This is a genomic window from Collinsella sp. CLA-ER-H5 (assembly GCF_040092375.1).
In the GTDB taxonomy this organism is placed as follows: Bacteria; Actinomycetota; Coriobacteriia; order Coriobacteriales; family Coriobacteriaceae; genus Collinsella.
The window spans coordinates 1-52,180 of sequence record NZ_JBBNLR010000017.1 but is presented as its reverse complement, the minus strand read 5'-3'; the positions used below and the strand labels follow the sequence as shown (position 1 = coordinate 52,180).

At 61.5% G+C, this 52,180-nt stretch carries 46 protein-coding genes and 1 tRNA gene; 29 read left to right on the top strand and 18 right to left on the bottom strand.

The window, feature by feature from the left end; all coding sequences use genetic code 11:
• Positions 1 to 572 precede the first annotated feature (572 nt).
• Together tgt and AAAX31_RS07295 are read left to right on the top strand one after the other, a co-directional pair.
• Positions 573 to 1,712, top strand: a complete 1,140-nt coding sequence (gene tgt, locus AAAX31_RS07300; protein ID WP_055285790.1) for a tRNA guanosine(34) transglycosylase Tgt — start codon at positions 573 to 575, stop codon at positions 1,710 to 1,712.
• 233 nt (positions 1,713 to 1,945) lie between these two features.
• On the top strand, positions 1,946 to 2,704 hold the full coding sequence (locus AAAX31_RS07295) for a TIGR00730 family Rossman fold protein (protein WP_117848647.1): 759 nt from the start codon (positions 1,946 to 1,948) through the stop codon (positions 2,702 to 2,704).
• 168 nt (positions 2,705 to 2,872) lie between these two features.
• Here the strand turns inward: AAAX31_RS07295 and AAAX31_RS07290 are convergent, their stop codons facing one another.
• Positions 2,873 to 3,733 (bottom strand): DegV family protein, encoded by an 861-nt coding sequence (locus AAAX31_RS07290; RefSeq protein ID WP_349076705.1) that lies wholly within the window; start codon positions 3,731 to 3,733, stop codon positions 2,873 to 2,875.
• 156 nt (positions 3,734 to 3,889) lie between these two features.
• Here AAAX31_RS07290 and AAAX31_RS07285 point away from each other — a divergent pair, with 156 nt between their 5' ends.
• From AAAX31_RS07285 to AAAX31_RS07245, 9 genes are all read left to right on the top strand, one after another.
• Positions 3,890 to 4,552: an HAD hydrolase-like protein gene (locus tag AAAX31_RS07285; RefSeq protein WP_349076704.1), complete on the top strand. Its 663-nt coding sequence runs from the start codon at positions 3,890 to 3,892 to the stop codon at positions 4,550 to 4,552.
• 54 nt (positions 4,553 to 4,606) lie between these two features.
• Positions 4,607 to 6,043: a M20 family metallopeptidase gene (locus AAAX31_RS07280; RefSeq protein ID WP_271738257.1), complete on the top strand. Its 1,437-nt coding sequence runs from the start codon at positions 4,607 to 4,609 to the stop codon at positions 6,041 to 6,043.
• Positions 6,044 to 6,432: 389 nt separating this feature from the next.
• Entirely contained in the window at positions 6,433 to 7,371 is a 939-nt protein-coding gene (locus tag AAAX31_RS07275) for a phosphate ABC transporter substrate-binding protein (RefSeq protein WP_271738256.1), read from the top strand.
• Between the two features lie 24 nt (positions 7,372 to 7,395).
• Positions 7,396 to 8,304 carry a phosphate ABC transporter permease subunit PstC gene (pstC, locus tag AAAX31_RS07270; protein WP_349076701.1) on the top strand — a complete coding sequence of 303 codons (909 nt, stop codon included), beginning with the start codon at positions 7,396 to 7,398 and terminating at the stop codon, positions 8,302 to 8,304.
• A complete protein-coding gene (gene pstA, locus AAAX31_RS07265; protein WP_349076699.1) occupies positions 8,297 to 9,223 on the top strand; it encodes a phosphate ABC transporter permease PstA in 927 nt (308 codons plus the stop codon). The genes pstC and pstA overlap by 8 nt, the downstream gene beginning before the upstream one ends.
• On the top strand, positions 9,220 to 10,092 hold the full coding sequence (pstB, locus tag AAAX31_RS07260) for a phosphate ABC transporter ATP-binding protein PstB (protein ID WP_349076698.1): 873 nt from the start codon (positions 9,220 to 9,222) through the stop codon (positions 10,090 to 10,092). Before pstA ends, pstB begins: the two co-directional genes overlap by 4 nt.
• Before the next feature lie 205 nt (positions 10,093 to 10,297).
• Positions 10,298 to 12,157: an ABC-F family ATP-binding cassette domain-containing protein gene (locus AAAX31_RS07255; protein WP_349076697.1), complete on the top strand. Its 1,860-nt coding sequence runs from the start codon at positions 10,298 to 10,300 to the stop codon at positions 12,155 to 12,157.
• A gap of 6 nt (positions 12,158 to 12,163) precedes the next feature.
• Positions 12,164 to 12,934 carry a Cof-type HAD-IIB family hydrolase gene (locus AAAX31_RS07250; protein ID WP_271738251.1) on the top strand — a complete coding sequence of 257 codons (771 nt, stop codon included), beginning with the start codon at positions 12,164 to 12,166 and terminating at the stop codon, positions 12,932 to 12,934.
• Positions 12,935 to 13,121: 187 nt separating this feature from the next.
• Entirely contained in the window at positions 13,122 to 13,511 is a 390-nt protein-coding gene (locus AAAX31_RS07245; protein ID WP_349076696.1) for a metal-dependent transcriptional regulator, read from the top strand.
• 279 nt (positions 13,512 to 13,790) lie between these two features.
• On the opposite strand, the gene AAAX31_RS07240 is transcribed toward AAAX31_RS07245, so the two are convergent.
• The 5 genes from AAAX31_RS07240 to AAAX31_RS07220 form a co-directional block, all read right to left on the bottom strand.
• Positions 13,791 to 15,743, bottom strand: a complete 1,953-nt coding sequence (locus AAAX31_RS07240; protein ID WP_349076695.1) for a heavy metal translocating P-type ATPase — start codon at positions 15,741 to 15,743, stop codon at positions 13,791 to 13,793.
• A 100-nt stretch (positions 15,744 to 15,843) separates the two neighbouring features.
• Positions 15,844 to 16,062: a heavy metal-associated domain-containing protein gene (locus AAAX31_RS07235; RefSeq protein ID WP_022095001.1), complete on the bottom strand. Its 219-nt coding sequence runs from the start codon at positions 16,060 to 16,062 to the stop codon at positions 15,844 to 15,846.
• Between the two features lie 62 nt (positions 16,063 to 16,124).
• Complete coding sequence (locus AAAX31_RS07230) at positions 16,125 to 16,490, bottom strand: metalloregulator ArsR/SmtB family transcription factor (RefSeq protein WP_055285819.1); 366 nt, start codon at positions 16,488 to 16,490, stop codon at positions 16,125 to 16,127.
• Between the two features lie 389 nt (positions 16,491 to 16,879).
• On the bottom strand, positions 16,880 to 17,986 hold the full coding sequence (locus AAAX31_RS07225) for a hypothetical protein (RefSeq protein ID WP_117770190.1): 1,107 nt from the start codon (positions 17,984 to 17,986) through the stop codon (positions 16,880 to 16,882).
• A 652-nt stretch (positions 17,987 to 18,638) separates the two neighbouring features.
• Positions 18,639 to 19,607 carry a hypothetical protein gene (locus AAAX31_RS07220; protein WP_006235437.1) on the bottom strand — a complete coding sequence of 323 codons (969 nt, stop codon included), beginning with the start codon at positions 19,605 to 19,607 and terminating at the stop codon, positions 18,639 to 18,641.
• Positions 19,608 to 19,779: 172 nt separating this feature from the next.
• Here AAAX31_RS07220 and AAAX31_RS07215 point away from each other — a divergent pair, with 172 nt between their 5' ends.
• The gene (locus tag AAAX31_RS07215) at positions 19,780 to 20,880 is read left to right on the top strand and encodes a putative manganese transporter (protein WP_195361775.1); all 1,101 of its coding nucleotides are present in this window, start codon (positions 19,780 to 19,782) and stop codon (positions 20,878 to 20,880) included.
• Positions 20,881 to 21,046: 166 nt separating this feature from the next.
• Here AAAX31_RS07215 and AAAX31_RS07210 read toward each other — a convergent pair whose 3' ends face one another.
• Together AAAX31_RS07210 and AAAX31_RS07205 are read right to left on the bottom strand one after the other, a co-directional pair.
• The gene (locus AAAX31_RS07210; protein WP_349076692.1) at positions 21,047 to 21,529 is read right to left on the bottom strand and encodes a DUF188 domain-containing protein; all 483 of its coding nucleotides are present in this window, start codon (positions 21,527 to 21,529) and stop codon (positions 21,047 to 21,049) included.
• Positions 21,530 to 22,132, bottom strand: coding sequence for a DUF308 domain-containing protein (locus tag AAAX31_RS07205; protein ID WP_035137275.1), 603 nt, complete (start codon positions 22,130 to 22,132; stop codon positions 21,530 to 21,532).
• A 235-nt stretch (positions 22,133 to 22,367) separates the two neighbouring features.
• Between AAAX31_RS07205 and AAAX31_RS07200 the strand changes: the two genes are divergently transcribed.
• The 3 genes from AAAX31_RS07200 to AAAX31_RS07190 all read left to right on the top strand — a co-directional run bounded on the left by AAAX31_RS07200 (position 22,368) and on the right by AAAX31_RS07190 (position 24,317).
• Complete coding sequence (locus AAAX31_RS07200; RefSeq protein WP_349076689.1) at positions 22,368 to 23,039, top strand: nitroreductase family protein; 672 nt, start codon at positions 22,368 to 22,370, stop codon at positions 23,037 to 23,039.
• A gap of 82 nt (positions 23,040 to 23,121) precedes the next feature.
• Positions 23,122 to 23,664, top strand: coding sequence for a histidine phosphatase family protein (locus AAAX31_RS07195; protein ID WP_349076687.1), 543 nt, complete (start codon positions 23,122 to 23,124; stop codon positions 23,662 to 23,664).
• A gap of 17 nt (positions 23,665 to 23,681) precedes the next feature.
• Positions 23,682 to 24,317 carry a histidine phosphatase family protein gene (locus tag AAAX31_RS07190; protein WP_117770196.1) on the top strand — a complete coding sequence of 212 codons (636 nt, stop codon included), beginning with the start codon at positions 23,682 to 23,684 and terminating at the stop codon, positions 24,315 to 24,317.
• Positions 24,318 to 24,446: 129 nt separating this feature from the next.
• Here the strand turns inward: AAAX31_RS07190 and AAAX31_RS07185 are convergent, their stop codons facing one another.
• The 5 genes from AAAX31_RS07185 to AAAX31_RS07165 all read right to left on the bottom strand — a co-directional run bounded on the left by AAAX31_RS07185 (position 24,447) and on the right by AAAX31_RS07165 (position 30,755).
• Entirely contained in the window at positions 24,447 to 25,130 is a 684-nt protein-coding gene (locus tag AAAX31_RS07185; protein WP_117770197.1) for a DUF1015 family protein, read from the bottom strand.
• 39 nt (positions 25,131 to 25,169) lie between these two features.
• A complete protein-coding gene (locus tag AAAX31_RS07180; RefSeq protein WP_117770198.1) occupies positions 25,170 to 26,390 on the bottom strand; it encodes a M20 family metallopeptidase in 1,221 nt (406 codons plus the stop codon).
• 177 nt (positions 26,391 to 26,567) lie between these two features.
• Complete coding sequence (locus tag AAAX31_RS07175) at positions 26,568 to 27,731, bottom strand: phosphoglycerate dehydrogenase (RefSeq protein ID WP_006235446.1); 1,164 nt, start codon at positions 27,729 to 27,731, stop codon at positions 26,568 to 26,570.
• 71 nt (positions 27,732 to 27,802) lie between these two features.
• Entirely contained in the window at positions 27,803 to 28,927 is a 1,125-nt protein-coding gene (gene serC / locus AAAX31_RS07170) for a 3-phosphoserine/phosphohydroxythreonine transaminase (protein ID WP_117770199.1), read from the bottom strand.
• A gap of 226 nt (positions 28,928 to 29,153) precedes the next feature.
• Positions 29,154 to 30,755 carry a potassium/proton antiporter gene (locus tag AAAX31_RS07165; RefSeq protein ID WP_349076685.1) on the bottom strand — a complete coding sequence of 534 codons (1,602 nt, stop codon included), beginning with the start codon at positions 30,753 to 30,755 and terminating at the stop codon, positions 29,154 to 29,156.
• Positions 30,756 to 31,008: 253 nt separating this feature from the next.
• Here AAAX31_RS07165 and AAAX31_RS07160 point away from each other — a divergent pair, with 253 nt between their 5' ends.
• Entirely contained in the window at positions 31,009 to 31,848 is an 840-nt protein-coding gene (locus tag AAAX31_RS07160) for a metallophosphoesterase family protein (protein WP_349076683.1), read from the top strand.
• A gap of 317 nt (positions 31,849 to 32,165) precedes the next feature.
• On the opposite strand, the gene AAAX31_RS07155 is transcribed toward AAAX31_RS07160, so the two are convergent.
• Positions 32,166 to 33,740, bottom strand: coding sequence for a lipopolysaccharide biosynthesis protein (locus tag AAAX31_RS07155; RefSeq protein WP_349076682.1), 1,575 nt, complete (start codon positions 33,738 to 33,740; stop codon positions 32,166 to 32,168).
• A gap of 180 nt (positions 33,741 to 33,920) precedes the next feature.
• On the opposite strand from AAAX31_RS07155, the gene AAAX31_RS07150 reads away from it, so the two are divergent.
• The 7 genes from AAAX31_RS07150 (at position 33,921) to AAAX31_RS07120 (ending at position 40,383) form a co-directional block, all read left to right on the top strand.
• Positions 33,921 to 34,160 carry a hypothetical protein gene (locus AAAX31_RS07150; protein ID WP_349076681.1) on the top strand — a complete coding sequence of 80 codons (240 nt, stop codon included), beginning with the start codon at positions 33,921 to 33,923 and terminating at the stop codon, positions 34,158 to 34,160.
• The gene (locus AAAX31_RS07145; protein ID WP_349076679.1) at positions 34,108 to 35,493 is read left to right on the top strand and encodes an L-lactate permease; all 1,386 of its coding nucleotides are present in this window, start codon (positions 34,108 to 34,110) and stop codon (positions 35,491 to 35,493) included. The genes AAAX31_RS07150 and AAAX31_RS07145 overlap by 53 nt, the downstream gene beginning before the upstream one ends.
• 278 nt (positions 35,494 to 35,771) lie before the next feature.
• Positions 35,772 to 37,442 carry a phosphoenolpyruvate carboxykinase (ATP) gene (gene pckA, locus AAAX31_RS07140; RefSeq protein WP_349076678.1) on the top strand — a complete coding sequence of 557 codons (1,671 nt, stop codon included), beginning with the start codon at positions 35,772 to 35,774 and terminating at the stop codon, positions 37,440 to 37,442.
• 224 nt (positions 37,443 to 37,666) lie between these two features.
• On the top strand, positions 37,667 to 38,386 hold the full coding sequence (locus AAAX31_RS07135; RefSeq protein ID WP_349076676.1) for a B3/4 domain-containing protein: 720 nt from the start codon (positions 37,667 to 37,669) through the stop codon (positions 38,384 to 38,386).
• 173 nt (positions 38,387 to 38,559) lie between these two features.
• Complete coding sequence (locus AAAX31_RS07130; RefSeq protein WP_022093866.1) at positions 38,560 to 39,009, top strand: MarR family transcriptional regulator; 450 nt, start codon at positions 38,560 to 38,562, stop codon at positions 39,007 to 39,009.
• A 118-nt stretch (positions 39,010 to 39,127) separates the two neighbouring features.
• Positions 39,128 to 39,982, top strand: a complete 855-nt coding sequence (locus AAAX31_RS07125; protein WP_349076675.1) for a DegV family protein — start codon at positions 39,128 to 39,130, stop codon at positions 39,980 to 39,982.
• 80 nt (positions 39,983 to 40,062) lie between these two features.
• Positions 40,063 to 40,383 (top strand): MGMT family protein, encoded by a 321-nt coding sequence (locus AAAX31_RS07120; protein ID WP_349076674.1) that lies wholly within the window; start codon positions 40,063 to 40,065, stop codon positions 40,381 to 40,383.
• A gap of 383 nt (positions 40,384 to 40,766) precedes the next feature.
• On the opposite strand, the gene trpS is transcribed toward AAAX31_RS07120, so the two are convergent.
• Positions 40,767 to 41,816, bottom strand: a complete 1,050-nt coding sequence (gene trpS / locus AAAX31_RS07115) for a tryptophan--tRNA ligase (RefSeq protein WP_349076673.1) — start codon at positions 41,814 to 41,816, stop codon at positions 40,767 to 40,769.
• Positions 41,817 to 41,986: 170 nt separating this feature from the next.
• Positions 41,987 to 43,186 carry an MraY family glycosyltransferase gene (locus AAAX31_RS07110; protein ID WP_195363218.1) on the bottom strand — a complete coding sequence of 400 codons (1,200 nt, stop codon included), beginning with the start codon at positions 43,184 to 43,186 and terminating at the stop codon, positions 41,987 to 41,989.
• A gap of 525 nt (positions 43,187 to 43,711) precedes the next feature.
• Between AAAX31_RS07110 and AAAX31_RS07105 the strand changes: the two genes are divergently transcribed.
• The 5 genes from AAAX31_RS07105 (at position 43,712) to proB (ending at position 48,194) form a co-directional block, all read left to right on the top strand.
• Positions 43,712 to 44,650 carry a radical SAM protein gene (locus AAAX31_RS07105; protein ID WP_006235472.1) on the top strand — a complete coding sequence of 313 codons (939 nt, stop codon included), beginning with the start codon at positions 43,712 to 43,714 and terminating at the stop codon, positions 44,648 to 44,650.
• Positions 44,651 to 44,801: 151 nt separating this feature from the next.
• Positions 44,802 to 44,874 (top strand) — tRNA-Ala (locus tag AAAX31_RS07100).
• A gap of 64 nt (positions 44,875 to 44,938) precedes the next feature.
• Entirely contained in the window at positions 44,939 to 45,397 is a 459-nt protein-coding gene (locus AAAX31_RS07095) for a hypothetical protein (RefSeq protein WP_349076672.1), read from the top strand.
• 84 nt (positions 45,398 to 45,481) lie between these two features.
• Complete coding sequence (locus AAAX31_RS07090) at positions 45,482 to 46,987, top strand: nicotinate phosphoribosyltransferase (protein WP_349076671.1); 1,506 nt, start codon at positions 45,482 to 45,484, stop codon at positions 46,985 to 46,987.
• A gap of 79 nt (positions 46,988 to 47,066) precedes the next feature.
• The gene (gene proB / locus AAAX31_RS07085; RefSeq protein WP_349076670.1) at positions 47,067 to 48,194 is read left to right on the top strand and encodes a glutamate 5-kinase; all 1,128 of its coding nucleotides are present in this window, start codon (positions 47,067 to 47,069) and stop codon (positions 48,192 to 48,194) included.
• 253 nt (positions 48,195 to 48,447) lie between these two features.
• Here the strand turns inward: proB and AAAX31_RS07080 are convergent, their stop codons facing one another.
• The gene (locus AAAX31_RS07080) at positions 48,448 to 49,866 is read right to left on the bottom strand and encodes an alpha/beta fold hydrolase (RefSeq protein ID WP_349076669.1); all 1,419 of its coding nucleotides are present in this window, start codon (positions 49,864 to 49,866) and stop codon (positions 48,448 to 48,450) included.
• 113 nt (positions 49,867 to 49,979) lie between these two features.
• Here AAAX31_RS07080 and AAAX31_RS07075 point away from each other — a divergent pair, with 113 nt between their 5' ends.
• On the top strand, positions 49,980 to 51,266 hold the full coding sequence (locus tag AAAX31_RS07075; RefSeq protein ID WP_349076667.1) for a glutamate-5-semialdehyde dehydrogenase: 1,287 nt from the start codon (positions 49,980 to 49,982) through the stop codon (positions 51,264 to 51,266).
• Between the two features lie 69 nt (positions 51,267 to 51,335).
• Here the strand turns inward: AAAX31_RS07075 and AAAX31_RS07070 are convergent, their stop codons facing one another.
• Positions 51,336 to 51,935 (bottom strand): HD domain-containing protein, encoded by a 600-nt coding sequence (locus AAAX31_RS07070; protein WP_346964836.1) that lies wholly within the window; start codon positions 51,933 to 51,935, stop codon positions 51,336 to 51,338.
• Positions 51,936 to 52,180 lie beyond the last annotated feature (245 nt).

The window sequence follows — 52,180 nt, the reverse complement described above, 5'->3', positions numbered from 1 at the left end:
ATCCACCCGGCGATCTCGCCCCAGGGGTTGCCGGGGAACCTCCTCGTCACGGCCTCGCCGGTGTCCGCGTCGAGGGCGCAGACGGTGGTCGACCTCAGGTGGACGTCCATCCCGAACGCGGTAGAATACTTTGGCATGGGAGCCTCCCAACCTCGTTGCGGCGCGGCTGCGCCTATGGCACTTCAACATCATTGTCGCAGCCCCGACCCGCGGTCACGAGCGGGGGCTCCTATCTTTTTAGTGCCCTCGGATTGGGTCATAGTGTCTGGCGTTGACAAAGCATCGGCGTTCCCTTGGCTGTTGGATGTAGTCGTTGGGGACGTTCTTAAATGACTAGTTGAAAGGGACACTCTTGCCGGCACTTGGGGACAGTCCCTAAGTGCCGGCAGATTGGGACACTCCTTTGCAAGGTGGCGCTGAAGACCGTCCCCAACGACCAGTCGTTTAAGAACGTCCCCAACGACTAGCTCGGGAACCTGATCCTAATGCACTAGTTTCTGTCGAGTCGGTGCTTCTTGCGGGTTGCCCGTATAATGGTTTGCGTATGAACCGCAACCAAGGAGTTCCAGTTTATGGACCAGAGCCTTTTTAAATTCGACCTGATCGCCGAGGATCCGACGACGCATGCGCGTGCCGGCGTGCTGCACACCCCGCACGGCGACATCGAGACGCCGATCTTTATGCCCGTGGGCACCAAGGCAAACGTCAAGGGCATCCCCACCGAGACCGTCAAACAGCTCGGCGCCCAGATCGTGCTTGCCAACACCTATCATCTGTCCATGCGTCCCGGCGAGGACACTATCGCCGAGCTGGGCGGCCTGCACAAGTTTATGAACTGGCACGGTCCTATCCTCACCGACTCGGGCGGTTTCCAAGTGTTCAGCCACAACGACGCCGTCAAGCTCACCGACGAGGGCGTGCGCTTTATCGTCAACGACTACGACGGCCGCCACGTGTTCTGGACGCCCGAGGACAACATGGAAATCGCCATGAAGCTCGGCTCCGACATCTGCATGCAGCTGGACCAGTGCCCGGGCTATCCCGCCACGCGCGCCTACGTTGAGCGCGCGGTGGAGCTGTCGAGCATGTGGGCCGAGCGCTGCTACAAGGCTCACACCCGCGATGACCAGGCGCTCTTTGGCATCGTCCAGGGCGGCATGCATCTGGATCTGCGCCTGCGCTCTCTGCGCCATCTGGAGGAGTGCGGCGACTTCCCCGGTTACGGCATCGGCGGCTACTCGGTGGGCGAGGACCACGAGACCATGTTCGAGACCCTGGCGCCGCTTGTGAGCGAGTACATGCCCAAGCACAAGCCGCGCTACCTGATGGGCGTCGGCAACCCGACGACGCTCGTGCGCGGCGTGGGCGTGGGCATCGATATGTTCGACTGCGTGCTGCCGACGCGCACCGGCCGCATGGGCACGGCATTCTCCAGTGAAGGTCGCCTTAACTTCCGCAACGCGCGTTTTGCGCACGACGACGGCCCCATCGACCCCACCTGCACCTGCCCGGTGTGCACGGGCGGCTACAGCCGCGCGCTCATTCGCCACATGGTCACGCAGAAGGAGATGCTCGGCGGCATCCTGCTTTCGATGCACAACATCTACTACCTGCTCAACCTTATGCAGCGTGCTCGCCAGGCCATTATCGAGGGTCGCTATGGTGCATTCGTGAGCGATTGGATGAATAGCCCTGCCGCGGTGGATTACTAAGGGCGGCGCGGGCGCTTGCAGGCACTCGCGCGATGTCGAGACCGCGTGCCAATCGACCGCGCGCAGCCGTCGCCGGGCATCGCATTCGCCGGCGTCGGTTGCGCGACCGCTAACCGATAGCTTGCAAGCACTTGATACATCGTGGGTACCATACCGAATAGTTGATGTTCGGGCGGGTGTTTGGCGCATGGCGTCGACCCCGCCCGTTTTTCTTTTTCTCGATAGGAGTACCCATGATTAAGAACGAGAATGTCGAGGGCGAGCCTTCCTACGACGAGACGTACCGCCGCGGCCCCGTGGTCATGCGCGGCCCGATGATTCCTAAGGACAATACGTACGCTAACCTGCTGGCGCCCGAGGAGTCGACCGACTGGTTGCATGCCGATCCGTGGCGCGTACTGCGCATCCAGGCCGAGTTTGTCGACGGCTTTGGCGCGCTTGCCGAGCTCGGACCTGCGGTGACCATCTTCGGTAGCGCCCGCACGCCCAAGACCGATACGCTCTACAAGGCGGCGCGCACCGTCGGGCGTAAGATTGCCCAGCGCGGCGTGGCGGTTATCACCGGTGGCGGCCCCGGCATCATGGAAGCGGCCAACAAGGGAGCGGCGAGCGTCAACGGCAAGTCAGTTGGTTTGGGCATTGAGCTGCCGCACGAGCAGGGGCTCAACAAATACGTGAACCTCGGTATGGACTTCCGCTACTTCTTTGTGCGCAAGACCATGTTCGTCAAATACAGCTCGGGCGCTATTGTGTTTCCCGGCGGGTTTGGCACGCTCGACGAGATGTTTGAGGTGCTCACGCTGGTGCAAACGCACAAGGTCAAGCGCATGCCGCTTGTGCTGGTAGGCAGCGAGTACTGGCAGGGCCTATTCGACTGGCTTAACGGTCCGGTGATGGACGCCGGTATGATCAGCCCGCTCGATCCGGAGCTGGTGCACATCACCGACGACCTCAACGAGGCCGTCGACATCGCCCTGAGCGGGCTGATGTAGAGTAGCTAAAATGGGACGGGGCTAAAAAGACTGGTCTGAAACGTTTGATATCAGTCTTTTTAGCCCCGTCCCAAATGAACTGCTTCTAAGTTGCGGTGGAATAGGGATTGATTTGCGGCTGATAAGCCAAAAACAGTCCCTATTTCACCGCAACTGATGTGGGCGTTCCTAGCGAGTTGGCTGGTAGCGGGGGCAGTAGCTGATGGCGATGGCGTCGACGCCTACGTGGGTCGCGATGGTGCAGCCGATGGGGCCGGTGCCGGCGTCTACGTAGTCCTGGCCCGCGAGCGCCTGGTTGACGAGCTCTTGTTCCTCAGCGGCACCGGTTGTGAGCACGCGTACGCTTGAACCCGGGTGTTCTGCCAAAAATGCGAGGCAATCGGCCATGGTGTTGGCGACGATGCGCTTGGCACCGCGGCCCTTTTTGATGGCCTTGATCTCGCCCGATTTCCACTCCGGCGAAACGGCCAGGCGAATGTTGAGCATCTGCGTGAGCTGGCCGGCGAGTTTGGGCGCGCGGCCGTTCTTAACGAGGTTCTCGAGCGTGCGGGGAATCAGCAGCAGGTGGGCGTCGGGCAGCGTCGCGCGGATCTGCGCCTCGGTCTCGTCCAGGCTGCGGCCGTCCTCACGCATGGCGAGCGCGTACTCCACCAGCAGGCCCTCGGCGCCCGAGCCGGTGCGCGAGTCGATGCAGCGCACGTCGAGCTCGTGGGTATCGGCTACCTGGCACGCGTTGGCGTAGCAGGCAGACCACTCGCTGCATAGCGAGATAAAGATGGCGCTATCGTGGCCGTCGGCGAGCACGCGGTCAAAGAGTGCCTTGAATTCGCCGGCGCTCGGCTGCGAGGTGTGCGGCAGCTGCTCGGAGCCTGCCATGCGGGCGACGTACTCTTCGGCGGTGATCTGCACCTGGTCGAGCAGGTCCTCGCCTTCGATAATCACATGCAGCGGAATGACGTAAATGCCGAGCTCTTGGGCGCGGGCGGGGGAGATGTCCGACGTGGAGTCGGTTATGATGGCAAAAGACATAATTGCACCTTTCGTTGGGGCGTTTGCGCGCCGCCTTCTGAGAGCAAAGTGCGACAAGTATAGTAGAGTCATTCCACATTTCCAGCTTTAATTGTTGAATAGTCAACAGTTTGAAGTGTCGGTGTGGAAATCGCCAATTGGGGAAGAGGGATATCGATGGCGGCATTACAGCTATGCGAGCGGCCGATTGTGCTGTTTGATTTTGATGGCACGGTAGCCGATACGGGCCGGGCGGTGATGACCTCGACGTACAAGACGCTGGCTGCGCGCGGGTTTTCGGAGGCGCAGATGGGTGACCTGCGCCGCATGATCGGGCCGCCCCTGTGGAAGAGCTTTCACGACTTTTACGGCTTCTCGCGCGAGGAGTCGCTTGTGGTGGCCGACGAGTACCGTGCCTTTTTCGATGAGCTGGGGCCGGAAGAGTACCCCGTGTTCGATGGAATCCCCGAGCTGCTCGACAGCCTTGCCGCGCAGGGGCATCGCATGGCGGTCGCGACGTCTCGCATGGAGGCGAAGTGCATCGATATGGTGCATGAGCTGGGGCTTTGCCAGTTTGAGGCCGTGGTTGGCATGAATCCGCCGCAGGGGCGCGAGACCAAGGCGGATTCGGTCCGCGATGCGCTGGCGGCCCTGGGTGCGACGGCCGACGATGCCGTGATGATCGGCGACCGCTTCAACGATGTGGAGGGCGCGCACGCGATGGGCGTGCCGTGCATCGGCATCTATTCGGGCGCGGCGGCGCCGGGGGAGCACGAGGCCGCGGGCGCCGATGCGGTGGTGCACTCGGTGGCCGAGCTTGCTAAACTTTTCGCTATATAAGTATGTGATGTGAGGGGCGGGCACGCTCACCCCTCATTGGTAAGGAGGTCGTCCATGAATCAGGTGGAGCAGAGCGTTGCTGAGTATGTAGACGAAGTTTGGGAAGATGTCGTCGCCGATATCGAGCAGCTGGTGAGTTATCCGTCCGTGGCCGTTGCTGCCGATGCGGAGCCCGGCGCGCCGTTTGGCCGCCCGGTCCGTGACGCGCTCGATTGCGCGCTCGGCATCGCGCAGAAGCTCGGCTACCAGACGAGCGACGACGGGGGCTATGTGGGCATCGCCGACATTCCCGGCCGCGGCGACAAGCAGCTCGCGACCATCTGCCACGTGGACGTGGTGCCCGCCGGCCCCGGTTGGAACACCGACCCGTTTGCGATGGAGCGTCGCGAGGGCTGGCTGCTCGGTCGCGGTGTTATCGACGACAAGGGTCCGGCGGTGCTGTCGCTCTACGCCGGCGCCTATCTGCTCAAGCACGGCATTACCCCGCGCTATACCTTCCGCGCGCTGCTGGGCTGCGATGAGGAAGTGGGCATGTCCGACGTTCACCATTATCTGGAGAACCACACAGATCCCGACTTTCTGTTTACGCCCGATGCCGAGTTCCCGGTTTGTAATGCCGAGAAGGGCCAGTTTGGGGCGACGTTTGTGAGCTCTAGGATCGATGGCGGGCGTATTGTGTCGTGGAGCGGTGCCGAGGCGAGCAACGCCATTCCGTCGCAGTCTATCTGCGAGCTTGCGATTGCCGCCGATGAACTACCGGCGCCGGTCGAGAACGCCGACCGCCTGGAGATTACGACGCTCGATAACGGCCATGCGCAGATTTTTGCCCACGGCATTGGCGGTCATGCTTCGATGCCCGAGGGTACGATCAATGCCGTCGGCCTCATCGTGGCGTATCTGCGCGAGGCCGAGGATGCGTTTGGTGCGCGCGACGAGCGCCTGCTGACGCCTGCCGAGCACGAGTTTGTCAAGTTTCTGGCCTTTGTGCATGCGGACGCCTATGGCCGCGGCCTGGGTATCGACGCGACGAGCCCGGCGTTTGGCCCGCTCACCTGCAACCCCGGCGTCATCCGCGTGGCGGATGGCCACATTGAGCAGGTCATCGACGTGCGTTTCCCCGACAGCACGAGCGCCGATACCATCTGCGAGCAGCTCGAGCCGCTCGTGGGCCGCTTTGGTGTGACGTATCGCGTGGGTCGTACCAAGGTGCCGTTCTCGGTCTCTGCTGACGATCCGGCCGTGAAGGCGCTTATCGATACCTATAATGAGTTTACGGGCAAGCATGCCGAGCCCTTCGCCATGGGCGGCGGCACGTACGCACGCAACTTTGCCCGCGCCGTCTCATTTGGCCCCGAGGAAACCGGCCTGGAGCTGCCCGCATGGGGCGGCCAGATGCACGGCCCCAACGAGTGCGCCAACGAGGAACAGCTCAAGCAAGCGCTCAAGATTTATATCGTGGCCATCCTGCGCCTCAACGAACTTGAGCTGTAGGGCTTCCCCAGGCACCCGACCTTGCCCCTCAAACCGTCGCTTGCGTACCAAAGTACGCGGCGCTCCTCTTTCGGGGCAATCTCGGGCACCTGGGAAACCCCTATATCCTGCTTGGATACAAACTTGCATTACGAGCCCGGTGCTTCGGCCCGGGCTTTTTCTGTTGCGGTGGGGTAGTCATTGGGGACGTTCCTTTGGTGTAAAAGGTGCGCCATGTTCGGCGCTGGATTGTTATCCGTTTGTAAAGGCTGGGCAGAGCTTGCGGTAAGGGTCTATCAAATGACCGTAAGAAACCGCAGATAAGGCGGTCGTCGCCCGATCGAGGCCGTATCTTTCCAAACAGCAAAGCGGGCAGGGTGCCCGCGATTCGCATGTATGAAAGGAAGATCATGCTCGATCAGGCTTATTCTCGTCGTCAGTTCCTCGGCCTCGCTGGTGGTCTTGCCAGCATCGTCGGTCTCGGTCTCGTTGGTTGCGGCGGCTCCGGCGCATCCGACGCCGCCGACAAGGGCAGCGCCGCTGCTGCCGAGTCCGTCTCCGGCGAGGTGACCTACGACGGTGCCTCCTCGTTCCAGGCTCTCGTCGAGGCCGCTGCCGAGAAGTTCATGGATGCCAACCCGGACGTCTCCGTCTCCGGCTCGGGCAACGGTTCGGGCAAGGGCCTGACCGCTGTCGCCGCCGGCACCGTCACCATCGGCAACTCCGACGTCTTCGCCGAAACCAAGCTCGAGGCCGATCAGGTCAAGAACCTCGTCGACCACGAGGTCGCCGTCGTGGGCATGGGTCCCGTCGTCTCCAAGAACGTGACGGTCGACGACCTGTCCCTCGAGCAGCTCAAGGGCATCTTCTCCGGCCAGATTTCCAACTGGAAGGAGGTCGGCGGCGACGACGCTACTATCGTCGTTCTCAACCGCAAGGCCGGCTCCGGTACCCGCGCCACCTTCGAGGCTGCCGTCTTTGGCGACGAGGCTGTCGACTTTAAGGGCGATGCCGAGCTCGACAAGTCCGGCGACGTTCAGACTCAGATGGGCAGCACCGACAACGCCATCTCCTACCTCGATTTCTCGCACTTCGATGACTCCAAGTTCAACGCCATCAAGGTCGAGGGCGTGGAGCCCAAGAGCGCAAACGTCACCGACGACTCCTTCAAGATCTGGGCTACCGAGCACATGTACTGCGCTAAGGATGCCGACGAGGCCACCAAGGCCTTCCTGGAGTTCATGCTTTCCGATGACGTCCAGGGCAAGCTCGTCGAGGAGCAGGGCTTTATCCCCGTCTCTGCCATGAAGGTCGTCAAGGACGCCAGCGGCAAGGTCTCCGCTAAATAAGTAATCGCCCCGGAAAGGTTTGCAATGGCAAAACAGCTGCCAAAGCGCGACCTTGAGAACGTGGGCCTGGGCGTCACGGGCGCGTGCGTTGCGCTCGTGACGCTTGTCGTTGCCGCGCTCATCTTTATGGTCGCCCAAAAGGGCCTCTCGGCTTTTCTCAAGGACGGCGTTTCGGTCGTCGAGTTCTTCACCGGCGCCAAGTGGGACCTGGCCAACACAGCCGAAAGCGGCCTGCCCTACACCGGCGCTCTGCCCCTGATTGTCACCTCGTTTGCGGTCATGGTGCTCTCCACGCTCATCGCGCTGCCCATCGCCATCGGCTCTGCCATCTTTGCGGTCGAGATTCGGCCTAAGTTTGGCTCCAAGGTCTTTCAGCCGCTTATTGAGCTTTTGACCGGCATTCCCTCGGTCGTCTTTGGCCTGATCGGTTTTCACGTGGTTGTCGGCCTTATGAAGAGCGTTTTCCACGTGAGCACGGGCCTGGGCATCTTGCCCGGCGCCATCGTGCTGGCCGTCATGATTCTGCCGACGATGACCACCCTTTCGGTCGATGGCCTGCGCGCCGTGCCCGACAGCTACCGTCAGGGCTCGCTCGCGCTGGGCTACACCCGTTGGCAGACCATCTGGCACGTGGTGCTCAAGTCCGCCATGCCGTCGCTCATGACCGCGGTCATCCTCGGTATGACCCGCGCCTTTGGCGAGACGCTCGCTGTGCGCATGGTTATCGGCGGCATCGAGGCCATGCCGACGTCGCTGCTGTCGCCGGCCTCGACCATTACCACCACGCTCACCACGTCTATGGCGGTCTATGCCGAGGGTTCGGCCCAGGACGACGTTCTGTGGGCGCTCGGCCTGCTGCTGATGGGCATGAGCCTCATCTTCATCCTGATTATCCATCTCATTGGCCGCAAGGGGGCGAAGGCTCGTGGCTAGCACGCGCATCCATATCGACGAGGCGAGACTCGGGCGTGTCCAAAAACAGGACCGCATCGCCACGGGCGTGTTGACGGCGATCGTCGCCATCGTCATGCTCATCGTCATCTCCATGGTGGCCTATATCCTGTTCGAGGGCGTCTCGACGCTGCTTAAGCCGGGCTTTCTCACGGAGCCCGCGCGCGCCAACGGAACTCAGGGCGGCGTGCTCTATCAGCTGTTCGACTCGTTCTATCTGCTGCTGATCACCCTAGTCATCTCGGTACCCATCAGCTTGGGCGGCGCGGTCTTCCTGGTCGAGTACGCGTCGGACGGACCCATTCGCGACATCGCCTCCACCGCCATCGAGACGCTGTCTTCGCTGCCTTCCATCGTCGTCGGCATGTTCGGCTTTCTGGTGTTCTCGGTGCAGCTGGGCTGGAAGTACTCCATCATCTCCGGCGCCGTCGCGCTCACCATGTTCAACATCCCCATCCTGGTGCGCGTGATTCAGCAGGCGCTCGAGGACGTGCCACAGGCCCAGCGCGATGCGTGCCTGGCCATGGGCCTTACCCGCTGGGAGGCCACGCTGCATATCTTGATTCCCGAGGCCATGCCCGCCATCGTGACCGGCATCGTGCTTTCGGCCGGCCGCGTGTTTGGCGAGGCCGCGGCGCTGCTCTTTACCTCGGGCATGAGTTCGCCGGTTCGCCTGAATTTCTTGAGCTTTAACCTGTCGAGCCCCACCTGCGCCTGGAACGTGTTCCGCCCCGGTGAGTCGCTTGCCGTGCACATCTACAAGATCTATGGCGAGGGCAGCCCCGAGGCCCAGCAGATCGTCTGGGGCACCGCTGCACTGCTGATGATCTGCGTGCTGCTGTTTAACGTAGTCGCCCGCATCGTGGGCAAGCAACTGGCAAGGAAGATGACGGCCGAATGAGCGAGATGAATGCAACGCCCGCAACCGAAGCGGCATCGTCCGACACCCGGGACTTCCTGTCGAGCGTGGGGGAGAGCGAGAAGCGCGTGCGCGTGAGCGGCAAGGCCGTGAGCGACGAGGTCATGCTCTCCACCAAGGACGTCAACGTGTACTATGGCGACCACCATGCGCTGCACGACACGTCGCTCGACTTTCACAAGGGCGAGATCACGGCGCTCATCGGGCCTTCGGGCTGCGGTAAGTCGACCTTTCTGCGCAGCCTCAACCTGATGAATCGCGAGATTCGCGGCTGCCGCGTGGAGGGCGATATCAACTACCGCGGGCGCAACGTGAACACCAAGACCGAGAACACCTATGAGCTGCGCCGCTCCATTGGCATGGTGTTTCAGCAGCCCAACCCGTTCCGCAAGTCCATTCGCGACAACATCACGTTTGCGCCCAAGCGCCACGGCATTACCGACCGCGACGAGCTCGACCGCATGGTCGAGGAGAGCCTGCGCGGCGCGGCACTGTGGGACGAGGTCAAGGACAAGCTCGATAAGAGCGCCTATGCGCTCTCGGGCGGACAGCAACAGCGCCTGTGCATCGCACGCACGCTGGCGCTCAACCCCGACGTGATTCTGTTCGACGAGCCCTGCTCGGCACTCGACCCCATCTCGACGCTGGCGATCGAGGACCTCATGTCTTCGATTGTGGCCGACCGCGCTATCGTCATCGTGACGCACAACATGGAGCAAGCTTCGCGTGTGTCCAACCGCACGGCGTTCTTCTACATGGGCGATATGGTCGAGTACGACGAGACTGACGAGATTTTCCAACGGCCCAAGGATCAGCGGCTGAATGATTACCTCACCGGCATGTTCTCCTAGTCCGGGACATGCTTGAGGCCCGCGGCGGCCACGGTCGCCACGGGACTGATTGGAGGGGCGGGTTATCTCTTTTGTGAGATGGCCCGCCTTTTTGTGTCGCTGCCAGACCGACCACCACAAAGGGGACAGGCACCTTCGTGGTGGTTTGGGGTGGGGCTCGCTGCTATCATGGACAACGTTGAATTTCTACGAAGGAGCAGGGCATATGGCGATTCTTTTGGGATGCGATTCCATCAGCCTAGAGTTTCCCACCAAGCATATTTTCGATAGCGTAACGCTCGGCGTGGGCGAGGGCGACCGTATTGGCATCGTCGGCAAAAACGGCGACGGCAAGTCGACGCTGCTGAGCGTGCTCGCCGGCACGCTGGATCCCGACGACGGCCGCGTGACGCACCGCCGAGGCACCACGATCGGTCTGCTCGGCCAAAAGGACCAGCTTGTCGACACCGACACCGTGCACCATGCCGTCGTGGGCGACACGCCCGAGTATGAGTGGGCGTCGAGTCCGCGTACGCGCCAGATCCTCGCCGGTCTCATTAGCGATGTGCCCTGGGAGGGCACGGTGGGCGAGCTTTCGGGCGGTCAGCGCCGTCGCGTGGACCTTGCGCGCCTGCTGATCGGCGACTACGACGTGCTCATGCTCGACGAGCCCACCAACCACCTGGACATGCGCACCATCAACTGGCTCGCGCGTCACTTAAAGGCCCGCTGGCAGCGCGGCCAGGGCGCCATGCTCGTGGTCACGCACGACCGCTGGTTCTTGGACGAGGTCTGCACCAGCATGTGGGAGGTCCACGACGGCCAGGTCGATCCCTTCGAGGGCGGCTACTCGGCATACATCCTGCAGCGCGTGGAGCGCGACCGCATGGCCGCAGTTACCGAGGAGCGTCGTCGCAACATGGCGCGCAAGGAGCTCGCGTGGCTGAGCCGCGGCGCCCAGGCGCGCTCCACCAAGCCCAAGTTTCGCGTGGATGCCGCTCGCGAACTCATCGCCGACGTGCCGCCCGTGCGCGACGAGCTGGAGCTCAAGCGCCTGGCGGTGAGCCGCCTGGGCAAGCAGGTCATCGACGTGATCGACGTGGACGCCGGCTATGCGGATACCGACGGCGCGCCCAAGCAGGTGCTCTCCGACGTGACCTGGCTTATCGGCGCGGGCGACCGCTATGGTCTTTTGGGTGAGAACGGCGCCGGCAAGTCGACGCTACTTGACGTAATCCGGGGCAAGATTGCGCCCCTGCGCGGCCGTGTAAAGATCGGCCAGACGGTACGCTTTGGCGTGCTGTCGCAGCAGCTCGAGGAGCTCGAGCCCTACATGGGCGACACGATCCGCGAGGTGCTTAGCAACTATAAGAAGTACTACGTCATCGACGGCAAGGAGACTTCGCCCGAGAAGCTTTGCGAGCGCCTGGGCTTTACGACGCAGCAGCTCTGGAGCCGCATCGGCGACCTTTCGGGCGGCCAGCGCCGTCGCCTGTCGCTGCTGCTGACAATTCTGGACGAGCCCAACGTGCTTATCCTGGACGAGCCGGGCAACGACCTGGATACCGACATGCTCGCGATTGTCGAGGACCTGCTCGACGGCTGGCCGGGCACGCTGATCCTGGTGACGCACGACCGATTCCTCATGGAGCGCGTGACCGACCAGCAGTGGGCGTTGCTCGACGGCCACCTGACGCATATGCCCGGCGGCGTCGACCAGTACCTGCGCCTGTGCAACGCCACCGCCGAGGGCGAGCCCGTGGGCGCGCCGAGCGCCAAGACCGGCACGTTCGACACCGGCGCCGCAGCGGTTGTGGCCGATAAGCCCAAGGCGAGCGGGCAGCCCAACGGCCTGTCCAACGCCGAGCGCCAGAAGCTCCGCCGCGAGGTGAGCTCGCTCGAGCGCAAGATGGAAACGCAGCGTGCCCGCGTGGAGGAGGCCGAGGCCGCCATGGCCCAGGTCGATCCCACCAACTACACGGCGCTTGGCGAGCAGCAGGCAAAGATCGACGAGGCCCACGCCGCCATGGACGAGCTGGAGATGGCGTGGCTCGAGGCGAGCGAAAAGCTCGAGGGCGAGGAGTAGACGAGGATGATCAAAGCCGCGTTTTTCGATATCGACGGCACGCTGCTGAGCTTTAAGACCCACCGGATTCCGGCGTCGGCGCAGCAGGTGCTCGACAGCTTTCACGAGCAGGGGATTGTGTGCGTGATTGCCACGGGTCGCCCGACCTACCAGATGCCTGATTGGCTGTTCAACTTGGGTTGGGATGCGTACATTACGCTTTCGGGCCAGCACTGCTTTGATGCCGAGGGCGTCTACCGTAGCTGCCCGATTGACCCGGACGACGTTGCGGTGATTGTGGACCAGGTGGCGCAGGGGCGCTATGACTCGCTGTGCATGCAGGGCGAGAACTCGTTTGTGAACCGCCTGTCCGAGCGCGTGGTGACGGCCGGAAGCAACGCGGGGATTGTCTACCACGAGGAGCCGTTTGAGCACGCCTTTGACGCACCGGTCTACCAGTTCTGCGCCTTTGTGGACCCGGCCGACGAGCATATCGTGACCGATGCGGTGGCGCATTCTCTCACTACGCGCTGGTGTGATTTGTTCTGCGACATTATCCCTGCCAACGGCGGTAAGGACCTGGGCGTGGCGGCGACGCTGGAGCGCCTGGGCATCGATGCGAGCGAGGCGATTGCCTTTGGCGATGGCGAGAACGACCTGTCGATGTTTTCCGCCGTGGGCACGAGCGTGGCCATGGGCAACGCGCAGGACACGGTGAAGGCTGCAGCGACCTACGTGACGACCGCCGTGGACGACGACGGCATCTGCAACGCCGCGAAGCACTTTGGATTGATGTAACTGCGGGCCGGCACCTGGCACCTGGGGACACTCCTTGCGGGGCGTCCCCATTTTGTTTTCGTCCCGCACGTTTTGTGAAACACGGCTAACTTTTAGACAAAGTAGTAAGACATGGGCAACTTTTGCGGTAAAGTTAGCCGTGGAAAGTATCCAAAGGCTAACTAGCAATCATCGCGAAAGGCGGCCCATGGCCCTACGTGAATCCGGAGAAGACTATCTCGAATCAATCTACGTTCTGTCGGAACGTCAGGTCATCGTGCGCTCGATCGACGTTGCGGAGTATCTCGGCGTAACCAAGGCGAGCGTTTCCAAGGCCATGGCGACGCTGGAAAGCAACGGCTATGTCGAAATGGGCAAACGAGATGTTCATCTGACAGAGCGAGGGCTGGAGGTCGCTCGCCAAATGTGGGAGCGCCACTGCTTTTTCGTGGGGCTGCTGGAGGATGCGGGTGTTTCGGCTGAGGTCGCGTCGCAAGAGGGCTGCCACATGGAGCACTGCCTGAGCGAGGAAAGCTTCGAGAAACTGAGTGCGATGCTGAACCGGGGCGAGGCGACGGGCCAAGCGGCGGAATCCTAACGAACCCCCAGTAGCGCGGAGTTCGCGCAAAGCGCGAACCAGCGACCGGGACCAGCGGCCCTTTCGGCCAAGTCCATTTCAGCAAAGGAACCCTGCCAGCAAGCGATGCCCAAGAACTGCCAGCTACGTCACCGCAGGCCGGGGCCGGGCTTGGTTTTGAAAACACTCCGCAGCGCGAGGCCCGTCTTTCCGTTGCTCCGCAGGAGCAGGAAAGGCGGGCCTCATGCGCGAGGACGTTTTCAAAACCAAGCCCGGCCCCGGCCGGAGGGACCACGAGTGCTACAGGTTCTTGACACCCATCGCGCGCATGGCGTTCAGGATGGCGATGATCGCCACGCCTACGTCGCCGAACACGGCAAGCCACATGTTGGCGATGCCCAGCGCTGCCAGCACAAGGATCAGCAGCTTAACGCCCAGCGCAAAGATGATGTTCTGCCAGACGATCGTCATGGTCTTGCGTGCCACGCGGATCGCGCGGGAAATGTTGGACGGCTTGTCGTCCATGAGCACGACATCGGCGGCCTCGATCGCAGCGTCAGAACCCATAGCGCCCATGGCAATGCCCACATCGGCGCGCGTAAGCACGGGCGCATCGTTGATGCCGTCGCCCACAAAGGCGAGCTTGCCCTTGCCACTCTCGGTTGCAAGCAGCGCCTCGACGCGCTCGACCTTATCGCCCGGCAGCAGCTGCGCGTGGAACTCGTCGAGACTGAGTTGCTTGGCCACAGACGCCGCAACCTCCTCGCGGTCGCCCGTGAGCATGACGGTGCGCTTGACACCGGCGGCGTGCAGGTCGCGAATCGTTTGCTCAGCATCGGCCTTGACGGTGTCTGCAATCACGATGTGGCCGGCGTACACGCCGTCAACGAGCACATGCAGAATCGTTCCGACGACCTCGCAATCGGGCGCTTCGACTCCGGCCGCGGCGAGCATCTTTGCGTTGCCAACGACGACGTGCTTGCCGTCGATGGTTGCCGTCACGCCATGGCCCGCGTCGTTGGTGGAGTCGCTTACGCGCTTGGGGTCGACCTCGCCCTGGTAGGCGACACGTACGGACTGCGCGATGGGGTGATCGGAGAACGACTCAGCAAGGGCTGCGACTTCGAGCAACGACTGCTCGGTATAGCCGGCCTCGGGGTGTACCGCGACCACCGAGAACGTGCCGTTGGTGAGGGTGCCCGTCTTGTCAAAGACGACGGTGTCCACGTCGGCGAGCGTCTCGAGGTAGTTAGAACCCTTGATGAGAACGCCCAGCTTGGATGCGCCGCCGATGCCGCCAAAGAAACTAAGCGGCACGCTGATCACCAACGCGCACGGGCAGCTGACGACCAAGAAGGTCAGGCCGCGCAGAATCCAGTCGGACCAGGCACCGGTGACCAGGCCACCGCCGAGCGCGAGCACCGCGGCAGCGCCGGTGACGGCGGGCGTGTAGATGCGGGCAAAGCGCGTGATGAAGTTCTCGGTGCGTGCCTTCTTTTCGCTGGCATTCTCCACGAGCTCCAGGACGCGTGCGACGGTGGACTCGCCAAAGGGCTTGGTGGTGCGCACGTGGATGAGCCCCGTCATGTTGATGCAGCCGCTGATGATATCGTCTCCGGTTTTGGCCGGGCGGGGGACCGACTCACCGGTAAGGGCGGCGGTGTCGAGCTGGGTTTCGCCCTCGACGATGACGCCGTCGATAGGCACGCGCTCGCCGGGCTTGACCACGATCACGGTGCCGACCGCGATGTCATCGGGGAAGACCTGTTCGAGTGAGCCGTCGGGTTGCTCGACGTTAGCGTAGTCGGGCGCGATGTCCATCATGGCGCTGATCGACTTGCGGCTCTTGCCCACGGCGTATGCCTGGAACAGCTCGCCGACCTGGTAGAACAGCATGACGGCGGCGCCTTCGGCCATGTGCGGGTCTGTGTCGGGGAAGAGCACCATGGCAAATGCGCCGATGGTTGCGACGGCCATGAGGAAGCTCTCGTCGAAGGCCTTGCCGCGGCGGATGTTATTGAATGCCTTTTGCAGTACGTCGTAGCCGGCAATCAAAAACGGCACGAGGAACAGCACAAAGCTGGCGTAGATGTCGCCCGGGGTGCCGAATGCGGCGGTAAGGGTGCTGAACTCATCGAGGGCGTACACCACGGCAAAAATGCCCAGCGCTACCAGGATGCGGTTGCGCTTATGCTCGAGTGATTCTTTTTTCTTGCGCTTCTTCTTTTTCTTTTTGGGGTCGGCGGTGGCCATGACTCGTATCCTCCCATTTGAATGTATGAACATTCGCTCATATAATTTCGCGAGCAAAGGCCGCAGCAAGCGCGGCCTTGCAGGTTGGCGTAAACCTGGGCTAGAGAATAATCTCGCAGTCCGGCTCGGCGTCGGCCGTAAACTCAACAACGCGGTTGAGCACCTCGTCGAACTCAGCATCATCGGCCTCGAGCGTCAGCTTCTGGGTCATAAAGTTGACGGACACGGATTTGACGCCCTCGAGCTTGGCCAGCTCGTCCTGAAGCTCGCGCGCACAGTTGGCGCAATCGATCTCATCGAGCTTGTACTGCTTTTTCATGGTGGGTTCCTTTCCCGTTTTTGCGGCTTGGGTGCAGGCCGCGCTGGTACCGTGGTTGGCTGCTATTCGCAGATGTGGCTCATGCCCTGGTTGAGCATGGTGTAGACGTGGTCGTCGGCGAGCGAGTATAGGATATTGCGCCCGTCGCGCCGGAATTTAACCAGGTGCGACTGCTTGAGTGTGCGCAGCTGGTGCGACACCGCGGACTGCGAGGTTTCGGTCGCTTCGGCGATGTCTGCCACGCAGAGCTCGCGGCCCATGAGGGCGTAAAGGATCTTGATGCGCGTGGTGTCGCTGAAGACCTTGAACAGGTCGGCGAGGTCGTAGAGAAGCTCCTCGTCGGGAAGGTCCTCGGGCGAGCAGGTGGTGGGGATCGCGGGTTCGGTGGCCTCGATGTCGGGTTTCGTTTCATCAACGCGGATGCTCATTGCAATATCCTTTCATATGAACATGCGCTCATATAACTTGCTTTCGATTATATGAGTGTATGTTCATATGTCAATACAATTTGCGTTAATTTCGATGACTGCTTGCCGCCTCTGCGATTTTCTGTGGGTTGGGAGACATCGACGCAATGCTCGCCAACATATTTCGAGATGTTCGGCTAGCATGCTAAGAAAGCCACCTTGAGAAGCATTAGAACTGTTCATATTTGTACTTTATCGTGTCAAATACCGCGAGAATCAGTTCTTCCTCTACGGGAGTTCCTGCAGAATCAGTTTTATCTAAAGTTATATTGAGCATTGCTGCAGCCAATCTGGCACATCGGTGGCCGAATAAGTCGAAAAATGTAGGTGGACATCCGCAGAGATCGCCTTTAGAAGAGCGAATTCTCAATTAGATCAATAATCGTGTCGTCTTCCGTGCGGTTTTCATCGATTTTTGCGAACATGTCGCATTCCCAAGCCCCATTGATTTCCTCAGCAAGGGCCCCGACGTGTTGCATGTCGTCGGGTTCGGGCACATCGTTGATGCTCGGGTCATCAGCTTGCGGATATTGGCTTGCAATTTCGCGCTTGGCGGCCTCTTCTTCTTTGAGTGTCTCCAGGACGCGGCGACCGTATTCGAAGTAGCGCCGCAAGACAAATTGACGAAGAGTTTCTTGCAGGATGGCGAAGTTATCCGGGAGTCGACCGGGCCATATCTTCTCGCGAATGCGAATCGCTTCCATGACCCGTTTAAAAGCGGACTGTTTGAAAAACGAATGACGATTAACTGTGATAACGGCATATCCCATGTTTCGCAGCGTGTTTCGGCGCTCCTCGTCAATTGATTGCTGCTCGGGTTCGTCGTGGTAAAAGCCGTTGTATTCGATATCGGTCATCGAATTTTCGAGCAGCGCGTCGAGGTAGAAAACCGTCCGTCGCGTTAGGGCGGCGTATCTTTTGGGGACTGGGATTGGATAATCCGTTTTGATAGCGCGTATGGCTAAGCCACCCATTGACTTGGGCATTGTCAGCATCATGACAAACGCCGTTTCGAGTGGGGAGCGACAGCCTTCGTGTACATAAGAAAGTGCCTTAAGTGCTTTATTAGATCCACGATACCCCGGTGCCTCTGAAAAGAAGGCTCTGAGCTCTTCAACGCTGGTTAGGGCTGGGCGCTCGCGATATTGAGTTTCGTCGGACGTTCCAAGCGCGTAGGAGCCGCAGATTTCAAAGTAATACTCAACGAGCTCCGAAAGGTTGAGGTCGGCTGTTGCTTCTAACGCGCACAGCTTGATATCGACGATGTAGACGTTCGGCTCGAGTTCTAGGTAGCTTTCTGCATCAAACGTATAGTGCGTGCAGTGGCAGATGCAGCCCTTGCGGTGCCTTTTGGCATTATTGGAAAACGTCAGCACATGGATACGTTCAGAATCGACATTCTTTCTGTTGAGCCATGCTCGTGCCGCTTCCAGGTCGGACGTGGTCGGCGCAGACACCCTGATCTTTTCCATAGGTATGGGACCGGTCGCGTAGCTTGCGAGCGAGTTGGCTGTTTGGTATACAGCGCGTGCCGTGGTATGTGACAGAATGATTCCCATACGCGCATGATGGCATAGCGGACGCCGCATACGCCCGAAACTTCGGGCAACGGTATTGGGGCGCGGCTTATCTTCTGCGAACGGTGGGTTTTTGAGCTGTCGTATTGAGGGAGCAGCTTTGGCTGGGGAGGTTTCTGCCGGCTGCCCCTTTTTGATGAACTTTAGTTGCGGATTCGTAGCTTCTAAGCGTTTTTGCCGACCGCTCAGATGCCTCACCAACATAATTTGAGTTATTCGGCCTTATCCTATACAAATAGGTGCGATCGCAACGTCCTATTCGAATTGATTCAGGTAGATTTATGGGGCTTGGTTGCGAAATTAAGGCGATTTTAGCTTCGATTGCGGTTCAAGGGGCCTTGACTAGTGGTTCAGCTGGCCGAACAACTCGAAAAATGTAGGTGGGCCAACCTGCCGACTATGTGAAGCACGCGTATTTGCTCGTTTTGATGAAAACTAGGGTGCAGCATAAGGCTGCGCCCTAGTTTACTGCGTGTCGGTGTGCCCAGACGGATTGCGCTGTGCCTGGCAGGCGCTCCCGCAGATGGATCGGTTATTTCGCGAATAGGTTCTTGAGGTTGAACTCGGCCTGAACCGTGCGGAGCATGAGGTCGGTGTCGTCGAGGCCCAGGTGCTGCTCGTTGGCGTCGGCGGCGAGGGTGCCACGGCGGCGCGCCCAGTTCTCGAGCGCGGCGGGCGCGGACTCGCGGGGGAGCGAGCGGACGTCGGCATCCAGGCTGCGGCAGATCTGGCGCGAGTCGATGACGATGATCTTGCCGGCGCGGCGTGCCTCGGCGTAACCGTCCAGGTGGATCTTGAACCAACTGTCTTCGAACGCGGCGTTATGCGCCATGTACGGGTACTTCTTCATAAGTTTGAGCAGCTGCTTCTGCAGTTCCTTGTTCTCGCGGAATGGTTTTTTGCCGTCGATGTCGTCCCAGGTAATGTGATGGATGTTCGATAGCGGCACATCCTCGCCGCGGTAGATGTCGGGCAGGCCGCAGTAGTGTGCCTCGGCGTCATGCGGGACGGCGTCGCTGGTGAGCTCCATGATCTCCCAGCCCACGTTGATGATATAGCCGCGCTCGGGTGCACGGCCGGTGGTCTCGATGTCGATACCGAGCACGGTGCCCTGGATGGGCTTGCGGGCGTAGGCCACGCCGAGCGCGTCGCGGTCGCCGCGGATTTCGCGCATAACGGACGCGGCGGTGCGCTTTTGCATCTTGCCGATGGCGGCGCAGGTGTCGGCATCGGACAGGCCGCGCGAAAGCGTCGCGGGCGTCACGTTGCGCAGGCGTGCCTCGCCAATCTGGTCGCACAGGTCGCGGTTGCGGTCAGCCAGGTCGCGCACGGTGGCAAAGTCGAAGCTGGGGTCGCCCTCGGCGGTAAAGTACTCGGTTTCGAGCACCTTAAGGGCCTCTTCGCCCTTCTGGCGCTCGGACTCCATGGCGCCGTGATCGCCATAGATAAACATGGGAATAAACGGCTGGCGCTCGTATTCGAGTGCTTGTGAAACGTTCATATAACTGCTCCTTGGACGGGCCGCACCGCGCGGCTCGGGTTCATTGAGATGTGGCGAGATGATAGTTTACCATGGGCAACTATTGGCATCGCGCCTAGGACAACTACAATACCCTAGTTGACCGCTAGGACTTTTACAATGCTGCCGAAAGACATGAAAGGTTCCATCCGTCATGGATTTGCTGATTGATATTCTGCTCGACGCCGGCAAGGACACGCTCTCGCTGGCGCCGTTTTTGTTGGTGACGTATCTTGCTCTCGAGACACTTGAGCACGTTGCGGGCGACCGCGTCAACGGCGCTATCAAGCGCGCCGGCGCTGCGGGTCCCGTGGCTGGCTCGCTGCTGGGCATTGTGCCGCAGTGCGGATTTTCGGCCATGGCAGCAACGCTGTACGCCGGCCGTGTCGTGACGCTGGGCACGCTGGTCGCCGTGTTCCTCTCGACCTCCGATGAGATGCTGCCGCTGTTGCTCGCCGAGCAGGTGCCCGTGCAGACCATGGCGATGCTTTTGGCTTCGAAGGCACTGATCGCGCTGGTCACGGGCTTTATCGTGGACGCGGCTATCCGCGGCCTTCGTCGTAATGCCCGCGCGCATGCGGCGATTCGCCGTACCGTGCTGGGGACCGCTGCCAATCCGGCTCATGTGAACTGCGCGCACGACGACCATACCGGGGGCGACATCATTGATGAAGTGGCCGAGGCGGGCGTGAGCGCCGACCACATCCACGAGTTGTGCGAGCGCGACCATTGCGGTTGCGATGATGATGAAGATGAACACGAGCGCGACCACGGACACAGCCATGACCACGGTCACGCAGGCGAGCATGAGCACCACCACGGCCATGGGCACGACCACGGTCACTCCCACGAAGGTGCGCCCGTCCTGTCGATTATCCGCAGCGCGATCTCGCACACCGTGCAGGTTTCGGTTTTTATTTTCCTGGTGACGCTGATTCTAGTTGCCGTGCTCGAGACCTTCGGAGAGTCCGCGATCGAGCAGTTCCTGCGTGGCAACGAGACGCTCGCCGTCTTGGGCTCGGCACTCGTCGGCCTGATCCCCAACTGCTCGGCCAGCGTGGTCATTACGCAGCTGTACCTGGAGGGCGCGCTACAGCTGGCGCCGATGCTCGCCGGCACGCTCATTTCCGCCGGCGTGGGCTATCTTGTCCTGTTCCGCACCAACCGCAGCGCTCGTGAAAACGCCGTGTTCCTGGTCATGATGTACGTCATCGGCGCCGGCTGGGGCCTTATCCTATCCGCCTTCGGCCTCTAAGTAGGCCTAAAAAATGGGCTTCAAATAGCCATGCTCGGCGCCTGCGCAATGCGGCGACGCATGGCATTTTGAAGCCCGTTTTTTTGTTGAGCCATGGATTCCGAGCGCTCACACCGCTCAAAACAAAAAGGTAGATTTCCGGGCATGTCCCGAAAATCTACCTTGGTTAGCGCAGCAGCTCGGTGAGGTTGCGTTTAAAGCGGGCCCGGTCTTCGCTGGTAAATGCCGCCGGTCCGCGAGTGCGTCCCCCGGCGCGGCGTACCTTCTTTTCCTCGTGGCGAATAAACAACTGCATGTCGATGGTCGCTTTGTCGTAGACGCGCCCGCGCACGCCGATGGCGGCGGCATCGCGCCCGAGCGCCATGCTCGCCAAGCCAATGTCCTGCGTCACGACTACGTCGCCCGCCTGCAGGCGTTCGACAATGGCAAAGTCGGCGCTGTCGGCGCCCACGCTCACATCGAGCGTCGTGACCCAAAAGCCGCGTCGCGCGTGCTCGGCATCGCGCGGGTCGTCGCGGCGAATGTGCCGTTCCAGGTTTTGCGTGCTGTTGCCGGCGATAACAACGGCGACGCCCGCCCGCCGCGCGCAGTCAATCGACTCGCGCGTGACCGGGCAGGCGTCGGCATCAATAAAGAGCGTCCTTGGCATCTAGTGCACCAGTTTGCCAAACTGAATGGCGCGGACAATCAGCGTTACGCCAAACACCAGCAGTGCGGCGCCGCTAAAGATGACGAGCATCTTGGCCGACCACAGCGGATAGATAAACACGAACATGCCGGCGATGATGGAGAGCGCGCCGCTCAGGATGGCGAGGGCACGGTTGGACGAAAGCTCGGACTCCAGAATGGACATGACACCTTCGACGATCCAGCCAAAGCCGGCCACGATAACCACCATCGTGGTGAGCGTTGCGGTCGAGAAGGCCTGGTTGCGCAGGATTATGACGCCGCCCAAGATAATGAGTAGGTTGGAGATGATGCTCGTCACGCGCCAGCCGGTGGGCAGCAGTGGCTCGAAAACAGCGGTAAACAGCCTGATCGCGGCCGTGATCACAAAGTAGAAGCCCAAGACGGTCGTTAGGAAGACGAGGGACTTGGCGGGCGCAAACAGCAGTGCGATGCCGGCGACGAGCGCCAAGACGCCCGTGATGGCGTAAATCCAGCGCACGGCCTTGACGGCCTTGCCTGCCATGCTTTTCTCGTCAAATCCAAACTGGCTCGATTTTTGGTCATCGTTCTTAAAGATGCCCATAATGTCTCCTTTCCGTGCGGCGTAAGCCTTGATCGTTACAACCAGTATCGCCTAAAGGCGCTGGCGTATGGGTCGGGGAGGGCGAAACGTAACCCAAAGGCCCCGAATTGTTTCCGTTGTTCCCCACGTCGCGATTTTCTATTCAACAGGTGTAGAACATTGCAGCCCTGTTCGTTATTGCCTACGTTTTAGGTTAGATTTTCCTAAGAACAATTGCCCGAAATTGGGGGTCCCTATGAACGAAGCAGTTCCCGCAGCGCCGGTAAGCGCTGAGTCGATGGCAAAGCAGGGTTGCGAAAAGCTCGGCTTGGACGCGTTTGATGCGTTGGTTCGCTGCGCCCGCACGTGCCGTCGCTTTGACGAGTCCATGCGCGTGCCGCGTGAGCTTTTGCTTGAGCTGGCGGAGCTGGCGCACCTGACTCCCTGTGGTGCCAATGCTCAGCGTCTTCGTTTTCATGTGGTGGGCGGTTCCGAGGACTGCGCTCGCGTGTTTGACGAGCTTGCATGGGCCGGTGCGCTCAAGGATTGGTCGGGTCCCGATGAGGGCGAGCGCCCGACCGGCTACATCGCGATTCTTGCCGAGCGCGCCGTTCCGGGCAAGCCCGCCGCTCCCATTACCGAGGTCGACACGGGCATTGCCGCGCAGACGATGATGCTCGCCGCCCGCAGCGCCACGCCCGAGGTGGCTGCCTGCATGTTCAAGGCCTTTACGCCCCACGCGATCGATGCCATGGGGCTCGATAACGACAAGTATGAGCTCAAGCTGATCATGGCGTTTGGCGTTCCGGCCGAAACGCAGGTGATCGATGCGATCGATTCCAACCCCGATGGCTCCATCAATTATTGGCGCGACGAGGCACAGGTGCACCACGTACCCAAGCGTTCGCTCGCCGACGTACTGCTGTAGTTGAGCGTCACCGCGGTGTGATCCGGCGGTAAACCACCACAAAGGTACCTGTCCCCTTTGTGGTGGTACGAGGGGAGGGCGTGTGGCAGATCTGTATTTGGTGCGGCATGGGCAGACTGAGCTCAATGTGCAGAACATTTTGCAGGGTGGGCACGATTCGCCGCTTACGGCGCGCGGGCGCGAGCAGGCGCTGGCGACGCGCGCGGCGTTTGAGGCGCGTGGCGTGACCTTTGACCGTGTGTATTCCTCCCCGTTGGGCCGGGCGCGGCGTACGGCTGAGCTAATTGCTGGTGAGGGCCGCTCGATAGAGCTGGTCGATGACCTACGCGAGTGGCATTTGGGCTCGCTGGAGGGCACATCAAATCGCGATATGCCGCCGCAGCCCTGGGGTGATTATCCGGTGGCCTTTGGTGGCGAGTCTGAAGTGCAGCTCCAGTCGCGTATGGTCGCGGTGCTGTCGCGCATCATGGCCAGGCCGCAGCACGACTGCGTGCTGGCAGTCTCCCACGGCTCAGCCTGCCAGGAGTTTCTTGAGTATGTGACTGGCAGGGGAGAGCTACCCGACAACGGTGCCGTGCTTCATTTTGGCTATTGCGACGGGGCGTTTTCGCTCCTTGATTGGTAACGAACGAAAGGACCCCTATGAATAAAGACCTGTATCTGGTTCGTCATGGGCAGACAATATTCAACCTTAAGCGCATTATTCAGGGTTGGAGTGACTCGCCGCTCACGCAGCTGGGATGCGACCAGGCGGCGCGTGCCGGCATGTTCTTGCGTGCGCGCGGCATTGAGCCCGATCATGCCTACACCTCCACACTTCATCGCACCGAGCAGACTATCGCCAACCTGTGGCCGGGCTTGGCGTACGAGCGTCTGGACGGACTGCGCGAGTGGTTCTTTGGCGACTTTGAGGCCGAGCGCGTGATGCTTATGCCCGAGCGCCCGTGGCGCGATTTCTATCGTCAGTTTGGCGGCGAGGGCCAGATGCAGGTGCGCGAGCGCATGGTGGCGACGCTGACCGAGCTTATGCAGCGTCCGGACCATGCGTGCGTGCTCGCGGTAAGTCATGGCTCGGCTATCAAGGAGTTTATGGATCACGTGAAGGGCGCGGCGGCAGACGAGCGCGACCGTGTGCCGGGCAACTGCTCGGTGCTGCACTTTGCGTTTGACGACGAATCCGACACGTTTGAGCTGATTGAGATTTTTACGCAGGAGGATTACGCACGCGAGCTGGGCCTTGAACCGCTTGTGGCTACTGCAGGTCCGCAGCGCGGATAACGCGAGCGTGGCGGCTCGGGTCGCCGGCATAACTTCTCGACGCAAAAGGGGCGGAGATACATGTACCTGCTGCATCTCCGCCCCCTGTTTGTTGAGCTGCCGATTTTTGTGCTGCGTGGTCTGGTCTTGCTAGAACCGCGCGACTTGGTGCGTGAGCAGACCCGTCGGAACCTGCGGCGCGGCGCCGGCGATCTGCGCGGCGGGGAACAGTGCGGCTACAGCAAAGTTGAACGGCTCTTTGCCCGTGTAGGTGCCGGCAGCATGGGCATCGTCGGCCAGGAGCTGTGATGCCTCGACTAGTGCGGCAGCGTAGGCAGGGTCGTCGGCCAGTGCCGGCTCCGGCGCCTGGTCGAGCATGGCACGGATGGCGCCGACGGCGTCCTCGCGCTTGACCTCCCACACGCGGTGCGTAATGCCCGCGGGGTCGGTGACGGCGTAGAGCGAGGCGCCCTCTTTGGCAGCGCCCAGGATGATGTCCATGACGGGCGACGCCTCGTAGGCGAGCGACACGGGGCGCGGCTGAACTTTGAGTTCGGCGATCGCGTGCGCAGCGGCGGCCACGTCGGCGCTGGCATCGCCCTTGCCGCCCGCAAGTACACTCGTCGGGCAGATCGCCACGACACCCGTCACACGTCCCGGCTCGCCCGAGCATTCGTACACGTAATACGCCGCACCCGGGTCCTTGAGCATCAGACCATCGGCAATGGCTCCGCGCAGAGCATCGTTGCCGCTCAGGATGCTGCCCATTGCAGGCAGCGCCTCGAGCACGCGGTCCTGAGCCGGGCGGATGCAGGGAAACGGAAGTGCTTTCATGGGCGGTCCTAACGCACGAGTCGGTTTGTTCGCGGCTTATTATGCCCCAACTTGGCCGCTCGCGTCCCAGAGCACGTTATCGGCGAGCGCGATTAGCACCTGCTGACAACGAACGATATCGGCGTGGGGCACATATTCGTTGGGCTTGTGCGCGAGCGCGAGCGACCCGGGACCGTAGCTCATGCAATTGCGGTTACCTGTCTTGCCGGCAATGACGGCGGTGTCGGTGTAGCCGGTAAAGAAGCCGACGGTCGTGTCCACGTCCGTCACGTCATCGGCGGCACGCATGAGCGCTGCTAGAAGGGGAGAGTTCGGGTCGCGCTCGATGGCGGGGCGGTCGCCCGTCACGGTGTAGCTGCCATGGCAACCGGGAACGGCGGCTTCGGCGACGGCGATGGCCTGCTCTACCATGCGCGTCGCGGCGGCCGTATCGGTCGGCGGGGTCAGACGCATGTCGACCCAGACTTTGGCGCGGTCGGGCACGACATAGGGGCGATATCCGCCCTCGATTTGGCCAAACGTGATGGTCGAAGGCCCCAGCTCATCGTGCGCGGGCAGCGCCATAAACGCGCGACGGAGCGAACACACGACCTCGGCTATGGCGGCGACGGCATCCGCGCCCTTCCAGGGCTGGCTCGCATGCGCCGTCACGCCAGTCATTTCAATTTCGAACCACGTACGCCCCTTGTGCGCTACCTGGATCTGTCCGTCGGTGGGCTCGGTGTCCAGCACCCATTCACGCGAGCCGACCCAGCCGGCATCGATAGCTGCCTCTGAACCACGCATAAAGTCTTCCTCGTCGACCGAGCAGATGAGTGAAAAGCCGCGGTGGGGCAGCTCGCCTTCTGCCGCCACGCGCTCGAGCGTATGGACCAGTGCGGCAATGGCGCAGGCCAGGCCACCCTTCATATCGCAGGCACCACGGCCGTAGAGTTTATCGTTGCGCACGATCGCTCCGAGCGGCGGAATGTCCGCGTCCCAGCCATCGCCCAAGGTGACGGTATCCAAATGGCAGATGTAGACGAGCCGTGGCTCGTCGCTTTGGCCCGGCACGGTGACCATTAGATTGCGGCGTCCGGGGAGTACTTCGTGCTCTGCAATCTGCACGGCATCGAGTACCGGATAGCTCAGCTGCGCCAACCGTTCCTCAACCAACGCTTTGATATAGCGCTCAATCTCGTCCTCATACGCACCCGGGTCTGAACTGTCGATCCGCACGAGCCCTTGCGTAAGCCGCCAAGCAAAATCTGTATCAACCATAGGCACCTCACAGATAGTTAGGTCAACATACAGATTGTATGCCAAGAAGCGGCTCAGTGCATTTAATGGAGCGCTCACAAAAATGGGGGCGCCTCTCGTGCGAAAGGCGCCCCCGCGGGCATTCAATGTCAGCGACGGGCAGGCCACATGGGGAACTGCCCGTCAGGTCAGTCGGCGCTACTTGATCACGCGCACGCGATACATCGACGGAATCTGCTTGAGCGCCTCGATGGTGCTGCTGTCTAGGTGTTCGTCGGTGTCGAACATGGTGTAGGCGTTCTCGCCGGCGGACTCGTTGGTCATACGCTGCACGTTGGCGTTGTCCTTGGCCAGGATGGCCGTGATCTGGCCGATCATGTTGGGCACGTTGGCATGCAGGCAGGCAATGCGGCTTGCAGCGCGCGCCTTGCCCATGCTGCAGGCGGGGTAGTTGACGCTGTGTGCGATGTTGCCGTTCTCCAGGTAATCCTTGAGCTCGCTGATGGCCATGTCGGCGCAGTTGGCCTCGGCCTCGCCGGTGCCGGCGCCCGAGTGCGTGGTGATAAACGTATTGGGCATCTTGACCGTCTTGGGCGTGGCGAAGTCGCAGCTAAACCAGCTGAGCTTGCCCTCGCGCAGGGCGGCGTCGACGGCGTCCTCGTCAATGATGGTTTCGCGCGCGTAGTTGATGAGCACGGCGTCCGGTGCCAGCAGGTTAATCTGTTCGGTGCTGATCATGCCGATGGTGTCGGCCTTGCTGGGCACGTGCACGGTGAGGTAGTCGCAGCCGCGGCAGAGATCCTCGAGTGTGCCCACGCGCTGCACCTCGCGGCTCAGCACCCACGCGTGCTCGACGGAAATGAACGGGTCGTAGCCGTAAACGTCCATGCCCAGATCGACGCAGGCGTTGGCGACCTTGGAGCCCACGTTGCCCAGGCCGATGACACCGATGCGCTTGCCCTTGAGCTCGCGGCCCACAAAGGCCTTCTTGGCCTTTTCGGCATCGACCTGAATCTCGGGGTCGTCGGCGTTGTCACGCACCCAGTTCATTGATTGCACCACGCCGCGGCTCGAGAGCACCAGCATGCCTAGGACGAGCTCCTTAACGGCGTTGCTGTTGGCGCCGGGGGAGTTAAAGACGACGACGCCCTTCTTGGCGTACTCCTCGACGGGGATGTTGTTGACGCCGGCGCCGCAGCGGGCGATGGCGCGGATGCCCTCGGGCAGCTCGTAGCCGTGCAGGTCGGTCGAGCGCATCAGAATGGCGTCGGCCTCTTCGGCGGTGCTCACAAACTCGTAGCCCTCACCAAACTCGACCTTGCCGTCCTTGGTAATGTCATCGATGGTTTTAATCTTGCGCATGGAAAACTCCTTAGCAGGTTTTGATCTATACAGGGTGGTCTGAGATGGCTGATCGGCCCGCGCGTTGCGGGCTAGTTAGATCGCGGGCTCAAACTAAGCTGCGCTTCGAAGTCCTTCATGTACGAGGCCAGTGCCTGCACATCTTCCATGGTTACGGCGTTGTAGACGCTAGCGCGCATGCCGCCCACCAGGCGATGGCCCTTGACGTTTTGAATCTGGTGCTCTGCCGCGCCTGCGACAAAGGCCGCGTCGAGTTCGGCGTCGCCGGTGCGGAAGGTGACGTTGGCGATGGAGCGGCTGTCGGCCTGTGTGGTGCCATGGAACAGCACGCTGTGCTCGAGCAGGTCGTAGAGCAGGTTGGCCTTGGCCCAGTTGCGCTCGGCCATGGCGGCAAGTCCGCCGGTCTGCTCAACCCAACGGAACACCTTGCCGCACACGTAGATGCCAAAGGTGTTGGGCGTGTTGAGCATGGAACCCTTGGCGGCCTGGGTCTTAAGGTCCAGGTACTGCGGCGTCTGCGCAAAGGCGGGGCCATCTGCGATGAGGTCGTCGCGCACGATGGCCACGGTCACGCCCGCGGCGCCGGCGTTTTTCTGCGCTCCGGCGTAAATGAGCCCGTAGCGCTCAACGTCGAGCGGCTGCGACAGGAAGCAGCTCGAGACATCGGCGACCAGCGGCACATCGCCACAACTGGGCAGCTCGTGGTACATGGTGCCAAAGATGGTGTTGTTCTGGCAGATGTAGACGTAGTCGAGCCCGTCGCCTGCGGCCTCGGCGGCAATGCGCGCATTGATGTCGGCCATGTCGGGGATGCGGTCGAAGTTGGTGTCCTCGGAGCTCGCGAGCAACACGGCCTCACCGTACTTGGCGGCTTCTTTGTATGCCTTGTTGGCAAAGTTGCCGGTCACGATGTAGCCGGCGCGGCCGCGGTGCATGAGGTTCATGGGGATGCCCGCAAACTGCAGCGTGGCACCGCCCTGTAAAAACAGGACACGGTAGTTGTCCGGGATGCTCAGCAGACGGCGCAGGGTTGCCTCGGCGTCGTCGATAATCTGCTGGTACATGCTAGATCGATGGCTCATCTCGAGCACGGACATGCCGCAACCGCGGTAGTCCATCATCTCGTCGGCGATCTCGGCGAGCACGCTTGTAGGCAGCGCGGCCGGGCCAGCTGAGAAGTTGTGCACACGTGCCATCTTCTAGTCTCCCTCGTAGTCGTTTGAACGTTCGGGATACTTTAGCACAGTGGAGCGCTAGGCGCGACCGCATCACAGCAAAACCCGAGTGCGCCGCTATGATTTACAGGATGGTTACATGGGGGAGGGGTGCTTTACTCCTCAGGCAAATCCAAATCTGCGAGCGAAGGCATGAGGCTTCCTAGGCGCTTGATCTCTTCGTCGCAAATTAGCTACCTCCTGCCCGCTACGACGCGAGCGTGGCGATGACGGCTTCGTCGCCGGCGTATATTAGGGTGTTGCCGTCGGGGATGATCGTTTGGCCGTCGCGCTTGAGCATCACCACGATAAAGGGGTGCTTGCCCTGCGGCACATCGCGAAGACGCTGGCCGGCCAGGCGACCGTGGGGGGTTACGGTGACCTCGCGCAGCGTAACCTCGGCACGCTCTTCGAACGTTGGGGCGGCCATCACCAGCAGATCGCCTTCCTGGATCACGGTATCGCCGTTGGGCAGCACCGGGTGCGCCCCGTCGCGCAGCACCAGGACCACGAGCATGTCCGTCGCGCTGCCAATATCGGCGAGCGAGCGCTCGGCAAACGGATGGCCAGCACCCACCTTGAGCTTTACAAATGACATGCCGTCTTCGTCGCGATAGTCGTTAAAGGTGCGGCGCACGTCGCCGGTCGCATCGATCATATCGAGCTTCTTCGCCACCGCTGGCAGCAGCGAGCCCTGCACCACAATGCTCGACACGGCAATCACAAACACCAGGTCAAATAGGTCGTGTCCGCCGGGAACGCCGGCCACCACGGCAAAGAGGCTAAACACGACCGAAGCTGCTCCGCGCAGGCCCGCCCAGCTTACGAGCGCGACCTGGCGGGGGTTCGTCTTAAAGGGCGCCAGGAGCACGCCGACGGCGATGGGACGGCTCACGTAGAGCATAAACGCCATGAGCGCCAGGCCCGGCAGCAGCATCTGCGGCAGGCGTGCGGGCGTGACGAGCAGGCCGAGCAAGAAGAAGATCGTCATCTCGGCCATCTCGGTGAGGGTGTCAAAGAAGTGCGCCATCTCGACCTTGCCGGTGATGTCGCTCGCACCCAGCACAATGCCGGCCAGGTATACGGCCAAAAAGCCGTTGCCGCCCAGATAGCTTGGTAGCGCGTAGGCGACGATGGCCACGGCGAACAAAAAGATGGTCTGCGCGTCCTTGGCCGTTGCGTGCGCGCGTTCAATCAGGCGGCCCGCCGCCCAGCCGATGGCAAGGCCCAGGCCCACGCCCAGGATAATCTGCTTGGCCAGCAGTGCGGGAATGTTGATGTCGCCGCCGGCCGCGAGTGTAGCGAGCACAGCGGTGAGCATGTAGGCGACGGGGTCGTTGGAGCCCGATTCGACCTCGAGCAGCGAGTCGGTGCCGCCCCTCAGCGAAAGGCTGTGCTCGCGCAGAACGCTAAAGACGCTGGCCGCGTCGGTGGACGCCACGACCGATCCCAGCAGCAGGCCGCCGATCCAGTCGAAACCCAGCACAAAGTGGGCGAATACGCCGGTGATGCCGGCAGTGATGACGACGCCGAGCGTGCTCAGCAGCACCGCGGGCACGGCGACGGGCTTGGCGCGGTCGATGTTGGTGTTAAAGCCGCCGTAGAACATGATGAACAGCAGCGCCGTGCTGCAGACGGTTTCGGTGAGCGCGTAGTCGCTAAAGTCGATATGCGCCGGGCCGTTGACGCCCAACAGCATGCCGAGCGCGATAAAGATGAGCAGGGTGGGGAAGGGGAGTTTTTTGCCGACGGGTTTGATGGTCAGGCACAAAATGATGACGAGGCCGATAAAGAGAAGGATCTGGTTCATAGATGGTGTCCGCTCCTGAGTGGTTGGCGTGGCACGGTCAGTTGTCTGCGGTTATTTGTACCCAAAGATGGTGGGTTTATGGGGTTGGATTGCGGGCGTGCGCGATATCGTCATAGACGGCTGCCGTCTTTGCCTCTGCTCGGAAACCCTTTCCAGCTTTATTGCAACGGAGTACAATGGGTAACGTTTAAGTTCAACTTGAAGTTTTAGTTGCGGCACCGGGCTTCGGCCGCAATGCAAGGAGAGGCGTACCATGGCGATCTATGTGACATCTGACGCTCACGGGCACGTGCGTGCGCTTGACGAGGCCCTGTCTAAGATCTCGTTGACGTCCGACGACACACTGTACGTGCTGGGCGACATGATCGATCGCGGGCCCGATCCGGTCGGTGTTATTAAGCTCGTGCGCTCGCTGCCCAACGCCCGCGTGCTCAAGGGCAATCACGAGCAGATCATGCTCGATGCCATCATTGGCCAGGATCCGCTCGATGCCGAGACCTGGGATATCAACGGTGGCTGGACGACGCGCGAGCAGCTCAACGACATGGAATTTGAGGCATACGAGGAGCTCGTGCGATGGATGGCCGCGCTGCCGCTCTACGCGGTGGTCGAGACTGCCGAGCGGCCGTACCTGCTGGTGCACGCCGGCATTCAGACCGAGGCGGCGCGTGCGTTTTTGCTTGAGCATGGTGTCGATTGTGCCGATGGCGTCGGAGCGGTGGGTGCTGATCGCGAGCTGCTGCAGCAGATGCTCGCAGTGCAGTCGTCCGATGACCTGCTGTGGATTCGTCACGGCTATTGGGATGTGCCGACCGGGCTGCTTTCTGCCGAGGGCAAGGGTCCGGTCGTGGTGAGCGGTCACACGCCAACGGTGTCGCTCGGGCGTTATTGCGAGGTCGGTGGTCTTGCGGGGCTCGATGAGGAGTCGGGCCGCGGGCAGATCGTGCGCCTGGGCGGCGAGGATGCCGCCGGTGTGCCCGATCGCATCGACATCGACTGCGCTGCCGCCACCGGCTCCGAGTTCGGTCGCGTGGGCATCCTGCGCCTGGACGACGGGGCGGAGTTCTACGCGAACATCAACCCGGGCGAATAATCGGTGCAAGGGGTAGCTAATTTGGGACGGGGCTTTTTTGACTACTTTTGCCCTTCTGCCCGCTAATTGATTTCTCTGGGACGGGGATTAAATAATCATTTGGCTGCCCGCTGGCTAAGTGAGTAGACTTTTTTGGAAATGCCGAGCACCCAACATATTTGCCTCAATAAAACCGCAGGTCACAGACTTGTGCTCTGTTGGTGTGGTCGGAGATTCGGTAAAAGTCTACTCACTTAGTTTTGCGTGATGAATATTGTTCGCAATGTGACCCCAGCCGGGGTGATTCCACCGCAAATTAGCTGCTCCCATCGCCGCAATTAGGCGCCGTACGGATTCCGGTCCCTCTCTATGCGTTGGCGGATGTGGGCGTACTCGATAACCAACAGTACCAGCAGCAGGGCCATGATGGCTAGGTAGCTTACGACGGCGCCCATCAGGCCGAGCAGATTGATTAGAATCACCGGCAGTACCACGCTCGCGGCAAAACAAATCAGGTAGACCTTGGTGACGTCGCCGGCGTGGCGCAGCACCGTGATGATGGCGTAGATAAAGTCGATGGCCGCGGTGACGCCGCCGGCGACGACCATCAGCAGCGCCAGCGTACGGTAGCGTTCAAAGCTGAGACCGTACATAAAGCTCATGAGGGGAATACCGGGACCTGCCATAAATGCGGCGCACGCGCCGGTGATGACCACGATCAGCGCCATAACGGCAACAATAATCAGGTCAAAGCGACGACGCTTGCGAGGATTAGCCCAAATGCTCGACAAGCGCAGGAGCTGCGGTTTATAGACAAATCCAATGCTCAACAGAATAGCCTGAGCTGGAAAAAAGAGGGCATTAAAGTACAGCTGGTATTTATAGGCCAGTGTGCCTTCCATCACAAACTTGGGCATGCTCTCGATAAGGTTGAACAGGAATAGCGCGCCAAAGAGTGGAGCGCACTGGACAAACAGGTGGCCGACCTCGCGCAGGCTCACGCGGCGCGATTTTTCGGTCTCGAGCAGGGCAAGCGGCGCGGTGACCAGCACGAGCGAGGCGATCGCGGTGACGCCCATGGCCATGGCCGCGATGGGCATGCTGCGCGTGAGGAGCAGCGCCACGCTGAAGACCGCGATGACGCCGACGGAGCGTAGCGTTTGGCTCATGCCAGCCAAGTAGAGCTTGTCGGCCTGCTGCAGGCGGCCTTCGTACACGTCGGCGACGCCGTCTATCACCTTATACAGGTAGACGCCCAGGCCGATCGTCGCCATCTGCGCGTCATAGCCGCGGGCGCTGCTGTACATGAGGCCGCAGCCTAGGGCGAGCGCTCCGCAAAGCCAGCGGTTGAGCTGGTAGGAGGCAAAGGACGTCGTTTCGTCGATGTCCGAGACCTGAAAATTGCGCACGCCATAGTTGCACGCGATCATGATGAGCGTGCCGGTGACAAAGGCGATGGAGAATTTGCCTGCTTCTTCTGCTCCCACGAGCTGCGTAGACACGATGGTGAGCAGTGGAAACGCCAAGCCCCACACGGCGGTGCCGAGGGTGTTCCAAAGATAGTCGCGACTGGTGGCGTGCTCCTCGTATTCCGCTTCCTGCATGGAGAAGCCGCCGCCGTAGACGGCGCCGAGCAGACGGTTCCACCAAGCGTTGACCATGCGGCGAACGGGGCCGGGCTCCCGATCGCGTTCGCGCCGACGACGTGTGGCTTGGCTGCTATCGGGCCCGCCGGCGTTGCGCTGGCTCAGCTCCTGGATGCGAGCGAGCTCCTCGGCGGTGTGCGAGGCCGGGAACAGGCCGTTCTCGATGCGACCGCCCTGGCTGGGTGCCCCGCCCGATACGGTGGGGTCGGAGACGCCGTTGTGACGGGCGATGGCGCGGCGGATGCTATCGAGGGGCGTGATACTCAAAGCGGAGTCCTTTCTATTGCTGCGCTTTAGTATAGACGCGACGGTGTTCGCTCGTGTTTTTGAACGGATTGTTCAATAATTTCGGCGGGCGGCTGTAATTTGTCGGTAAACGTGCGGTATCCTGTTGAAGTTTTGTGACACCCCCGATGCCGCCCACGCGGTACCAAGGAGCTTCTACCTATGGACGTCGCCGCATTCTTACTGGCTCTTGTGCCGATTATTTGGCTGGTCGTGATGCTGCTGTGCTTTAAATGGCCAGCTTGGAAGGCCGCTATCGGATCGTTTGTCCTTTCGTGCTTGCTTGCCTTCGCATGGTGGCACCTGCCGGCAGCGCAGATCGCGACCGCCTCGCTCGAAGGTTTTTTTGATGGCTCTGTGGCCCATCGTCCTGGTGATCATCGCCGCGGTGTTCACGTATAACCTGTGCGTTCGTACGGGCGCCATGGACGTGATCGGCAGCATGATCACCTCCATCAGCAGCGACCGCCGTCTGCTGGCGCTGCTCGTGGCTTGGTGCTTCGGTGGCTTTATGGAGGGCATGGCCGGCTTCGGTACCGCTGTCGCCATTCCCGCCGGCATGCTCGCGGGCCTGGGCTTTGAGGCCGTGCCTGCCGTGCTCATCTGCCTGCTGGCCAACGGCGTGCCCACGCCCTACGGCTCCATCGGCATCCCCACGGTGTCCGTTGCCGACCTGGTGGGTTTGGATTCCCTTCACCTAGCGACCGTTCAGCTGGTGCAGCTCGCACCGTTCTTTGTGGTGATGCCGCTATTTATTGTGCTGGTTGCGGGCCGTGTTGCCGATGACCAGGGCAATGCCGCGAGTGTGGGCGAGCGTCTGCACGGTGTTGCCGGCGTGGCGTTGCTCTCCGGCGTGTCGTTTGTCGGCGCGGCTCTGGTCGTTGCCATGTTTGTGGGCCCCGAGCTGGCCGTGGTCGTAGGATCCATCGTTTCGCTCGCGCTGACAGCTGCGCTTGCCATGCGTGCCGAGAAGTCGGGGCATCTGGACGCACGCTTCCATATGAATATCGAGGCCGGCGAACAGCTCACCGTTAAATCGGCGCTTTCGGCCTGGTCGTGCTTCATTCTGATTTTTGTACTGCTGCTGGGTACGTCCAACCTGGTGCCCGCCGTGCATGCCGCGCTTGCGCCCTTTGCAAGCCACGTGCAGGTGTATTGCGGCGAGAACCCCGGTACGCTTACGTTTTCGTGGATTAACACGCCGGGTGTTTGGATCTTCCTGGCCGCGTTTGTCGGCGGTGCCATTCAGGGTGCTTCGCCACGCATGATGGGCGAGGTGCTGGCCGCGACTGTGAAGCAGATGATGCCGACGGTGATCACGATGCTTTCGGTGCTGGGCTGTGCCAAGGTGATGGGCTATGCGGGCATGATCTCTTCGATCAGCGCGTTCTGCATCGCCGTCGCCGGTGGGCTGTACCCGATTCTGGCTTCGTGGATCGGCGCAGTCGGTGCGTTTGTGACCGGCTCGGGCACGTCCTCGGGCATGCTGTTTGGCCCCATTCAGAGCCAGGCTGCCACTGCGCTGGGTGTGAGCGACTACTGGATGGTCGCGTTGAACGCCCTGGGCGTCGCCGCCGGTAAGATGATCTCGCCGCAGACCCTCGCCATTGGTCTTGCCGCCGTGCTCGTGCGCGGTAAGGATGCCGAACTCCTGGGCGCCGTCCTGCCCTACGCCGCCGGCATGCTGGTCCTGATGAGCGCCATAGCCATGCTCGGCCAAGGCCTGCCGCTGTAGTCGGCACTTAGGGACGTTCCTTATGTGCCGGCACTCTGGGAACGTCCCTAAGTGCCGGCATCCGGGGACACTCCTTGAATGTTGTCTGTTCAAGAGTGTCCCCAATGACTAGTCGTTTAAAAGCGTCCCCAATGACTAGGCCGCTTGCCTGCGATTTTTGACCGTTGGGCGGGCGCTTCGCCGTTGCCGCAAAAACGTTTTTGCATATCGGGTACAACGGGCTTTACGTGAGTAAAGTGCGCGCCGCGTCCACGTGCCGCGTTTTTAAAGGAGGCCCCATGCCTGGTGTTACCCCTGCAGAAGTTTTGTCCAACTTTGGCATTACGCTGGTCGAAGATCCCGCCGAGAATCAGCCCCGCCTGTTGGTCGATCTACCCGCCGCGGAGCTCGTCGAGCACGCTATCCGCCGCGAAGAAGGTCGCATGGCATCCAACGGCGCGCTGGTGATCGAGACGGGGGAGCGCACTGGTCGTTCTCCCAACGATCGCTTTATCGTTGACACCCCCGATGTTCACGACAAGATTGCCTGGGGCGCTGTCAACCGCCCGCTTTCGATCGAGAGCTACGAGGCCATCAAGGCCGGTATCGTCGACTACCTCAACGAGCGCGACGTGTTCGTTACGCACGGCATGGCGGGCGCCGACCGCAACCACACGCGTCGCCTGCTCGTCGCCTGCGAGCGCGCCAGCCAAGCGCTCTTCATTAAGCAGATGCTCGCCCGTCCGCTCGCCCGCGAAATTGCGCGCACCGGCGAGCCGGACTTCTGCGTGCTCGCGGCACCTGGCTACCAGTGCGACCCCGCCATCAAGGGCCTCAACTCCAGCGCCGCCGTGGTCATCAACTTCCAGGAGCGCGTGATTCTGGTTGCCGGCACCGGTTACTCCGGCGAAATCAAAAAGTCCATCTTCAGCGTCATGAACTACCTGCTGCCTGTCGAGGACGACGTACTGCCCATGCACTGCTCGGCCAGCATGGATCCCGTCACGCACGAGACGGCCGTGTTCTTTGGCCTTTCGGGCACGGGCAAGACCACGCTTTCGGCTAACCCCACGCGCCTGTTAATCGGTGACGACGAGCACGGCTGGTCCGACATGGGTATCTTTAACGTCGAGGGCGGCTGCTATGCCAAGTGCGAGGGCCTGGACGCGTTCCACGAGCCCGAGATCTTCAACGCCGTTCGCTTTGGCGCCATCTGCGAAAACGTAGTGCTCGATGAGAACCGCAAGCCCAACTATGACGACGTCTCGATCACGCACAATACGCGTGTGGCCTATCCCGTCGAGCATATCCCCAACGCGTGGACCAAGGGCATGGGCACCACTCCGAGCGTCGTGCTGTTCCTGACCTGCGATGCCTTTGGCGTGCTGCCGCCCATCTCGCGCCTGACGGCCGACGCCGCCATGTATCACTTTGTGACGGGCTTTACGGCCAAGATCCCCGGCACCGAGGTCGGCGTCACCGAGCCCACGCCCACGTTCTCCTCGCTGTTCGGCGAGCCGTTTATGCCGCTCGACCCCATGGTCTACGCTAAGATGCTCGGCGAGCGTATTGCCGACGGCCGCACCCGCGTCTACCTGGTCAACACTGGCTGGATTGGCGGCGGCTACGGCGTGGGTCGTCGCATCGAGCTCGCCTACACGCGCGCCCTGGTGGCCCGCGCTCTCGACGGTACCATCGAGGACAGCGAGTTCGTGCACGACGATATCTTTAATGTCGACATTCCCACCACGTGCCATGGCGTGCCCGACGGCATTCTGGTGCCGCGCCAGTACTGGCAGAGCACCGCTCGCTACGACGAGGCAGCGCACAATCTTGCCGTGATGTTCGAGGAGAACTTCGAGAAGAAGTACTCGCACCTGCCCGAGTCCGTCAAGGCTGCCGGCCCTCACGCCCAGATGCCCGCCGAGGCCCGTCATCGCGGCCGTGGCCTGCTGGGACTCCGCCACTAGCGTTGCCTCAGACCCAAAACCACCACAAAGGGGACAGGCACCTTTGTGGTGGTTTTGCTCGCGCAGATGACTCAGGTTACAATACGCCTGACATATCGTCCCCTTCTCCGGATGGGGACAGCGTAAGCGCTCTTGTGACGGCACCGTAGGACTTTGAAGGTGGCCGTTGTAAGGGCGCTTTTTGTTTAGGCGTTTGCGTGGGGCGAATCGTGAAGGGAGCACGTATGAAGAGCTTTATTGCCGAGGATTCATTTTGGGAGCTGTTTCCGCAGGCGGCAATCGGTGTTGTGGTCGTAAAGGGCATGAAGCCCGCGGCTCAGATTCCCCAGGAGGACGTGGATGCGATCGCCGCGCTGCTCGACCGCGCCAATATCGATGCGGAGCGTCATCTGACCAGCGATACTATCAGCGAGAATGCGCCGGTCAAGGCATGGCGCGAGGCCTATCGTCTGTTCAAGACCAAAAAGGGTGCGCGTTGTTCGATCGAGAACTTGCTCAAACGTGTGCTCAAAGGCAAGCCGGTCGGTCATATCACACCGGCGGTGGATATTTACAACACGGTGTCGCTGTCCTACGCACTGCCCGTGGGAGGCGAGGATTTGCATGCGATTGAGGGAGATCTTCGCCTGAAGGTGACCGACGGTGGCGATGCGTTCTTGCCGCTTGGCGAGGAAGCGGATGACCCGACGCTGCCCGGCGAGCTCGCTTATATCGACGATGCAGGTGCCGTGTGCCGCTGCTGGAACTGGCGCGACGGCGTTCGAACGGCTCTGTCCGACGATTCGGCCGACGTGTTTTTGGCGATTGAATGTGTTGAGCCCGAGCGCATGGGGGACTGCCAGGCCGCCATCGATCGCTTGGCCGAGCTTCTTGAGCGCTATCTGGGGGCGACGGTTGTCGTTAAGACGCTTGTGACCCGCGACAATCCCTGCGTGGAGCTGTAGCGAAGTCTGCGGATCAAACTCGACGGTCAAAACCACTACAATGGTGCCTGTCCCCTTTGTGGTGGTTTTTATGTTGATGGGTTAACAAATAGGGTGCGCAGGGCTGGCGGCCGATAAGTACGGTTAAGATGTTTACCCGTTAGCATTATGCAAGCGAAAGGCGGTCGTCTCCCATGCAGCAGAACGACGAGACACGTTTCGAGGACTTTGTCGGACTGATCAGCGGGCTCTACAAGGAGATCCAGCGCATTAAGACATCCGAGGGCGCAAGGCTGGGCCTCAAGGGCTCCGACGTTATGTGCCTGTACTATCTTGAGCGCAGCAAGGACGGCCTGACTGGCGCCGACCTCGCTCGCATGGCAGGCGTGACCCGCGCCGCCGTCTCGCGCACGCTCGCGCATCTGGAGGAGGGCGGCTACGTCGAGGTCGATGATTCGGGCGATGCCGCCGTTAAGTATCGTGCTCCGGTGCGCCTGACCGCTCTGGGCGGCGAGAGTATGAGCGAGGCGGACCGCATCATTCGCGAGGTGCTCGATACCACCGGTAAGGCTATGGGTGTGGAGCAGCGCGAGCAGATGTATGCGTCGCTACGCACGATTCTCAACACCCTGCGCGAGATCTAAGGCCGCCAAGGCATTTGCTTCCAATTAACAACTGCATAGTCCCGTTTGAGCGCGTATGCCGTGCCGGGGCTTGCTGTCAAAATTCCCTGCGCGGGACCTGCGCAAGAAAGGATTCGCTATGTCCGTCCGTATTATTACCGATTCCGCAAGCGATATGTCACCGGCCGAGCACCCAGCATTGGCCGTTTTGCCACTGTCCGTCACCTTTGGCACCGATGTGTACATGGATGGCGTCGACATCGATCACCAGCGCTTTTACGAGATGCTCGTGGAGCGCGATGAGCTGCCTAAGACCGGCCAGGTCAACCCGTACGCGTTTTCGCAGGCTATTGCCGAGGCGCGTGAGGCCGGCGATGAGGCAGTGATTATTACCGTGGGCGCTAAGCTTTCGGGTACCAACCAAAGTGCCCGCACCGCACTTGCCGAGGCGCCGGGCGGCGATGTGTATGTGGTGGATAGCAATAACGTTACCCTGGGCGAGCGCGTGCTGGTTGAGTACGCGCTGCGTTTGGTGGACGAGGGCCAGGGCGCGGCTCAGATCGCGGCGGCTGTCGAGGCCGTGCGCGACCGTGTAGTCGTCATCGGCCTGCTCGAGACGCTTGAGTACCTCGTTCGCGGCGGTCGCCTGTCTGCTGCGGCTGGTGCTGTGGGCACGTTGCTCAATGTGAAGCCCGTTGTGGCAGCGGAGGACGGTCTGATCGTGCAGCTGGGCAAGGCTCGTGGCTCCAAGAACGGCCGGAACCTGCTCAACCAGAAGGTCGAAAAGGCAGGCGGCATCGACTTTTCCATGCCGCTGGCGCTCGGCTATACGGGCCTTTCGGATGCGGTGCTCAAGAAGTATATCGAGGACAGTGCGGCACTGTGGGCTGGTCACACCGAGGGCGAACTGCCCGTTCACACCATTGGTGCCACCATCGGCACCCACGTAGGCCCCGGCGCCGTAGCCGTAGCCTTCTTCCAGCCCGCCAACTAACCGACCTGCCATAAACCACCACAAAGGTGCCTGTCCCCTTTGCGGTGGTTTATGCTTTTCAGGGTGGAAGGGAGCGAGCAATGACGTCTGAGGGCTTTTTTGAACGGGTGTACGAGGTGGTCGAGCAGATCCCCGAGGGGATGGTAGCCACGTATGGCCAGGTGGCGCTGCTTGCCGGTCGTCCACGAAGTGCGCGGTACGTGGGGTATGCCCTGCATAGCAATCCGCGCCCCGGCGAGATTCCCTGTCACCGCGTGGTGTTTGCCGACGGCCGTATCTGTGAGGGCTTTGCCTTTGGCGGCCCCGATGCTCAGCGTGAGCTCTTAATGGGGGAGGGTGTGACGTTTACCGATCCCGTGCACGTCGACTTGGCCGCCTGTCGCTGGCTTGCCGGACTCTAACGGCTCTGCCGTGGCCAAAACCACCACAAAGGTGCCTACCCCTTTGTGGTGGTTTAGTTTACTTGGGCTAACTTATGGAGAAGCTATGGCGGCGGATATTGATGCTGCAAAGTAAACCACGGCGAACTATATTGGTTTCAGCAACGGAGCAGGCAATAGGCGATGAAAAAGCCTGCCCTGTTGAGTTTGATTCGCATTCCTCCCCTCTGTGCGATTCAACGGTGTACTTCGGGAACAGGCCCGCTGGCAACTAACTGCCGGCGGGCCTGTTCCTGTTTGTCGGGGGAGTGCGATGGACGGAGCCGAAGCGGTCCGGCTCCAAAAAAGGCGGACGCCGTAGCGCCCGCCCTATAGCAATCGAAAGCTCAAGCCAGCAGATCGGCCTAGTACACCATACCCATGGCGTCCTGAACCTCTGCCAGGGTCTGCTCGGCGATCTCGTTGGCGCGACGGTTGCCCTCGTGCAGCACGTCCTTCACGTAATCCAGATCGTTCTCGTAGCGCTGGCGACGCTCGCGGATAGGTGCGAAGTACTCGTTGACGACCTCGGTCACGTACTTCTTGAGCTGGCCGGAGCCGCCCATGCCAATCTCCTCGGCAATTTCGACCTCGGAGCGGCCGGTGCAGATGGCGGCTGTCGAAAGCAGGCCAGACACGCCGGGGCGGTTCTCGGGATCGAACGTGATCATGCGCTCAGAGTCGGTCTGGCTTTTCTTGATGCGCTTGGCCGTCTCCTCAGCGGTCATCGAGATGTTGATGGCGTTGCCGTAGCTCTTGCTCATCTTGCGACCGTCAAGGCCGGGCAGTAGCGGGGTCTCGGACAGCAGCGCGTCGACCTCGGGGAACACCTTGCCGTAACGGTTGTTAAAGCGGCGGGCGATGGTGCGGGTAAGCTCGATGTGCGGCAGCTGGTCGCGACCGACGGGTACCACGTTGCCCTTGCAGAACAGGATGTCGCAGGCTTGATGTACCGGGTAGGTGAGCAGAAGGCCGGTGAGCTCGTGGCCCGAGGCCTCCATCTCGGCCTTGACGGTGGGGTTGCGCGCCAGCTCGGCCTCGGACACCAGCGACAGGAACGGCAGCATGAGCTGGTTGGCGGCGGGCACGGCGGAGTGCGCGTAGATCATGGTCTTGTCGGGGTCGATGCCGCAGGCAAGGTAGTCCATGACCATGTTGTACACGTTGTCCTGGATGTGCTCGGTCGTGTCGCGGTCAGTGATGACCTGGTAGTCGGCGATGAGCACGTTGGTCTTGGCGCCCATGTTCTGCAGCTCAACACGGCCCTTGAGGGTGCCGAAGTAGTGGCCCAGGTGCAGACGGCCGGTGGGGCGGTCGCCGGTGAGCATGGTGAACTTCTCGGGCGTCTTGGTCAGGCCCTCGCGAATGGCGTTGCTCTTTTGCAGCGCGACTTCGTAGCTGTTCTCGTTTGGCATGATTGCTCCTAACGTATGTTCATGGGTCAAGATGATAACGCGTTTATTGGAGGGGTGGTGCGTAAGTAGGCGAGGGGCGGGAGAGGGACGCGCGTGGTGCGGCATGTGCGATGGGTGCGGCGCGGCCGTGCTTGGCTAACGGTGCCTTGGCACATCCTCGGCAGCTTGCCCTAGAGCTTGTGGTGGCGCTCTTCTTTGCGCTCCTCGGCTGCCTGCTCCTCCTGCTTAAAGGCGGGGTCGTCGGGGGTGACCAGTTCGTCCTCGTGCGTGCGCTTGTTGTAATGGTGGAGCAGCACGGGCTCAAATAGATGTAGATGCTTGGCGAAGGCCGCCGAGCCAATGGCGAGCACGGTAAAGATGAGCACGCGCATGGGCACCTCGACCTGATTGATGGCGGCGGCGCCGGCCGAAAGCATAATGCACCAGGCATAGATGAGCAGCACAGCCTGTTTTTGGTTGTAGCCTTCTTGGATCAGGCGGTGGTGGATGTGGCCCTTGTCGGCCTGCCCGATGCTAATGTGGGCGCGCTTGCGGCGCACAATGGCGCTAAACGTGTCGATGATGGGCACACCGGCAACGATGAGCGGGATGATAAGCGAGGTGAGTGCGGCGGTGCGGCTCACGTTGAGCAGCGAGATGGAGCCCAGCGCAAAGCCCAGAAGCAACGACCCCGAGTCGCCCAAGAAGATACTTGCGGGGTTGAAGTTGTAGCGCAAAAAGGCCAGACAGGCGCCAAAGAGCGCAATGGAGAGCGCGGCGGCGTCGATGCGGCCCGAGAGAACAGCCATCGAAAACATGGTGAACGATGCGATGCCGCAGATGCCCGTGGCCAAGCCGTCGAGGCCGTCGATGAGGTTAATGATGTTGGTGAATGCCACCAGATAGATCACGGTAATGGGGTAGGCGAGCCATCCGAGCATGATCTCGCCGGGAGCAAACGGGTTGACGATGACGCCGATCCGCAGGCCGCCCATGCAGGCGATAAGCGCGGCGAGGACCTGTCCGGCCAGCTTTTGCTTGGGCGTGAGCTGGAAGACGTCGTCGATGGCGCCGGTCGCAAAGATAACGGTAAAAGAAAGCGCAAGTATGGGGTAGCTGATGTGCAGACGGGGGTGGGGCACCAAAACGGGCGGCCAACCCAGGTACCAGGTGCCTAGGATTTGCACAGTGCAGGCGACGACCAGGCCCAAAAACACCGCCGTTCCGCCCAAACGCGGGATGGGCTTGGTGTTGATGCGGCGCTTAGAAGGATAGTCGACGGCGTCGAGCTTGATTGCCAGGCGCTTGACCAGGGGTACCGTGAGGAAGGTCGTGATAAAGGCCGCCGCTGCCACGCATAGGTACGGTATGTAGCTCGGGGATGAAGCCATGAATCTAAAAACCGCCAAGCGTCGAAGGAAAAGGTCAGAAGAACGCCATGCGCAAAGGGCATAGCCGAACCATAATACTCGACCAAGGGGGGTGCATGGAATTGCACGCAGCGATAATCACGCGCTTACCAGATATTGGGATGTTGTCGATGGCTTGTCGGGATGCCGGCGGGGATCCATATGGACTGTAATGGTGATTTTCGGCAAAAGAAAACCACCCCCCACGTTACGAAAATGAACCCACCTAAAACAGGTGGGTGCCCTCATCGACTGTTCCAGCGTCCTTAACAACGAAGGATACCTGTACTAGGTACGACTGTGTGGGCTCCCTAAATAAACGCGACGGTTCACCCAGTTGCTCCGCGGGGGGCGGAATACCTACATCATAAAGCGGCACTTTATCGATTCCAGTCTTGACATTACAAAAATCGTGTCGGACGATTACGGCGCCTTGGGCTCGAGCCGTCTGTGGGGTTGATCCCTTTACGTTTGAGCTGCTGAATCGTTGTTTTGGAGCATGGTTTTATGCCGACGTCGTTGACCGAACTTTTTTCGCCCGCCTGCCATTTGTGTCCGCGCCGTTGCGGTGCGGCGCGCGATGAGGGCGCGCACGGCGTCTGCGGTGCTAACGACACGCTCAAGGTGGCCCGCGCCGCGCTTCATATGTGGGAGGAGCCGCCTATCTCGGGCGAGGCCGGTTCGGGCACGATCTTCTTTAGCGGCTGCTCGCTCAAATGTATCTACTGCCAGAACCACGAGATCTCGACCGGCAATTTTGGCCTTGAGATTTCGCCTGAGCGCCTGGTCGAGATTATGCTGGAACTGCAGGACCAGGGTGCCAACAACATCAATTTGGTGACGGCGACGCACTATGCGCACCTGTTGCCTGCCGCGATTGCCGCGGCACGGGCGCGCGGACTGGTTATCCCAATCGTCTACAACACGAGTGGTTACGAGCGCGCGAGTGCCGTGGCGGCGCTGGGCGACCTGGTCGATGTGTGGCTCACCGACTTTAAATATGCCGATGCCGGGCTTGCGCAGTCGCTCTCCCATATAAAGGATTACCCGCGTGTGGCCGTGTCGGGTCTGGCCCAGATGGCGCGCGAGATCGAGCGCCGCGGGGGAGAGTTGGTGGACGAGGACGGGCTTATGAAGCGTGGCATGATCGTGCGTCACCTGGTGCTTCCGGGGCATGCAGACGATTCGTGTCGCGTGCTGGACCTGGTGTGGCAGACGGTGGGCGACGTGCCGATCTCGGTTATGAACCAGTACACGCCCAATGCGCTCATGCGCGAGCAGGGCGGCGACCTGGCACGCGCCGTGACGCGTGAGGAGTACGAGCAGGTGCTCGACCATGCCGACGACCTGGGTTTTACGACGATGTTCTGGCAAGAGGGCGGCGCGGTAGACGAGAGCTTCACCCCCGCCTTCGACACCACCGGCGTCCTCACCAGCGCAAAGTAGAGCGCACGCTGATGATTTTTCTGGGACGGGGATTAAAAAATCATCGAGAGGATCGCCTGTTCGAAAAGTTGTCAAAATAGCCGCGTCCCAAAAAGACTGGTTATTGGGCGTTGACAGTTGGCGAGCCGTAGGTAAAATATCGACTTGTCCTGGGGACGTAGCTCAGTTGGGAGAGCGCTGCCGTCGCATGGCAGAGGCCGAGGGTTCGACTCCCTTCGTCTCCACCCATGGATTTGATAAGCCGCTGACATTGTGTCGGCGGCTTTTTTTAAAAGAAAGGGCTATACCATGGCCGAGCTTGAGTCCCAACCATTGTCCGACGAGGAGCGCGCTGAGTTGGAAGAGCTCCGCGCTGAGAAGGCCCGCCGCGAGGCTCGGGAAGAGGCCCGTCGCGAGCGCGAGGAGCTGGCTGCCCTGCGTGCCGAGCGCGCGAAGGCCGAGGAGGTCGCCTCGAACGCCGCATCCGAGCGCAAGCCCGCGCCCGCACCCAAGCCCGCTGCAGCGAAGCCTGCACCTGCCGCGCCCAAACCTCAGCCTAAAAAGGCCGCTCGTCCCAAGTCCGTCGAGCCCAAGCCGAGCCGTGACGAGATGACCTTTGCCCAGCGCATGGTTACCTCCAAGGAACCTACGGGCGAGAACGAGATCCCTGGCATGGCGCCGGCTCAAAAAGTCATCATTGTCCTTGCCCTCATCGCGTTTGTCATCTTTATGGGCTACACGATCCTGACCAGCATGGGCCTGCTCTAACCGATTTGCATCGGGTGTCATGTCCTCATCCTCTGCTCTCGTCTAACCCTCAAATTCTGTACCACACATCCGAAAGGTCGCCCCATGGCTTTGACCGACATCTCGCATCCCACCGACATTGCAATGCTCACCGATCTGTACGAGCTCACTATGGCCCAGGGCCTGTGGGAGAGCGGCAAGGCCAATGAGCAGGGTTGTTTTACCGCGTTTTACCGCGACCATCCCTTTGGCAGCGCCTATGCCGTCATGTGCGGCACCGCCGAGCTGCCCGAGCTGGTCGAGAATCTGCGCTTTACGCCCGAGGATATCGACTACCTCGCCTCGCTTGAGGCCCCGGCCGGCGGCGCGATGTTTAAGTCCGCATTCCTCGACTATCTGCGCGATTTTCGTGCGCATGTAAACATCGACACCGTGCCCGAGGGCGAGCTCGTCTTTCCGCGCGAGCCCATGGTGCGCGTCACCGGCCCCGCGCTGGAGTGCCAGCTGCTCGAGACGGCGCTGCTCAACATCGTCGGCTTCCAGACGCTTGTCGCCACCAAGACGGCGCGCGTGGTGCTGGCGGCGGACGGCCGTCCCGTGGCCGAGTTTGGCCTGCGCCGTGCCCAGGGCCCCGATGGCGGCCTGGCCGTCGCGCGCGCGAGCTACGTTGCCGGCTGTTCCTCTACGTCCAATGTGCTCGCCGGCCGCCGCTACGGTATTCCCGTCTTTGGCACGCATGCGCACAGCTGGGTGATGAGCTTCGATTCCGAGCTCGAGGCCTTCCGCGCCTTTGCCAAGTCGAGCCCTAAGAACTGTACGCTGCTCATCGACACCTATGACGTGCGCGAGGGCTGCGAGCATGCCATTACGGTTGCCAAGGAGATGGAGGCGGTGGGCGAGCGTCTGTCGGCCATTCGCATCGACTCCGGCGACCTCGCCAAGCTCTCCAAGTATGTTCGCGGCCGTTTTGATGCCGAGGGCCTGCCCTATGTGGGGATCTCGGTTTCCAACGATCTGGATGAGTACACGATTCAGTCGCTGCTCGACCAGGGCGCGCCCATCGACAGCTTTGGCGTGGGCACCAAGCTCGCGACCTGCTACGATCAGCCGGCGCTGGGCGGCGTGTACAAGCTTTCCGCCCGCCGTGCGAGCGAGGTAGATCCATGGACGCCGGTGGTCAAGCTCTCCGAGCAGCCCTACAAGCGCACGATCCCGGGTGTGCAACGCGTGCGCCGTTATTACGACGGCTTTGGCGGCCCGGTCTGCGACATGATCTACGACGAGGACCATCTGGCGGGGGAGGGCGCCGCGCGCGGCAATACCCTCGTGGCCGTGAATGATGCCGCCCTGGTGACCGACGTGTCCGAACTTGAGTATCGCGAGCTGCTGGTGCCGATCGTGCGCGATGGCAGTGCGGTGGCTCCGCGTGAGAGCATCCAGGACGCGCGCGAGCGCTGTGCTTGGGCGCTCGATCATCTGGACGCAGCTTTCAAGCGCTTCCTGTACCCGCAGACCTATGTGGTGGGCATGGAGCAGGGCCTGGCTCAGGTGCGCGACGAGCTCGTGCGCAAGAACATGGCCGCGGCCTCTGCCTTTCCCTGGGCTCACTAATTCCTTGGGCGGTAGGGGCGAGTCACGCTCCCTTGGCCGCCAGCTCGGCCGTTCGCTGAACAGTTGATTGGTTTGACGTATGACGACTTCTTATAAAACGATGGTGGTAAAGATCGGTTCGTCCACGGTTGTGGGCGCCGATGGCAAGGTCAACCGCTCTTTTATCGGCGGGCTTGCCGATCAGGCCGCAGCCCTGCGCAAGCTCGGCTGGCGTCTGGTCGTGGTGAGCTCGGGCGCTATCGCCTGCGGCTATCCCGTGCTGGGCTTCGACCGCAAGCCGGTCGGCGACCTGCCGAGCCTGCAGGCCTGCGCCTCGGCTGGTCAGTGCATCATCTCGTCGGCCTACGACGAGGAGTTTCATGCGCGCGACCTGCTCACCTCGCTCGTGCTGCTCACGCGCCACGATACGGCCCGCCGCACGTCTTACCTGCACGCGCGCGACGCCCTGCTGCGCCTCGTGGAGCTTGGCGTGGTGCCGGTCGTCAACGAGAACGATACCGTTACCGTCGATGAGATCAAGTTTGGCGACAACGACACACTGGCGGCGCTTGTGAGCTGCCTGGTTTCTGCCGATCTGTGCGTGACGCTCTCGGATATCGATGGCCTCTATACCGCCAATCCGCATGAGGACCCCACGGCCGAGTTTGTTCCTGTCGTGCATAAGATCGATGCCAAGATTATTGCCTCGGCGGGTGATTCTTCCACATCGGTGGGCACGGGCGGCATGATTACCAAGATCCGCGCGAGCCGCATCCTGATGACGGCGGGCATTCAGAGCGTGATTTGCTCGGGCGAGGAGCCCGATGCGCTCGTGCGTCTGGCCCGCGGCGAGAGCGTGGGCACGCTGTTCGACCCGCCGGCGGAGCGCCTGGATATTGCGCCCCGCAAGCTGTGGATCGCGCTGGGCGACAAGGCTCACGGCTCGGTGACGGTTGATGACGGTGCCGCGAAAGCGCTGGTCGGCCACGGGTCGTCCCTGCTTGCGGTGGGTATTCGTGAGGTCGATGGCGAGTTTGCCGAGGGTGATGTGCTCGACGTGTGCGACCCGAGCGGTATGGTCGTCGCGCGCGGTATCGCCGAGGCCGATTCGGACGTGCTTGAGCTTGCGGCAGGACGCCGCCAGGACCAGATCGCCAGCAACCGCCTGCTGGCAGACCTGGCCGAGAAGCCCGCGATCCACCGAGATAATTTGATCGTCTTCGCCTAACGGGTCGACGCTGCGCGCCGCCCAGAGCGACAATTTGTCATTCAAAAGGCGAGGCATGACCATCAGGTCTATGCCTCGCCTTTTTCATGCCAACTTGTTCGCTCTGGGCGGCGCTCGCTTCTTTTGTTCGACCTACGATTTAAAGCCACTCGCTTAGGGGCGTTTTCGCTTTCCGTCCTCTTTCTGCAATGACTTCATTAACCTGGTACTTGGGGACGTTCCCTTTGTGCCGGCAGGTGGGGACACTCCTTTGTTAGAAGATCCGGCGCAGGTCTCCGCGGTTGAGGGCTTCGTCGAAGAGGTGCTTGAACACCACGCTGCCGTGCAGGCCGTCGTGCTCGAACTCGTTGGTCACCCAGGCATGCGAGTTGCCCACGCGGCTGAGCGTGTCGAGTTGCAGGCCCGAATCTACGTACATGTCATCGAAGTACACGGCGGACTGGAGCGGCACTTCGTTGCATGCTAGGCGCTGCGGGTCGTAGATCTTGTCCCAGCTGGTGTCCTCCATCAGCAGGTCCATCGCGGGCTTGAAGGGCTTAAGTTCGGGCATCTGCTCAAACATCCACGGGAACATGGCCTCGCCGGTAAACATGAGCGGGCGCGCGAGCGTGTCGAACTCGGCACGGTGTGCCTTCTCTTCTGCCGCTGCCCAGCGAATGGGCATGGTGTCGCCGTCGACGTAGATGAACTCCTGCAGCGTCCAGTATAGCGGGTTTGTGCGCGTGTTGGTGCGCTCGAAGGCGCGCATCAAAAAGCTGTCTGATACCGAAGCTCCGCAGCTCAGCGTGCCGTCGCCGCCAACAAAAGCATGGTCGATAATCCAGTGCATGCGCTCAAAGCTCGGCTTCATGCCAAAGTCGCTGCCCATGAGCTGTAAGCGCTCGACCGTCATCGGCGAGCCGTCGGGCAGTGCGGACTTTTGCTCCTCGATCGCATCGGCCAGCGCCGCCACACGCTCGACGTCGGCGGGGTAGCGGTCGTAGTACTGCTGCGTCTTGGCTGCCATGCGCGGGAAGGTGTGCGCGTAGACCTCGCTGGCGCTCGCCGGTACGTGCGGAATGCCGCCGCAGGTAAAGCTTGCCGCCACGCCTTCGGGGAAGAGCGACAGATAGCTCAGCGTCAAAAAGCCGCCGTAGCTCTGGCCGAGCGTGACCCAGGGCTTGCCACCAAAGCCCACCAGGCGCAGGTACTCAAAGTCGCGCACGATGGAGCTGGCGAGGTGACGCTTGAGAAAGTCCGCCTGCGAGCGGGCCGCATCGGAGCCAGCCGCTTCGGCGCGCTCGCCCAGCGCGGCAATCGTGCGCCCGTCTACACAGCTGCTGCGTCCGGTGCCGCGCTGGTCGGGCAGGACGACACGGAAGTGCTTGACGGCCTCTTCGATCCAGCCATCGCTTGTGGGCGACAGCGGACGCGGGCTCTCGCCGCCGGGGCCGCCCTGCAAAAAGAGGAGGAGCGGCAGATCGTCGCTGATGCGGTCGGGTGCGCAAACCACGCGGTAGAAGAGTTTGATGCTCTCGGACGCGCCGGCGATGGGCGCCGGCATAGCGCCGCGGCGCATGGTGCTGCCGACGGCAAGGAGCATCGGCTCCAGGCCGCGCCAGTCAAGGGGGACGTCGATGCTGTGGTCCTCGACATACAGGCCGGGGACGTGGTACGAAGTGATGAGCGCCATGTGATGCTTCCATTCGTTGCGGTGTTTCGGGTTGACCAATTCTACCGCCGTCGGCGAGGATGCGCATAAATCGGCTACCATGGTTGGCAAACATCTAAGAGAAAGGGCCGTCCATGTCGGTCGATATAGCCACGTATGTCCACGATCTTGCCGTTGAGGCCAAGGCCGCTTCCGCCGCGCTTGCCACGGCGAGCGATGCCCGGCGACAGGAGGCCGTGCGCGCCATGGCCGCGGCGCTGCGCGACGGTGTCGATTCCATCATTGCCGCCAACGAACTCGATATGTCCGCCGCGCGCGATGCGGGCACCACGGCCGGACTGCTCGACCGCCTGCTGCTGACGCCCGAGCGCGTTGAGGGCATGGCCGCCGGCCTGGAGAAGCTCGCCGAACTGCCCGATCCCGTCGGCCGCGTGCTCGACCATCGCGTGCTTGCAAGCGGCGTGGACCTCACCCGCGTGAGCGTGCCGCTGGGCCTGGTCGCCATGGTCTATGAGGCGCGTCCCAACGTGACGGCCGACGCCGCGGGCATCTGCATCCGCACTGGCAATGCCTGCATCCTGCGCGGCGGTTCGCTGGCCTATCACTCGTGCGCCATGATTGCCGAACTGCTGGCCGATTCACTTGAGGCTCAGGGTTTCCCGCGCGAGGCCGTCTCGATGATCGAGTCTACCGACCGCGAGGCAACCGGCGAGCTCATGAAGCTTCGCGGTATCGTCGATGTGCTCATTCCGCGCGGCGGCGCGGGCCTCATCCAGCGCTGCGTTCGCGAGTCGCTCGTGCCGGTTATCGAGACGGGCACGGGCAACTGCCACGTCTACGTTCATGAATCCGCCGACTTCGATAAAGCGCTCAACATTATTGTCAATGCCAAGACCCAGCGCGTGGGCGTGTGCAATGCCGCCGAGTCGCTGCTGGTCGATCGTGCCGTGGCAGATTCGTTTTTGCCGGCGGTCGTGGCCGTGCTGCACGACCACGGTGTGCTGATTCACGGCGACGAGGCCACGTGCGCCGCATGCGCCGACGCCGGTCTTGCCGAGGGCGACGACTACGTGGCCGCGACCGAGGAGGATTGGGGTCGCGAGTACCTGGCGCTCGAGATGAGCGTGAAGGTCGTTGCGAACGAGGACGAGGCCATCGCGCACATCAATCGCTACGGCACCATGCATTCCGAGGCCATCATCGCCGAGGACGTGGACGCCTGCGAGCGCTTCCTGGACGCAATCGATGCTTCGGCTGTGTACGCCAACGCCAGCACGCGCTTCACCGACGGCGGCGAGTTTGGACTGGGTGCCGAGATCGGCATCTCGACCCAAAAGCTCCACGCCCGCGGCCCCTTCGCCGCCGAGGCCCTCACCACCTACAAATACAAGCTCCGCGGCACCGGCCAGGTCCGCCCCTAGCGCCCGTGCAAGAAAAACCACCACAAAGGTGCCTTTCCCCTTTGTGGTGGTTTTAGGTGGCGTGGGCGGTTAGGCCTGGAAGGTATCGCGGTCGGGGGCGAAGGACTGCATGGCCGCGATGGTGCGGTCAAAGAGCTCGGGGAGCTCCCAGCCCAACATCTCGGCGCCCTGCGAAATCACGTCGCGCGAGCAGCCGGCGGCAAAGCGCTTGTCCTTGAACTTCTTCTTGAGCGACTTGGTCGTAAAGTCCATAACGCTCTTGCTCGGGCGCATGATGACTGCAGCGCCGATCAGGCCGGTGAGCTCATCGCAGGCAAACAGGATCTTTTCCATCTGCAGCTCGGGTTTGGGCAGCGAGGTGTTGAAGTCCGACGTGTGCGTCTGGATGGCGTGAATGAGCTCGGGAGACGCACCTTCGCCCTCAAGAATCTCTGCAGCATAGATGGTGTGGTTCACGGGATCGTCCTCATGCTCCTCCCAATCCAGATCGTGCAGCAGACCGACGATGCCCCAAAACTCCTCGTTCTCGGGGTCGAACTCGCGCGCAAAGTAGCGCATAGTGCCCTCGACCGTCTCGCCATGGGTGATGTGGAACGGGTCCTTGTTATGCTCGTTGAGCAGTTCGAACGCGCGGTCGCGGGTGATTCCGGCGGTAAGCGGCTCTGCCATAAGAGACTCCTTGTGCTCGTGGGTATCGATAAGAATGAATACTACTAGAACAAGAAAACCACCACAAAGGTGCCTGTGAACTGCCTCCCATTTCTTGGACATCGGGAAATGGGAGGTTTGGAGTGGGAAGGATAAACTGGACTTTCTTTTAAGGATCCTCAAGCGTATTGCCGCTCGTATTCCACTGGAGACATGTAGCCCAGGGTGGAATGCATGCGCACCCTATTGTAATAGAGCTCTATGTA

Bases quoted from the DNA above. Each gene is read 5' to 3' on its own strand.
- tgt (WP_055285790.1), top strand. From the start codon at position 573: ATGGACCAGAGCCTTTTTAAATTCGACCTGATCGCCGAGGATCCGACG.
- AAAX31_RS07295 (WP_117848647.1), top strand. From the start codon at position 1,946: ATGATTAAGAACGAGAATGTCGAGGGCGAGCCTTCCTACGACGAGACG.
- AAAX31_RS07290 (WP_349076705.1), bottom strand. From the start codon at position 3,733: ATGTCTTTTGCCATCATAACCGACTCCACGTCGGACATCTCCCCCGCC.
- AAAX31_RS07285 (WP_349076704.1), top strand. From the start codon at position 3,890: ATGGCGGCATTACAGCTATGCGAGCGGCCGATTGTGCTGTTTGATTTT.
- AAAX31_RS07280 (WP_271738257.1), top strand. From the start codon at position 4,607: ATGAATCAGGTGGAGCAGAGCGTTGCTGAGTATGTAGACGAAGTTTGG.
- AAAX31_RS07275 (WP_271738256.1), top strand. From the start codon at position 6,433: ATGCTCGATCAGGCTTATTCTCGTCGTCAGTTCCTCGGCCTCGCTGGT.
- pstC (WP_349076701.1), top strand. From the start codon at position 7,396: ATGGCAAAACAGCTGCCAAAGCGCGACCTTGAGAACGTGGGCCTGGGC.
- pstB (WP_349076698.1), top strand. From the start codon at position 9,220: ATGAGCGAGATGAATGCAACGCCCGCAACCGAAGCGGCATCGTCCGAC.
- AAAX31_RS07255 (WP_349076697.1), top strand. From the start codon at position 10,298: ATGGCGATTCTTTTGGGATGCGATTCCATCAGCCTAGAGTTTCCCACC.
- AAAX31_RS07250 (WP_271738251.1), top strand. From the start codon at position 12,164: ATGATCAAAGCCGCGTTTTTCGATATCGACGGCACGCTGCTGAGCTTT.
- AAAX31_RS07245 (WP_349076696.1), top strand. From the start codon at position 13,122: ATGGCCCTACGTGAATCCGGAGAAGACTATCTCGAATCAATCTACGTT.
- AAAX31_RS07240 (WP_349076695.1), bottom strand. From the start codon at position 15,743: ATGGCCACCGCCGACCCCAAAAAGAAAAAGAAGAAGCGCAAGAAAAAA.
- AAAX31_RS07235 (WP_022095001.1), bottom strand. From the start codon at position 16,062: ATGAAAAAGCAGTACAAGCTCGATGAGATCGATTGCGCCAACTGTGCG.
- AAAX31_RS07230 (WP_055285819.1), bottom strand. From the start codon at position 16,490: ATGAGCATCCGCGTTGATGAAACGAAACCCGACATCGAGGCCACCGAA.
- AAAX31_RS07220 (WP_006235437.1), bottom strand. From the start codon at position 19,607: ATGAACGTTTCACAAGCACTCGAATACGAGCGCCAGCCGTTTATTCCC.
- AAAX31_RS07215 (WP_195361775.1), top strand. From the start codon at position 19,780: ATGGATTTGCTGATTGATATTCTGCTCGACGCCGGCAAGGACACGCTC.
- AAAX31_RS07210 (WP_349076692.1), bottom strand. From the start codon at position 21,529: ATGCCAAGGACGCTCTTTATTGATGCCGACGCCTGCCCGGTCACGCGC.
- AAAX31_RS07205 (WP_035137275.1), bottom strand. From the start codon at position 22,132: ATGGGCATCTTTAAGAACGATGACCAAAAATCGAGCCAGTTTGGATTT.
- AAAX31_RS07200 (WP_349076689.1), top strand. From the start codon at position 22,368: ATGAACGAAGCAGTTCCCGCAGCGCCGGTAAGCGCTGAGTCGATGGCA.
- AAAX31_RS07190 (WP_117770196.1), top strand. From the start codon at position 23,682: ATGAATAAAGACCTGTATCTGGTTCGTCATGGGCAGACAATATTCAAC.
- AAAX31_RS07185 (WP_117770197.1), bottom strand. From the start codon at position 25,130: ATGAAAGCACTTCCGTTTCCCTGCATCCGCCCGGCTCAGGACCGCGTG.
- AAAX31_RS07180 (WP_117770198.1), bottom strand. From the start codon at position 26,390: ATGGTTGATACAGATTTTGCTTGGCGGCTTACGCAAGGGCTCGTGCGG.
- AAAX31_RS07175 (WP_006235446.1), bottom strand. From the start codon at position 27,731: ATGCGCAAGATTAAAACCATCGATGACATTACCAAGGACGGCAAGGTC.
- serC (WP_117770199.1), bottom strand. From the start codon at position 28,927: ATGGCACGTGTGCACAACTTCTCAGCTGGCCCGGCCGCGCTGCCTACA.
- AAAX31_RS07165 (WP_349076685.1), bottom strand. From the start codon at position 30,755: ATGAACCAGATCCTTCTCTTTATCGGCCTCGTCATCATTTTGTGCCTG.
- AAAX31_RS07160 (WP_349076683.1), top strand. From the start codon at position 31,009: ATGGCGATCTATGTGACATCTGACGCTCACGGGCACGTGCGTGCGCTT.
- AAAX31_RS07150 (WP_349076681.1), top strand. From the start codon at position 33,921: ATGGACGTCGCCGCATTCTTACTGGCTCTTGTGCCGATTATTTGGCTG.
- AAAX31_RS07145 (WP_349076679.1), top strand. From the start codon at position 34,108: ATGGCTCTGTGGCCCATCGTCCTGGTGATCATCGCCGCGGTGTTCACG.
- pckA (WP_349076678.1), top strand. From the start codon at position 35,772: ATGCCTGGTGTTACCCCTGCAGAAGTTTTGTCCAACTTTGGCATTACG.
- AAAX31_RS07135 (WP_349076676.1), top strand. From the start codon at position 37,667: ATGAAGAGCTTTATTGCCGAGGATTCATTTTGGGAGCTGTTTCCGCAG.
- AAAX31_RS07130 (WP_022093866.1), top strand. From the start codon at position 38,560: ATGCAGCAGAACGACGAGACACGTTTCGAGGACTTTGTCGGACTGATC.
- AAAX31_RS07125 (WP_349076675.1), top strand. From the start codon at position 39,128: ATGTCCGTCCGTATTATTACCGATTCCGCAAGCGATATGTCACCGGCC.
- AAAX31_RS07120 (WP_349076674.1), top strand. From the start codon at position 40,063: ATGACGTCTGAGGGCTTTTTTGAACGGGTGTACGAGGTGGTCGAGCAG.
- trpS (WP_349076673.1), bottom strand. From the start codon at position 41,816: ATGCCAAACGAGAACAGCTACGAAGTCGCGCTGCAAAAGAGCAACGCC.
- AAAX31_RS07110 (WP_195363218.1), bottom strand. From the start codon at position 43,186: ATGGCTTCATCCCCGAGCTACATACCGTACCTATGCGTGGCAGCGGCG.
- AAAX31_RS07105 (WP_006235472.1), top strand. From the start codon at position 43,712: ATGCCGACGTCGTTGACCGAACTTTTTTCGCCCGCCTGCCATTTGTGT.
- AAAX31_RS07095 (WP_349076672.1), top strand. From the start codon at position 44,939: ATGGCCGAGCTTGAGTCCCAACCATTGTCCGACGAGGAGCGCGCTGAG.
- AAAX31_RS07090 (WP_349076671.1), top strand. From the start codon at position 45,482: ATGGCTTTGACCGACATCTCGCATCCCACCGACATTGCAATGCTCACC.
- proB (WP_349076670.1), top strand. From the start codon at position 47,067: ATGACGACTTCTTATAAAACGATGGTGGTAAAGATCGGTTCGTCCACG.
- AAAX31_RS07080 (WP_349076669.1), bottom strand. From the start codon at position 49,866: ATGGCGCTCATCACTTCGTACCACGTCCCCGGCCTGTATGTCGAGGAC.
- AAAX31_RS07075 (WP_349076667.1), top strand. From the start codon at position 49,980: ATGTCGGTCGATATAGCCACGTATGTCCACGATCTTGCCGTTGAGGCC.
- AAAX31_RS07070 (WP_346964836.1), bottom strand. From the start codon at position 51,935: ATGGCAGAGCCGCTTACCGCCGGAATCACCCGCGACCGCGCGTTCGAA.